The organism is Rhodococcus sp. KRD162, assembly GCF_017168335.1.
In the GTDB taxonomy this organism is placed as follows: domain Bacteria; phylum Actinomycetota; class Actinomycetes; order Mycobacteriales; family Mycobacteriaceae; genus Rhodococcoides.
In genome coordinates, this window is sequence record NZ_JABFAU010000002.1 from 110388 (window position 1) to 165504 (window position 55117).

Consider the following 55117-nt stretch of genomic DNA (forward strand, 5'->3'; position numbering starts at 1 on the left):
GCTGTGCGCAATCTCCTGTCGATCCCCACATCCGTGGCGAACGGTCAGTGGCCGTCCGTCGTCGTCGGCGGCATCGTGGTCGCTCTCATGATCGTCTGGCCGAGATTGGCTCAGTTCTCTGGAGTGCTGGCGAAGGTGACCAAGGTGCCTGCCGCACTCGTTGCGGTCGTTGCCGCCACCGCCGTCTCGATCTTCTTCTCCCTCGACGTCGAGCGAATCAACCTGCCGGGCAACCTGATCGAGTCGCTGAGCTTCCCGATCATGCCGGATGGGCAATGGAGCGCGTTCGTCACCGGCGTCATCACGATCGCGTTGATCGCCAGTGTCGAGAGTCTGCTGTCCGCGGTGGCCGTCGACAAGATGCACAGCGGTGAGCGCACCAACTTCGACCGCGAATTGATGGCCCAGGGCGCGGGCAACATGGCATCCGGCGCCATCGGCGGACTGCCGATCACCGGCGTGATCGTCCGCAGCGCCACCAACGTCAAGGTCGGTGCCAAGTCTCGTGCGTCGGCGATTCTGCACGGAGTGTGGATTCTGATCTTCTCGGTTCTGTTCATCTCGATCGTAGAACTGGTTCCCTTCGCGGCACTGGCCGGTCTGCTGGTGATGATCGGCGTGCAGTTGGTCAAGTTGGCGGACATCAAGATTGCGAACAAGACGGGAGACATCGCGGTCTACGCGGTCACGGTCGTCGGCGTGGTGGCCCTCAATCTGCTCGAGGGTGTCCTCATCGGCTTGGCATTGTCGATCATCCTGGTGCTTCGCCGGGTGGTGTGGGCCAAGGTTCGCGCAGAGGAGACGGTCGACGGTACCTGGCGGGTGACCACCGAGGGGTCATTGAGCTTCCTCGCGCTACCGCGATTGACGCATGTGCTCTCCACCGTCCCGGCCGGTACGGCCGTCGCGGTTCACCTGGAAGTGGATTTCCTCGATCACGCCGTGCACGATGCGCTCAACGAGTGGATCCGTCAGCACGAACTCGGCGGCGGCACTGTGAAAGTCGTGGAAGCAGGTACGGCATCGATGGCCGCTGCCGCCGAGGGTCCGCCCAAGCGTGGATCTGCGACCGTGCGCAGTTCGCTGGCGCCGTGGCGCGCATGGCAGCTCAAGAACCATGACGCGCAGGAGGATTCGCCCGTGGCTCTGCGTGCGGTGTTGAGCGGTGTGGCCGAATACCACCGCACCCACGCGTCCAGTATTCGCCCGCACCTCGAGGGTCTGACCGAGTTCCAGGACCCGGACACTCTCTTCCTCTGCTGTGTGGATTCGCGAGTCATGCCGAACACGATCACCAGCAGCGGCCCGGGAGATCTGTTCACCGTCCGCAACATGGGCAACCTCGTGCCGGTCCAAGGCCAGGACTGCTCGGTGGAGGCGGCGCTGGCGTTCGGTGTCGATCAGCTGGGCACCTCCTCGGTGGTGGTGTGTGGGCACTCGGGTTGTGGAGCCATGAAGGCAGTTCTCAGTGGCCCGGAGAACGCCGCAGACGAGTCCGTGGAGGAATGGCTCGGTCACGCGGTGGCGAGCCTGGAGGCGTACCGCAGCGGTCACGTCGTCGGCCGTCAGGCGGCAGAACTCGGCTTCTGTGAGGCCGATCAGCTCGCGATGGTGAATGTGGCGGTGCAATTGCAGACGCTCACTCGTCACCGGGTGGTCGGCCGCGCCAATGCCGAGGGCCGCTTGCGCATCACCGGGCTGTTCTTCGACATCCCGACCGCCAGAGTGCTGCAGATCGGCACCCGAGAGATCACTGTGCTCGACCCTGCGGATTGCCCGCAGACCGTCGACGCCTGAGCCTCGGACGCCGCGGACCAGGGGCCCGATTCCCAGCCGGGGATCGGGCCCTTGGCATCGAAACGGGAGGGTGGTCTGTTTATGTGACCGATCCCAGCCATTGTGACCCAATTCACCCTGGACTTCACCTCGTATTTACTCAACACGCCCGAGCTGTCAACTCGGCCGACACGCCGATTCAGAAACAATGCACAGGAAGAAATTTCTATGTACACCCTTTGAACTGGCGAAACGGCCAAAACTGTGGAACTTATACCCAGGTTGTCCACAGGTGGTCAACACTGTTGTTCAAGCCCATGCACATTCCTTCCACAGATCCATGCACAGGCCGTGTTGTGACTCCGTCCGATACCGCTTAACGTCCCTGCAGCGTCTCTCTCGATGCCGCTCTGCGGCGTCGCGACGGGACGGATCCGGTGCCGAACAGAACTTGTCGGTGCCCGGGGGTAGAACTTGCTACACCGCACGGTTGGGTGGTACTCGGCCGTGCGCACCGCGATGGGGAGAGGACGGCCGAGTCACGTGGCAGTTGTGGACGATCGAGGACAGTCCGACTACTCCGGCTCCCCGTCCGGGGAGGGCCCGGGTGAGGATTTCGGTCGCCAGCCACCGCAGGACATGGCCGCCGAGCAGTCCGTACTGGGTGGCATGTTGCTGAGCAAGGACGCCATCGCCGATGTGCTCGAGGTGCTCCGCCCGGGTGACTTCTATCGGCCCGCCCACCAGAACGTGTACGACGCGATCCTGGATCTCTACAGTCGCGGCGAGCCCGCCGACCCGGTGACCGTCTCGGCCGAGTTGGATCGACGCGGCGAACTCAAGCGGATCGGCGGGCCTCCGTACCTGATCACGCTCACCCAGACGACGCCCACGGCAGCCAACGCCGGGTATTACGCCGAGATCGTTGCCGAGAAGTCGATTCTGCGTCGGCTCGTGCAGGCAGGCACCCGCATCGTTCAGTTCGGTTACGCCGGATCCGACGGGCAGGACGTCGCCGAGGTCGTCGATCGAGCGCAGGCCGAGGTGTACGAGGTCACCGAGCGCCGCACCTCCGAGGACTTCCTTCCCCTCGAAGAGCTGCTGCAGCCGACGATGGACGAAATCGACTCCATCGCCAGCCGTGGTGGCATATCCCTCGGCGTACCAACAGGATTCGCCGAACTCGACGAAATCACCAACGGGTTGCACCCGGGCCAGATGATCATCGTGGCGGCAAGGCCCGGCGTGGGCAAGGCGCTCGCCCTCGACACGCGTCTTCCGACGCCCGACGGCTGGACCACGATGGGCGAGGTGGCGGTGGGTGACCACCTCATCGATGCCCACGGCATGCCGACCAGAGTCGTGGCGGCCACGGACATCATGCTCGATCGACCGTGCTACGAAGTCGAGTTCTCCGACGGCACAGTCATCGTCGCCGATGCGCAACATCAGTGGTTGACCGAGACCAGGGCGTCACGCAAGTCGGCGCAGGCTGCGGCGGTCAACTACAACCGGACTCGCAATCAGAAGACCTTCGCTGCTGTGCGCACCACCGAAGACATCGCGAACTCGGTGCGCTGTCCGACGAAAGATGCACGCATCAATCACTCGGTCACCAATACCGAGGCCGTTCAGCTGCCCGAGCGTGAGCTTCTGGTGCCGCCGTACACAATGGGTGCATGGCTGGGAGATGGAACGTCGGCCTCCGCGCAGATCACCAGCGCTGACCCTGAAATCATCGCCCGAATAGAGGGCGAAGGTTTGCACGTGGTGGCGTCGGAGAAAGCCGCACTCCGATACTCGATCAAACTTCCTACCGAGGTCGTCGAGGCAAAGGACTGTGTCGTCTGCGGCAAGCAGTTCGTGCCGTTTCCGCTCAATGTCCGTACCTGCGGTCAATCGTGCGGCGGCAAAGCGCGTTTCATGTCCGCACCGGTCGCTGCACCGAAGTGCATCGACTGCGGCAAGGTGACGACCGGTTTGCATCGCTGCCAGGCATGCCGCAGCTCGATCGGGACCGTGCAGGCGCGTCTACGGACGATCGGCGTACTGGGCGACAAGCATGTACCCATCGACTACCTTCGTGGTTCCGAGACACAGCGACGTGCGTTGTTGGCAGGTCTGCTCGACACCGACGGCACTGTCACCGGGGGTGGCTCGGTTCAATTCGCGGTCACCAACGAGCGGCTCGTTCGTGGGGTGCGTGAGCTGATCGTCAGTTTGGGTTATCGCGTCCAGATGTCCACCAAGAGGGTCCGGGGCCGGAGCGAAACATCCTCCACTGCATTCACTTTGACGTTCGCGACCGACGATGTCGTGTTCGGTCTGCACCGAAAGCAGGTACTGCACAAGGAGCGTCGTGCCGCTGGATCCACTGTGCGGTCGGGTTCGCGGTTCATCGTCGATGTTCGCCGAGTCGACTCCGTTCCGGTTCGCTGTGTGGAGGTCGACAACGCGGATCATCTGTATCTCGCAAGTGAGTCGATGATTCCTACCCACAATTCGACGTTGTCGATGGATTTCATGCGTTCGTGCTCCATCAAGCACGGCATGCCCAGCGTCATCTTCTCTCTGGAGATGAGTCGTACCGAGATCGTCATGCGTCTGCTGTCCGCCGAGGCCAAGATCAAGCTCGGCGACATGCGTTCGGGAAAGATGACCGACGACGACTGGACCAAGCTGGCCCGGCGCATGAGTGAGATCAGCGAGGCACCGCTGTTCGTCGACGATTCCCCGAACCTGACGATGATGGAGATCCGCGCCAAGGCGCGTCGACTGAAGCAGCGCAACGGACTCAAACTCATTGTGGTGGACTACCTTCAGCTGATGTCGTCCGGTAAGAAGGTCGAATCGCGTCAGCAGGAGGTCTCCGACTTCTCGCGTCAGCTCAAGCTTCTTGCCAAGGAACTCGAATGCCCGGTGGTCGCGGTCTGCCAGCTCAACCGTGGTCCTGAGCAGCGAACCGACAAGAAGCCGATGGTGTCCGACCTGCGTGAGTCCGGCTCACTCGAGCAGGACGCCGACATGGTGATCCTGCTGCACCGCCCCGACGCAATCGAGCGCGACGACCCCCGCGGCGGTGAGGCAGACTTGATTCTCGGTAAGCACCGTAACGGCCCGACCGCGACAATCACTGTGGCACACCAGCTTCACCTGTCCAGGTTCGTCGATATGGCGCGAGGGTAGGGCACGGGCGCTGGCCCACCAGTACGCGGTCACGTATATTCTTCACGAATCAACCAGAGCATTCGACGCAGCATCCGACGAAAGTAATCATGCCCGAGGATCAGAACCAAGACGTCCCACCGAATCACCTCTCGATCGATCCACGCAGCGCCTTCTACGACGAAGAGGTTCTTCAGCGGGACGTGGGCATTCGCTTCAATGGCGTCGAGAAGAACAGTGTCCGCGAATACAACGTGGACGAGGGTTGGGTACGAGTAGAGGTGCCCACCGCCAAGGACCGCTACGGCAATCCGATGCTCGTCAAGCTCAAGGGTACGGTCGAACCCTATTTCCGCGGCGCGAAGTAGCGGACGTCCCCCGGGGCCTAGTTCACCCTGACACCGGCCGCCACCATCGATTCGAGGGCGAGGCGGTGCTCGTCCTCGGTCGATCCCGCGCACGCAGCCGAGGGCACCGTGACGTGATAGCCCAGTGAGCAGGCACGCTCCGCGGCAATCCGAACCCCGAAGTCCGTGAGGTACCCGGTGATCACCAACCGGTCGACCCCGATGAGTCCGAGTTGGGCATGCAGATCGGGATTGGACCAGATGTCCCGGTCGAACTTCGTGGCAATGAGGTCCCCTGGCAGAGGTGCCATTGCCGGATGGAACCGAGCACCGAGGCCGGCCGGGTCGGAACGCAGCGGGTCGGCCGAATCCCGGCTCAGATAGCGAGTGCACACCACCAGAGCTCCGGCGGAGCGCTGAGCATCACGAACCGACCCGGCGCGAGCGAGGGTGCCGGGATCATGCCCGAGTTCGATTATCCAGGGCTGAAAGTCGATCTCCAGCAGGGCCGTACGCGGCATATCAGTAACGAGTTCCCACTGCGGCGGGTGCAGCTTCGAGCGAGGCGAGATCCTCCTCGGTGAGCGAGAGCCCGAGTGCGGCGAGGTTGGCGTCGAAGTGCCCGATGTCGGTGGTGCCGGGAATGGGAATCACGTGGGGACCTTGGGCGAGCACCCATGCCAGTGCCACTGCGGCAGGGGTGGAGTTGTGCCTCGATGCAACCGCAGAGACGACCTCGACGATCGACCGGTTCTGTTCGGCCGCAGCTCCGGAGAATCTGGGAAGTGCCAACCGCATGTCGGTCGCCGGAAGTGCGGTGGGGTCGAGTGAACCGGTGAGGAATCCTCGACCCAGCGGGGAGAACGGCACGAACACCGCGTCGTTCTCACCCGTCCACTCCACCATGTTTCCTACCGGTTCACCGTCGTGTGTGGTGCCCTGCCCCAACGCGTTTCGAGTCCACAGGGACAATTCGGACTGCACCGCAGCGACCGGATGAATACTGTGGGCAACCCGTGCCTGCTCGACGGTGACCTCGCTCAGACCCAGCGCGCGCACCTTGCCTGCCGCCACCAACTCGGACAGCGCTCCCCACGAATCCTCGATGGGTACCTGGTCGTCGACGCGGTGCAGGTAATAGAGGTCGATGGTGTCCACCCCGAGGTTCCGCAGGCTCGAATCGCAGGCCTGCGCCAGGTGTTCCGGGGTGCCGTTGCGAGTCAGGACAGGGCCGCCGCCGTCGTCGTTGCCGATCAACCCGGCTTTCGTGGCGATCACGGCATCGGTCCCGGCCAGAGCGCGACCGACGACCCTCTCGTTGTGTCCGGCTGCGTACGCGTCGCTGGTGTCGAAGAAGTCGATGCCCGACGCGAGTGCGTGCGCCAGGATGGGTGCCCCGGCTGTGTCCGAGGAGGTATCGGCACCGCTGTAGGCCCAGCTGATACCCATGCAGCCGAGACCGATGGCACCGACAGTGCGTCCCAGTGCCGGGACGTGACGCGTGGGAATCGACCTGGACGCTCCTGAGCTCGTTGGATGAGGCATGGACCAGAAGGTATGCCTTCGAGCGCACTCCAACGCAAGCCGAGATCGGCGCATTCGGCCTGGCGTTGCTCAGATCCGGTACCGGATCAGTCGCGAGCTGTTGCCGACCACCGCGACCGAGGACGCGTTGTGCAGAATCGCGGCGAGCACTGGAGAGAGTGCTCCGCCGGCACTGACCACGAGGCCGAGGGCATTGACCGCGATCGACATTCCGTAGTTCTGCCGGATGACGGCCACCGAGTGTCGGCCGAGATCGCGAACGTCGAGCAGACGTGTCAGGTCGTCGCTGGCGAGGGCAACGTCCGCCGTTTCGACGGCAACATCGGTGCCCGCCAGCCCCATCGCGATGCCGATATCGGCGACGGCGAGGGCGGGAGCGTCGTTGGTGCCGTCTCCGACCATCGCAACGACATACCCCTGCTGTTGGAGCTTGCGCACGGCTTCGAGTTTGTCATCGGGCATCACCTCGGCTCGCCACTCGGCGATGTCCAGTTCGGCGGCAACGGCCGCGGCGGTCTCGGGGTGATCTCCGGTGAGCATGACGATGCGCTCCACACCGTCGGCGCGAAGGGCATTCAATACGTCCCGAGCGTTCGAGCGGACCTCGTCGCGCAGACTGATCAACCCGACCAACACCCCGTCGACGGCGAGCAACAACGGGGTCTCGGCCTGACGCTGCAGTCGGGAAACCCATTCGGCCGCGTGATCGGAAACATCGACGTTCTCACTGCGCAGCAGCGAAGGACTGCCCAGCAGCAAGGTCCGGCCGTCCGCGACGGTACGCATGCCGAGACCGACGAGGACCTCGCACTCCTCGTGTGGAGGAATGACGATATGACGTTCCTCGGTACTACGAATGACGGCCTCGGCCAACGGATGTCGAGAGTGGATCTCGGAACTGGCCGCATACGCCAATACCTGCTCCGGCTCCCAGTCGTCGTGGAACGACACGACATTGGTGACGACGGGACGCCCGACGGTGAGTGTCCCGGTCTTGTCGAACACGAAGGCATCGACTCTGCCTGCCTGTTCCAGGTGCGAGCCACCCTTGATCAGAATCCCACGGCGAGCACCGTTTCCGATGGCGGCGCTGATGGCCGTCGGAGTCGACAGCCCCACCGCGCACGGGCATGCGACGAGCAGCATGGTCATCGCTCGTCGGACATCGCGGGTGACGAAGAGGGTGAGGGCCGAGAGGATGAACGACGCCGGTACGAAGCGTCGTGAGAAGTTCTCTCCCACAGTCTGAATCGGGGCGCGATCCTCCTGTGCCTCCTCGACGCGGGAAATGATGCGTCCGATCGTCGTATCGCGGCCCACCGCGGACGCGCGGATGACGATGCGTCCACGGACCACGACGGATCCGGCGTGGATCCGGTCACCTGCGACGATCGACACCGGCAATGTCTCACCGGTGATCGCCGACTGGTCGACCACCGCGTCACCGTCGACGACGATCCCGTCCACCGGCACCCCGACGTGATCGTGCACGACGACCTCGTCGCCGATCTCCAACCGATCGACGTCGACGGAGATCTCGGAACCGTCTGGAAGCCGAATCCACGCGGTGTCCTGCGTGCCGGACAGTAGGTCGGAGATTGCGCGACGAGTGCGCTTGAGCGTCAGCTCCTGCAGGTACTCGCCGATGTTGAGCAGCCACAGCACGGTCAGGGCCACGACATTCTCGCGAAGGACGAGGCTTGCCACAGTGGCGGCGCTGACGAGCGCGTCGGTGCCGGCGGATCGGTTTCCAGCGAGGGAGCGCAGCGCTCCCTTCAGGAACGGGTAGCCGGTGAAGATGGTGACCCCGGTGGCGACCACTCTGCTGGTGGGGCCGAGAAGGGGTGGCCGTCGGAAGGCATAGCGACGGAAGCCGAGCAGGACCAGTGCCGCCCCGCCGATCGTCATACGGAGGACGTCACCGTTGGTGACGTCCGCAGACCGTGGGCTACGAACGGGTATCGATGCCCAGTCGGTCGTGCGCCCGGCGTTCACAGCGTCGAACAGTTCGTCCCGGTCGATGCGGGTACGGGAGTACCAGACCACCACCGATGCGGTACGGGGATACGCGTGGACAGCCCGGACGCCGCGGATCTTGTCCACATGGTCTTCGACCGCGACCGCTCGGCCCGGACTCGAGCGCAGCCAGTCGACGCGAAGCCGCATGCGGCCGGCGGCATCGGACAGGATCTCGATGCCATCCGTGCGGCCGGGAATCGTGTCGAGGGAGTGTTCGACGAGGGTCGTCATGTGCGGTCGACTGCCGTGATCAGTGCGAGTGACCGTGGCCGACTTCGGTGGCCGACGGCGGCGGTACTTCTTCGCCGAGCCGATCGCGTGCCTCGGCGACGACATCCGACATGGCCAGACGCGCGGACTCGGCTTGGATCTCGGCCTTGCGTGCGGCGCGAAGACCGAGTTCGGTTGCCGATACCGCAGCCTTGCGCACGGGGGCCTTGTCGTACAGCTTCTTGGCACCGTTGTATGCGGCGACGCCGACTGCGCCCGTCACGACCGTCGATACTGCCTTCGCGACGATGACCGGAAATGCCATGTTGTAGCTCCTCGATTCGAACCTGTACCCACTTATTGGGAATCATATTCGTTTTGCTCGGCTGTGGCGACTTCCATGCGCGCGGGAAGTGTCACCGGATCGGCTTCGTGGTGCGAAACGCTCCGCCCGGATCAGTCCAGTTCGAGTTCGTAATAGATCGCTTTCGGTCCCTCTCCGTGCCCTTCGTGGCAATCGAAGCCACGCTTCTCGTACACGTGCCGGGCCGCCTCGTCGTCCTCGGATGTATTGAGATCCAGGTAGGTGGCACCCCTACTGCGTGCGTGCTCGATGATCTCGTCGAGAAAAATTGTGCCGTGCCCCTTCCCGCGTGATCCGGGCTCGATGTAGAACTCGGCGAGGTAGGCCTCGGTGTCTGCGGTCAGCGTACCGATCCGAAATCGAAGAACGGCAACGCCGGTGGCGGGCGTGCCGAATATCAGCACGCTGGTGTCGCCGGACTTCACCAGAGTGTCGAGATGTGTTGCAAGCCAATCCGGCTCAGGTGCGGGATAGTTGTACTCGCGATTGAAATCGACCAACAGAGTTGCGGCTTCGGTGAATTCGGCGGGATCCTGGACGGCGCGTGTACCGCTGACCGATGTCATCGACTCCTCCAGTCAGTGATTCGGTTGAACGAGATCCTTGGCGTCGCGCAGTCCGAGACCGGGATGCATCTCTCGTAGCGCCTTGATGGCGCGAACAGTTCTGCCGAGTTCTGCGACAACCGCGTCGACATCCGCGGCGGGTACGGCCTCGGGCTCGATCTTCTCGGGAGAGTTCTGGGTTCGGCTCTCTCCGTACAAGAAGAGCAGAGCGGCCAATGCCAGTACTACCAGCTTCGACCAGTTCCACGCAGAAGGATCGGACACCAGGTCGCTGATCGTCAGGAACGCGAGAATGGCCAGCAACGCGGCATACCCGTAACGCTTCCAGGGGCGTTCTTCGGCCTTCATACGTCCATGCTGACAGCAGGCTCTGATCGGGGCAAACGGTTCAGCGTCGTAATTCGGTATCGAGTCGAACCAGGACCGCGCCGAACTTCGCGCGCCCGCCGGCCGGTGGCGGAAAGCGGCGGAGGACCGCACGCACGGTCGTGTCGGCCTGGGTGACGATCCACTCAGCGAGCTCTCCAGCAGCGTCGGGGTCGGCGAGCACCAGATGCACGGCAGAACCGAGAACATGTTTGACCTGATGGGGGTTGTACAGCGGGTGGAGAAAGGCAGCGCCGGCGGCGTGCATCGCGGCCAGTGCGGCGTCCGTGGCCGCAGATGCCGGCACCTCACGGGCAGCTTTGTGCGCTGCCCAGGCGAGTTGGCGAAGTGCCGCCGTGCGGTGGCCGGTCTCGGCGAACGCCTCGGCACCGTCGATCGCCGCGCGTGGACGCGCATCGTCGGGTTGGGCCATCTCGTAGATCGGCAATGCCCGTCGTGCGCAGGTAGCTGCGAACCCGACCACGCATCGAATGTCATCGAGGCTCAGCTCGACTTCTGCCGTCCCGGCCACCTCACGCCTCTCGAGTTCGTCTGCAGGTGAGCGCACCGGTCACTGTGCACACGGGGTTACTGCCCTTCTCGACCGTCGTACACCTCCGTGGTGATGCAGAAGGGGTGGCCGGCGGGGTCGAGGAGAACTCGCCATCGGTGGTCCGGTTGCTCTGCTGCTTCCCTGGCACCGCATTCGACTGCGTACGCGACGGCTCCGGCAAGGTCCCCTCCCGTATCCACGTCGAAATGCACGATGGATGTCGACGGCCAGACGGGAGGGATGTAGTTCTCAACCGTCTGCGCAACGATGTTCAGGCCGGATTGTGTGCGCAGTCCAACGCTCTCGGAGTTCTCCCACAACAACTCACCGCCGAGAAGCGCGAGATAGAACTGCGCGAGCTCCCCCGGGTCCGCACAGTCGATGGACGTCCCCGCTACAGCGAGGTGTGTTCGCGGCATGTCATGACAATACGGTCAGGTGGTGCTCTCAGTGTCCACAATTGAGCTCGAGAATCGGGAAAGCGTGTCGGCGTGGAAATAGTGGACGCTGAGGGGACTGCCGCCCGGGCGCAGAATCTCACGAGTACAACCGCGCAGTCGCGCTGGCACGCGCGGCCAGCTCGTCTCGAATCATGTTCGGCTGCAGCACTGTTACTCCTGGACCGCATTGCCATATCACGCCCGTCGCGTGATTTCGGCCGGAGAACGTGATGGTTGCCAGGTGCCGCCCGTCGCGCTGCACGTCGTCACTGATCACCCGAATTGCGTTCTTCGTCAACGAGAGCCACGATGATTGGTCCACGAGGCAGGTGACGTCGAGCTGGTCCAAGGTCGCGCGGAAAGATTTCCAGTGCGCAGTGAATGCCGCTTCGAGGTCCACTACCGCGCTGCGCCGCGCGGACTCCTCCAATACCTCCAGGCTGTCGATTCGTGAGACTCGGTAGACACGTTCGTTGCCGTCGCGCGCGGCGAGCAGGTACCAGTGATCGCCGGCGTACACGAGCCCGATGGGGTCGAGGATTCGATCGGCCGCCGCGCCTGCGCGATTGCGATACGACACGTGTATTCGCAGACCGTCGATGACGGCCCGGTGCAACGTCACCAGGTGCAACTCGGGTTCGCGTGGAAAGGCGAAACCCTCGGGCCGCACCAGGATTCGCTGTGATGCAGTGCTTGCGACTGCTCGGTGTGCATCCGGTATCGCGGCGGCGACCTTGCGCATGGCACTGGCGTAGGCGGGGGTGGCCACGCGCCCGGATCCGGAGGCAAGCAGCGCCGTCGCCTCCTCCGATGTCAGACCGGTCAACTCGGTGCGGTAACCGGGCAGCAGGCTGATCCCACCGCCGCGACCCCGGTCGGTGTACACCGGCACCCCCGCTGCGGACAGCGCTTCGATATCGCGCAATACCGTTCGGGTCGACACTTCGAGCTGTGCGGCGATGTCGGCAGCGTTCAGTCTGCCCCGGTGTTGGAGCAGCATGACGATGGACAGCAACCGGTCTGCGCGCACCCGAAAAGTGTCTCACCAAAACATGACAGAAGATGTCATGTTCAAGCGGTTTACTTCAGTGCAGCAGGCCACGACGGGTGGTCGCAGAACGGAAGGCTCCTCCATGACCATCACAGACAGCGCACAGCAGACGGATCCTCGGACTGTGTATTTCACGGCCGCAACATGGGTGAGTGCACTTCTCGGCGCGGTCCGTCCCGAGCAGCTCGAACTACCCACCCCCTGCGACGAGTTGGACGTCCGACACCTCGCGGGACACCTCGTCTCGACGGTCCGTCGGCTGATCGCGATTGCCGAACTCGGAAGTCCGGATTCGGTCTCGCCCTGGTCCTCGGTTCACGATGCGGGCTCTTTCGACGCACTCGTAGAGCAGGCGCGTGCAGCGTGGGCCGACGACGCAGCGCTCGACGCCCCGGTCGTGGTTCCCTGGGGCGCGGTCCCTGGCCGATCCGCGGTGTGGGGGTACGCCCGGGAGCTGTTGCTGCACGGATGGGACCTTGCCGTGGCGACGGGACAGCCGGCCGACGTCGATCCCGCACTCGTCGAACCCGTGGCCGAGGAATTCCGGGCGATGCTCCCGCCGGATGCCCGGATTCCGGGAGTGCCGTTCGGTGCCGTCGTGGAACCGCGTCCAGAGGCGGGAGCGTTGGAACGACTTGCGAATTTCTCCGGGCGTTCCTCGGATGGTTGGGTCTAGCGTCTGCCACTTGACCTCGAGTGCACTCGAGGTTGCAGGCTGGCAGCATGCAGATGACATACGGTGAGCTGCCTCAGCTCATGACCCTGATGACGGGCGACGAAAAGCATGGTGCGAGTGCCACATCCACGCTCGATGTGTTGTGGGTGTTGTACTCCGACATACTTCGGCTCGATGTGGCCAATCCCGAAGACCCCGAACGTGATCGGTTCTACCTCTCCAAAGGGCACGGCCCCATGGCGTACTACGCGGTGCTCGCGGCACGGGGGTTCTTGACGCGCAGCGATCTCGAGTCCTTCGGCAGTTACGACTCGGCCCTGGGTAGTCATCCGGACCGAACATTGGTCCGCGGTGTCGATATCGGATCGGGATCGCTCGGACACGGTATGGCGCTGGCAGCCGGAACTGCCGCTGCGCTGCGTATTCAGCAGAGCACTGCCCGCGTCTTCGTGCTGATCGGCGACGCGGAACTCGACGAGGGCAGCAATATGGAAGCCATTCAATTCGCTGCGCGATCGCAGCTCGGCAACCTGACGGCTGTGGTGATCGACAACGATTCTGCTGGTCTGGGGTGGCCCGGCGGTATCGCGGCACGGTTCGCGGTCGAGGGGTGGTCGACATCCGATGTCGACGGCCGAGATCACAGCGCGCTCAGGGGTGCGTTTCGTCTCGATCATGCCGAGCGGCCGCACGTGGTGGTCGCGCACGTCGAAACCAAGGAGAGCTGATGAACGGGACCGTGGACCAACGCGAATGCTTCTATCGCCTGGTGCCCGAGTTGTTGGCGCAGGACGAACGAATTGCGCTGGTACTGGCCGAGATCGGCGTGGGCTATCTCGAACCCCATCTCACTCCGGATATCGAGCCGCGGGTGATCAACGTAGGAATTCGCGAGCAGGCGATGATAGGTGTCGCGGGCGGCCTGGCGCTCGCCGGTCTGCGTCCGATCGTGCACACCTTCCCACCGTTTCTGATCGAGCGGCCTTTCGAGCAGGTGAAGCTCGACCTGGGGCATCAGGATGTCGGGGCGGTCCTCGTCAGCTCCGGTGGCTCGTACGGTTGGCCACAAGGCGGCGAGACGCACTTCGGCCAGCGGGATGTGGCGCTGCTGGACACCCTCGACGGGTGGACGGTTCACGTGCCCGGGCACGTGGAGGAGGTCGAGTGGATGCTGCGCAGCGCGGCGTCGTCCGAGGACCGCGTGTACATCAGGCTCGACGGCGTCTCGAACGATCGATCCTACGGGAACCCCGACGGATCGATGGCTGTTCTGCAGGAGGGTGATTCGGGAACGGTGGTCAGCGTCGGACCGATGACGGATCGCGTCCTTGCCGCGGCGGAAGGTCGTGACGTGACGGTGTTGCACGCGTCGACAATCAGGCCCTTCGACATCCACACGCTGCGCGAGACCCTCACCGAGCCCGACGTGATGCTCGTCGAACCGTATCTCGCCGGAACCTCTGTGCCGCAGGTCGATCGGGCCTTGGCCGATGTGCGGCACCGGGTGCTGGGAGTCGGAGTCGAGGCCGGAGAACGGCGTAGGTACGGCACAGTGGCCGAACACGACCACGCCAACGGCCTGGATGTCGAAGGGCTGGCGCAATCCATGGCGGAGTTCTTCGGCTGATCAGGGCTGATGGCGTTCAAACCTGCCTTTGGCGACGGCATAGGCAGACGCGAGTAGTTCCCGGACCTGCGATCGGGTCTGCGAAGCCGGGTTGACCACGCAGATCCACCCCGCAGTGCCGTACTGGGGATGGGCGGCAAGGGTGTCGTCGGCGTCGGCCCGAGGTGCGCGAGCAGCCTCGCGCGCAGGAACGCCCAGAAGCTGCTCGAAATCCTGCTTGCTTGCAACGACATTGACACGGAAGGCGTCAGACCGTTCCAATCGGGACAGCTCGTCGCCCGGATAGTTCTTGGTCACGATGGTTGCGAACGGCTGAACAGTCGTCGGGATGGTCCCGTCGGGCGAGTAGTAGAAGAACACGTCGCCCCAGGCGAGCTCCGGAGTTCCGTCACCCTCTCGGGGGCGCTGCGCCACCGTGCCCTCGAAGCTGCCGACCAGATCTACGATGTCGTCGAGTGTCATGCATCGATGGTCACATGATCGGCAGCGTCTGCCCAGACTTCAGCCGATCTACACGCAACTGTTCACGTTCTCGCGGTAGAGACTGCGCGGTGGATGATCTGTTCGATACGGTCGGCGTCGTCGGTATCTCGTGGGGCGTACAGGAAGACGTAGGTCTCGGGTAGCGCGAGTAGGGGGCGTCCGGCCAGCGGGTGCAGCTCTCCCCACCCCGCGGAGATGACGGTCTGAGCGTCGTCCGGTTGCAGCACCACGTGCAGCGAACCTTCGCTCTCGTGCACGTGCAGAATCTCGCCCTTCGTCCGGGCAATCCACGGTGCCGCAGTACTGATATCCGTGACGTACAAGGCGTCGCCTCTGCGCTCGAAGTGGCTGCGCTCCATGTGAAACGGCCCGTCCGGTCGGGCTTCGGCGGCGACGGCGTCATTCAATCGCTCGATCAGCGTCGAGTGTCCGCGATCGGTGAGTTGACGGTGGGGTATCGGGTACGGCGCGATCGTCGGGCGAGGTCCACGTCGATGCTCGAGGTGCCAGTGCAGACCGGGGTGGTCCGCGCCGCCGACAGTCAACGGGTCGGCTCGAGCAAAGGGACGCAAGGCGGTTGTGATCAGCCATCCTCCGATGTTTGCTGGAAGTCCTCCCGGCCCCAGGGCCATCCACGCGGCGTAGTCGTTCTTGACCTTTCGCACCCGATCAACGTAGCTGTCGGTGGGCCTCGGCGGTAGGCCTGTCGTACATCTCGCGATGTACGCCGAACTACCCGTGTAGGCCGATGTGGTCCGGGCCGACGCTTCGTAGCGTGGTGAGGGTCAACGAAACGGCACACGCGAAAGGACCGTCATGGACGTCGCAACAATTCTGTCTCAGCAGCAGTCGACCGCCGAGCAGGTGCTCGGGATCGGATTGGGAACCCTGGGCCTGGTGATCGCGCTCGTGGTGACGTTCGGTGCGGTACTTCTGTTCGTCGCCGCCGTGGTCAGTATCGTTCGCTCGCCCAACTACAGCGTTGCCGGCCGCGCAGTGTGGATCTTCGTCGTCCTGGCGTTCCCGTTCCTCGGTCCCTTGGTGTGGTTCATCGTGGGACGTAAGTCCTCGTTCGCCGCAGATGTCTCCAACGGCCTCAGATGATCGAACCGATCGTGCGCGCTGCATCGGGAAACTCACCTGGGTTGGGACCCGCATAGTTCAAGCGAAGGTACTTTCCGGTGGGTTCGGCCGGGAAGTAGTCGTCCCCTGCCCCGACGATCACACCAGCCGATCTGCACTGCCGAACAATGTCTTCCAGATCGGCATCGTCACGCAGACGCATCCACAAATTGAGTCCACCGCGTGGTACTGCATCGAGGTGCCCCCGGGGCGCGAACTCGATCAGGCTGTTCGCCAACAAGTCTCGACGCGAGGACAGTTGTGTACGTAGACGGCGAAGATGAGTTCGCCAGGCAGGTTGCGTCACCACATCGAGGGCTACTGCCTGGAGGATGCCGCTGACGTACATGGATTCGGCACCGGTATCGGCGAGGATTCGCTCGTGAGCGGGACCGCGAGCGATCAAGCCCGCCAACCGAACCGAAGGTGACACCGTCTTGGTGAGCGATCGGAGATATACGACGTGCCCGGCATCGTCGTGTGCCGCCAGCGGGTTCGGCTCGGCGGTGATGCCGAAATCGTGGGCAGAGTCGTCCTCGATCAGAAACGCGCCGTGGCGTCGAACGGTGGCGAGGACTTGCTCGGACAGAGCGGGCGACCACTGTGCCCCGGTGGGGCTCGCGAAGGTCGGTTGCGCGTAGAACGCCCGAGCGCCGGTGTGCGCGAATGCGCGGGCGAGTCCGTCGGGGTCCGGGCCGTCGACGCCGCTGGGTATCGGTACGACGTCCACCCCTGCCTGCGTGGCAGCCAGAATCGCGCCCCAGTACGTCGGGGACTCCATGAGCAACGGCCGACCGGCACCGACGAGCGCCCGAAATGCTGTGCTGAGTCCGGTCTGGCTGCCGGGGATGATGACGACGTCACTGGCTGACGGTGGTGTGATGCCCAACGGCGTCGACGCCCCCAACTCGGCCGCGAACCATGCGCGTAATTCCGGTAGGCCTGCGGTCGGTGGTCGGGCGATCACCGAGTCGGTGCGGGCGGCGCGGGTGAAGGCGGCGTGAACAAGCTTTTCTGGCAACAACTCTCGGGCTGGGTAGCCGGAATGCAAGGCAATCACGTCGCTGGAGGTCGACTGAAGAGCCGCCGGGAGTTGCAGTCGATTGTTCGGCGCTCCCAATGCCGCAGTCTGCCAGCCGTAGTCGTTGGGGCGGGCCGTGCGCACAGTACGGACGAAAGTGCCGACGCCGGGTCTGCTTTCGATGACACCCTGCGCGATCAGGGTGCGCAGTGCTTTTTGCACGGTGACCGGACTGGCGGAATGCTCGGCGACGAGGGCCCGGGTGGACGGCAGCCTGGCCTCGGGTGGCGCGGTGTCGATCCATAATCTCAGTGCAGCCACAATGCGGGAACTGCTATCGTCGGACATGACACAGCATAGTAGCGCTACTCGGACTGGCGTGGGTCTGCTATCCCGGGCAGGACTGCTCTGGGGAGTTGCGGGCGTCACGGCCTTCTCGTTCACAGTGCCACTGACCCGCGTCGCAGTCACCGCAGGTCTGTCCCCGCTCTTCGTCGGCTGCGGACGAGCTGTGGTCGCCGCCGCGCTGGCTGCGGTAGCGCTCGCCGCTACCGGGCAACGGCTCCCGCGGGGGCGGCAGTGGATTCGGCTCGCGGTGATCGCGGCCGGTGTCGTCGTCGGCTTTCCGGTTCTCACCTCGTACGCCCTCACCACCGCATCGGCGGGGCACAGCGCCGTCGTCATCGCCTTGCTTCCGGCTGCCACCGCCGCCACCGCGGTTGTCCGCGAACGGCAACCGGTTCGGCCGATGTTCTGGCTGGTCGCGGCAGTGGGGGCTGTCGTCGCTGTCGGGTTCGCTGCCCTGCAAGGCGGACAACTGATCGGGTTGCAGTGGTCGGATCTGTTGCTGCTCGGAGCAGTGCTCGCCGCAGCCGTCGGATATGCCGAGGGCGGCCTGATGGCGCGCGAACTCGGTGCTTGGCAGACGGTCTCCTGGGCGCTGGTGGTGTCCGTTCCGGTGACCGGTGCGCTGGCAGGGTTCGCATGGTGGCAGCAGCCGTCCTCCGCGGGTGTATCCGAGTGGGCCGCATTTGCCTACCTGTCGGTGGTGAGCATGTATCTGGGCTTCTTCGCCTGGTATCGGGGCCTTGCCATCGGCCCGATGTCGAGCGTCAGTCAGATTCAGCTGATCCAACCGCTCTTGACCATGTGCTGGGCCGCGATGATCCTCCGCGAAGGGTTGACGTTGCCGGTGGTGGTGGGTGGAGCGGCGGTGATCGTGTGTGCAACAGTGGCGGTCCGAACCCGGATGTCGCCGTCCGTCCGACAGGAGGAACTCTCATCATGACGAGATCGATCGATCAGGCGCGCAAGCTCGAGAATGTTCGCTACGACATTCGTGGTCGAATTCTGGACAAGACCGAGGAGCTCGAGGAGCAGGGCCACGCGATTCTGCGCCTCAACGTCGGCAATCCGGCACCCTTCGGCTTCGAGGCACCGGACGAGATCATGATGGCGATGATTCGCAATCTGCCGACGGCGCAGGGATATTCCGATTCGCGGGGGCTGTTCTCGGCCCGGACGGCGGTGGTGCAGTACTACCAGACCAAAGGACTGACCGATCTCGACGTCGGCGACGTCTACCTCGGCAACGGGGTATCGGAACTGATCACGATGACGATGCAGGCTCTGTGCAATCCGGAAGACGAGATTCTGATTCCCTCGCCCGATTACCCGTTGTGGACGGGCTCGGTGGCGCTCGCCGGTGGTACGCCTGTTCACTACCTTGCAGACGAGAATCAGGGCTGGGCACCGGACTTCGATGATCTCGAATCGAAGATCACGCCCAGGACCCGCGCGATCGTGGTGATCAATCCGAACAATCCGACCGGGGCGGTGTACCCACGTGAGGCGCTGCAGCGGTTCGTCGATCTGGCGCGTCAGCACGATCTGGTGCTGCTCGCCGACGAAATTTACGAGAAGATCGTCTACGAGGGTGCGGTCATGACGAATCTTGCGACGCTGGCCGGCAAAGATGTTCTGTGCTTGACCTATTCGGGTCTGTCCAAGGCATACCGAGTGTGTGGATTTCGCGCCGGCTGGCTGGCGATCACCGGGCCGCGTCGTCGTGCGGCGAGTTTCATCGAGGGCATCACCTTGCTGTCCAACATGCGTATGTGCGCAAATGTGCCGGCGCAACATGCTATTCAGACGGCGCTCGGTGGCAGGCAGTCGATCGAGGATCTGCTGCTGCCCTCGGGAAGGCTGACGGCGCAGCGTGATCTGGCGCATCGCATGCTCAACTCCATCGACGGAGTCAGTTGCGTGCAGGCAGCGGGCGCGCTCTACATGTTCCCGAAACTCGACACCGAACGTTTCGGGATCGTCGACGACGAAAAGTTCGTGCTCGATCTCCTCGAATCGGAGAAGATCCTCGTCAGTCACGGTCGCGCGTTCAATTGGGATGTACCTGATCACTTTCGTCTCGTCACGCTGCCCAATGTCGACGATCTGGCGACAGCGCTCGAACGACTCGGCAATTTTCTGAGTTCGTACACGCAGTAGCGATCAGGTTCGGTCCGGCACGAACAGCTCCTCGATGGAGCAGTCGAAGGCCGCCGCGAGGCGGAAGGCGACCGGCAGGCTCGGGTCGAATCGCTCCTTCTCGATGGAGATGATGGTCAGACGGGTGACCTCGATGCGCTCGGCCAGTTCCTGTTGAGACCAACCCATTTCGGTGCGACGCCGTCGAACATTGTTCTTCACTCGGACAATGCCCGGCGGCGCGCGAGGGCGTACCGCGTGGTGAACGACGCGAACGCGGCCAGCAAGAGGCCGGTCAGCAGCACTGCGGCCGGAGGATCGACGCGGGCGATGGACACCACGGCCAGAGTCAGGCCCAGGACAGTCACCAGATCGGTGGCCGTGCCACTCGATGCAGCTGTTGCCCAGTGGCTCTCGACGCTCTCACCCGAGGCGTAGGCCTGGTCCGCCGTGGCAGGGGCGACGAAGAGAATCCAGCCCAGCGTTGCCCCGAACGGAAGGGCGACGAAACCGAACACCGCCGCCGAAACACCTGGTGCGACGGGCGAGACGAGCCAGGCCAGCACTGCCGTCGTCGCTGCGGCGGCGAGCCCGACGGCGGCCGCCAACAGCCATTTGATCGTCATGAGCAACTCCGTTCTGAGGTATAGGTGACTATACGTATAGGAAACCATACATCGTCCTGTGGTCGTGTGTGGTGGTAGTCGCCGCTGTGGCGGTATGGTTTCGATGCGTAGATCGTCGGGATTCGGCGTCGTACCGAGACCAAGGAGCCTGCCCGTGCACTCGTCTTCACTCGGAGGTCTGTGATGGCAGGCGGACTCGTAGCTCTGCTCGACGACGTGGCAGCGCTGTCGCGTCTGGCTGCCGCATCGATCGACGACATCGGTGCCGCGACCGGGCGGGCGACTGCCAAAGCGGCTGGTGTCGTCATCGACGACGCTGCGGTGACGCCCCAATACGTCCGCGGTCTCGCGGCCGAACGTGAACTCCCGATCATCAAGCGCATCGCGGTGGGCTCGCTGCGGAACAAGCTGCTGATCATTCTTCCCATCGCGTTGCTGCTCAGTCAGTTCGTACCGTGGCTGTTGACGCCTATTTTGATGCTCGGCGGCTGCTACCTGAGCTACGAGGCCGCACACAAGATCTGGGGTGCACTGTTCGGCCACGGCGAGCATCACGCCGCCGCCGAAGACGAGCCGCGCGACGAGGACACCGTTGTATCCGGCGCAGTGCGCACCGATCTGATTCTGTCCGCCGAAATCATGGTCATCGCACTGGACACCATTGCTGCAGAGGGTTTCTGGAGCCGGCTGATCATCCTCGCGGTCGTTGCCGTTGTCATCACTGTCGTCGTCTACGGAGTCGTCGCACTGATCGTCAAGATGGACGACATCGGTCTGAAATTGGCCGACGGCTCCACCGGCTTCATCGAGAAATTCGGCCGGGGGCTGGTCAGGGCCATGCCCAAGGTCATGTCGGTGCTGTCGGTCGTCGGGACTGCAGCGATGTTGTGGGTCGGCGGACATATCCTGCTCGTCGGCATCGACGAGCTCGGATTTCATCCCATCTACGAACTGGTTCACCATGGCGAAGACGCAGTGCGCGGGGTCGCAGGCGTCGGCGGAGTCCTGGCCTGGATCGTCAACACCCTCGCGTCGGCGGTCATCGGTGCGATCGTGGGTGGCATCATCGTCGCTGCACAGCTGGGAATCTCGAAGGTTTTCGCGAGGCGGGCTGCCGCGAAATAATGGCTGTTCCGGCCAAGCTCGGCTACCGAGTGGTGCCCGCGTTCAATGACGAACCTTACGCGCAGGTCTGGCTCGAGAAGTCTCTGATCTGAGTCATCGCGTGGCCAGTTCGAGTACACGACGTTCCGAGGCCGAGACGTCGGCGAGCGACGTCGTCAACTCGTCCCAAGCTCGCTGTACTCGGAGTTCGTCGCGGCGCAGACGGCGTTGAGCAGCAGCGAGTCTGCGGCGGTCGGCCTGCAGTGAGCGCAGTTCGCGCTCGTGCCGGGTGAGGAACAGGTACGTGTGCGGGTCGAACGGATACATGCCAACTCCTAAGGTGTGGTGGGGAATCCGTGCATCAGTACCATCACGTGTTCACGCTCCCCTGAGGTCGCGTTCTCGCCGTGCCGACGCCATTTGTCGACAACGGCGAGCATTTCCTTGCCCATGGCCTCCGTTTCCTCGGCAGTGAGCCGCAGGACATCGTCCGAGCTGAACGCCGCGGCTATCCACTCCGGTCCCCAGGATTCGGATGTTCGATCGAAGTCGCTCAGTCGAGACCACTGGTGCGCCAGCCAGGAATTCTTGGAGGCTTTCGCCACCTGCAGCGATTCGGGTGAGTTGGAGAAGTCGTTCTCGGACCAGCTGAACCCGTTCTCGTTGGCCTCCGACCACCAGCGCTGACGCTTGTCCGTGCCGTTCTCGACCTCCTTGACGAACCCGTGTTCGGCGAGTTTGCGCAGGTGATAGCTCACCGACGCGGGTGATTCGTCCACGAGATCGCCGAGCTGGGTGGCTGTCATCGACTTGTTGGCGCGCAGCGCGTACAGCAATCGCAGTCGAATGGGATGCGTCAGCGCCTTGAGCTCTGACATGTCCGTCAGCTTCCGGGGCGTCCGATCCGGCGGTGGTGGGCTCATGCAGTAACCATAACCCGAAACAAATATTTCGCAATAGTTCTTTCGGATTTGGGTTGGGGTGGGTGTCAGTCCTTCCTATCGAACCTCGACGTCGGTGACACCCGAAGTCGTGACCTCACCAGACGGATTCGAGGAACTCCAGCATCGCCGTGTTGAACTCGTTCGGACGGTCCATGTTCGCGGCGTGACCGCACTGTTCCAACACCACCGATCGACCGCGAGGATTGTTTTCGACGGACTCGAAAGCGTGTGCAGCAGGCCAGAACTGGCTGTCGCGCCCGGCGACCATCAGGTACGGCTTGTCGGTACCGGCAATGGTTGCGCGCCAATCCTGCGCCGCATGATCGGCCAGCAGAGTCTTCATCGGTGGGGTGTCGGGCGACGCCATTCTCGGCAACGCGCGTAGTGCGAGTGCGAGCCTGAGTAGAGAGGGCACCGACTTCCACTTGGGGATGCCGTGTCCGGTATCGGGTATTCCGTTGTCGAAGAATGTCCCTCGGTTGTCCTCGGTGAGACCGTAGAAACCGTTGGACCAGTCGTCGCTGTTGACCATCTTCGGAGTCTGATCGACCGATACGATGGCTCGCACGTGCTCGGTGCCGAATTGAGAAACGTACGACCAGATGGTGCTCGCTCCCATCGAACCACCGATCAGGATGGCGTCCGTGACGCCCACGGCCGCGAGGAAGTCGGCAACATCGCGTCCGTGCCGCTCCATGGACGCCCCATACGTGGGGGCCTCCGAGGCCCCGTGTCCTCGTCGATCGAGCGCCAGCACCCGATATCCGGCCTGCACCAACACTTTCTGCTGCAGTACCCAAGTTGTCGCGGGCGCACAGAAACCGGCGATGAGGACTACAGCCGGACCGGTGCCCTCGTCGAGATAATTCAGGGTGACGGCATCGTCGGTGATGACAGTCGGCATGGCTGTAACTCCCTCAGGCGAAGGTGGCGTGCATTTCCCAGATCATGATCTCGCTGGCAGTCGATGCTGTCACACGGTGTCCGCCGGTGGAGGTCAGTCGCACCGCGTCACCCTGGGCGAGATCGCCGACATCCTCGAACGCAACGGAACCGTCGGCCACGAAGACATGACCGAAAGGCGCGTCGGGAACGGCTATGGATTGTCCCGGTGCAAGCCGTGCAACGTGCAGTGCTGCATACCGATTGCCGATGCGCACTCCACCTCCACCCGGCATACCTGATGCAACGCAGACGAGTTCACCGGACGCCAACTCGTCGCGCACGTCCAGTTCGGCGTACGAGGGCACCCGTCCGTCGGCATCGGGCGTAATCCACATCTGCACGACGCGTAGCGTGTCGCGGCTGGTACGGCTCGATGCATTTCGTTCGGTGTGGCGAATGCCCGTGCCCGCACTCATGCGCTGGATCAGTCCCGGTCGGATCAGCCCACTGTGGCCCTGGGAATCGGTGTGTTCGAGCGTGCCCTCGAGTACCCAGGTGAGGATCTCCATGTTCCGGTGCTCGTGCGAATCGAATCCTTCGCCGGGAGAGACGGTGTCCTCGTTGTGCACCATCAGCAGCCCGTGTGCGTTCGCTGCGAGATCGTAGTTGCCGGTGGCGGGAAACGATTGCTTGGAATCGAGCCATTCGTTCCACCAGTGATGCCGTCGATCGCCGGGAATGTGGGTGACAGTCACGACGCGTGGTTTCGCATTGCCGAGAACGTGCGGGTGAGGGCCGCGAGATCGTTCGGGTCCACTAGATCGAACATGTTCCGTCGCACCGCGTCCACATGCTGAGGACTGGCCTCGGCGAGGGTGCGTAGTCCGGAGTCGGTGAGTTCGGCGGACATGCCCCGTTTGTCGTCGTCGCATTTGACGCGCCGAACCCAACCGCACTCGACCAGCCGGCTGATGGCCCTCGTCACTCCGCTGCGAGTGGTGGTGACGGCGTCGGCGAGTTCGCTCATGCGGCGTCGGCGATCGGAAGATTCGGACAGCACCACGAGCAGCTCGAAGTCGGTGAACGAGATTCCGGAATCGCGCGTGAGTTGGTTGTCGAGATCGCGAAGCAGCAGCCGCGTGGCGTCGAGGTATGCGCGCCAGGCCAGCTGTTCTTCCTGGTTGAGCCACCGTGGATTTTCCATGCACCCATGGTAGTTGACAGCGCAACTACTAGGTGTACTGTGAGCTTGTAGTTGACGAAGCAACTACTTGACCGGAGGGTAAAGCGATGACCGAGGTAGATCAGCACACCGTCGCGCGTGACCGGATCCGCGCCGAGCACCTGAAGCCGGCCGAGGAGCGCCCGGCGTCATCGGCTCGCGGTCTCCATCACACCGCGTTGGTCAGCAGCGACGTAGAGGCGACGGTTCGCTTCTATCAGGATCTGCTCGAGTTCCCGCTCACCGAGCTCATCGAGAACCGTGACTACCCTGGGTCTTCGCACTTCTTCTTCGACATAGGCAACAGCAACCTGTTGGCATTCTTCGACTTTCCCGGACTCGACGTCGGGCCGTATGCAGAGGTGCTCGGCGGCCTCCACCATGTGGCGATCAGTGTCGAGCCCGACCGATGGGAACACCTGCGTACCAAGCTGATCGACGCCGGAGTCGAACTGATCGAGCACAGCGAGGTCTCGCTGTACTTCCGCGACCCCGACGGTGCGCGCCTCGAACTGATCGCCGATCCACTCGGTGAGATGTACGGCTCGCACGTCCTATGACCACATACTTCGCGATTCGAGGCAATGACATGGCTGCTGCAGCAACCACTCTCGACGTCCGACGGGCCGCAGACCGCTTCACGACGCGCATCGGCTGGCTGGACTCCAAGCACTCTTTCTCGTTCGGCAACCACTTCGATCGTGGCAACACCCATCACGGCGTCCTGATGGTCAACAACGACGACATCGTCACTCCTGGGCAGGGATTCGACACTCACCCGCACCGCGACATGGAGATCGTCACCTGGGTGCTGCAGGGTTCGCTGGTACACCAGGATTCGATGGGCCACTCCGGCGTCATCTATCCCGGTCTCGCGCAGCGCATGAGTGCAGGCACCGGCATCCTGCACTCGGAGAAGAACGACTCGTGGCGGCTCGGCGAGACCGCCGGCTCGTACTCGGGCAGGCACGGTGATCCCGTTCGGTTCGTCCAGATGTGGGTCGTCCCCGACGAGCAGGGCATCACCCCGGGCTACGAACAGCTCGAGATCGACGACGAGTTGCTCGGTGGTGGTCTGGTTCCCGTGGCATCAGGGATGGCTCACCACTGCGACCATGCGGCGATCCGTATCAAGAACAAGTACGCCGCCATGCATGCTGCACGTCTGCGTCCCGGACAAGCCCCAGTCGATCTTCCCGACGCCCCGTTCCTGCACGTGTTCGTCGCCGAGGGCGAAGCGATGCTCGAGGGTGTCGGCGTACTCGCCGAGGGTGACGCCGTGCGCATCTCCGGAGGCGGCGGGCAGAAGCTGAGCACCGTCGCCGGTGCCGAAGTGATCGTCTGGGAGATGCACGCCGCGATCGCCGGCTGAGGTCGACTACCTCTTCAGCCCGAACATCTTCGCGATTGTCTTCTCCATGAAGGTCGCAGGCAACAACCGGCGAGCGAGGAACACCACCGGTGCATTGCTTCCTCTGGCGTACAAGGGTTTCGGCTTGTCCGCCTCGATGGCCTTCAGTACCACCTCAGCGACTTCCTCGGCGGAGATGCCGCTTCCTTCCTTACGATCCAAGGAAGAGATCGTGGTGTGGAAGTCTTCTCGGTGTATCGAATCCGGCGCGATGTACTTGCTTCGGCGCTCGCTGATTCCGGTGTTGATCGACCCTGGCTCGACGGTGGTCATCCACACACCGAAGGGCGAGAGTTCCAGTCGGGCAGCGTCGGAGAAGCCTTTGATCGCTGCTTTCGTCGACGCGTACGACGATCGGTAGGCGAGGGGGAAGCTCGCCAGCATCGAGCCGACCATGACGATGCGGCCGTACCCACGCTCGCGCATACCTGGAATGACGCTCTGCGACAGCGTTACTGCGCCGAAGACGTTGAGTTGGAAGAGGCGTTCGATGGCTTCGGTCGGCAGCTCCTCGAACGGCCCTGACTGACTCTCGCCTGCGTTGTTGACCAGGACATCGACGTCGCCGAGTTCGGCCACGAAGCTGCTGATCGACGCGGTCTCGGTAAGGTCGAGTGCTCGATATTCGACCCCTGTCAGCCGCTGAGCGTCGGTCATCGAATCCGGATTGCGCGAGGTGCCGATGACTCGGTAGCCGCGGGCGACCAATACCGCCGCAACGGCGCGTCCAATTCCCGATGATGCTCCGGTAACCACTGCGGTGCGATTCATGCCCAGATGGTACCGGGGTGCCCGATCCGGACGGATGACGAAACGGCCCATACCGGATAGTCTGTTACCTGTGCATACGAATCCTGCTGCCCTGCTGCTCGAGCACCTGTGCATGGCCTTCGGCCCCAAGATCGCCGTCGACGACCTGTCCTTGACCGTCCCCCCAGGCTCGATGTTCGGGTTGGTCGGACCCAACGGCGCGGGCAAGACGACCTCGTTGTCCATGGCAGTGGGACTACTTCGGCCACAATATGGGCGAAGCATGGTGTTCGGGAGAGACGTCTGGGCCGATCCGATCGCGGCGAAGGAGTTACTCGGGGTGCTCCCCGACGGGCTGACGTTGCCCTCGCAATTCACCGGCCACGAGCTCCTCACCTACTTCGGGCGACTGCGCGCGATGCCGGAGGACGTCATCGCGCAGCGTCGAGACGAGCTGCTCGATGCGTTGGATCTGACCGACGCCGGAGGAACCGTCATCGCCGATTACTCCGCCGGAATGACCAAGAAGATCGGACTTGCTTCGGCACTGCTGCACGGGCCACGGCTACTGGTGTTGGACGAGCCTTTCGAGGCCGTCGATCCCATCTCGTCCACCACCATTCGCACCATCCTCGTTCAGTTCGTCCGGTCGGGCGGATCGGTGATTCTGTCGAGCCACGTCATGGCGCTCGTCGAGCAACTGTGCACCCACGTCGGCGTCATCACCGGCGGCCGCGTCGTGGCGGCCGGAACGGTCGACGAGGTGCGTGGCGGCGGAACCCTCGACGACGCCTTCGTTCGACTCGTCGGAACCCGGGCGCAGAACCCGGACGGTCTGTCGTGGATGCGCTCGTGACCTCCGTTGGCCGTACGGTTCTGCAGATGCGAATCACTCTCTACCGCAGGCAATTCAGTGGCGGACGTGCGGCAGTGAAGATCGTGTTCGGATTGCTGGGACTAATTCTCGCAGTGCTCGCCTGCGTGATGGCGGCGCAGGGCGACGCATCGCCGGTGCTGGTCGGCGGCACGGCAAGTCTCGGGCTGACCCTGCTGGGTCTGAGTTGGGTACTGTTTCCGGTGCTCTCGGGTATCTCGGACGACAATATTCAGCCCCGGCACTTTCAGTTGCTGTCGGTCGAACCCCGTGGGCTGGCCCGGGCTCTGCTGAGCACCTCGGCTTTCGGCATCGTGGTACCGCTGACCACGATCGCGGCCGCGTCCATCCCGATATACGCGCTCTCTCGTTCCATCGCCGCATTCCCCTTGGCATTGGTGGCGTGGCCCGCCACGGTGGTGCTGTTCGTGTCGTTGTCCAGAGTCATGACGCTGGCGATGTCGCAGCTGCTCAAGAGTCGGCGTAGCCGCGAGTTGGCGCTGCTGGCCTTCAGTGCGATCTTCGGCGGCCTGTACTTTCTGCAATTTCCTATCACCCAGAACTTCGGGAGAGTGCTGTCCGGTGAGGTGACATGGCCGCTCACGTTGGCGCATTCCATTCCGTTCAGCTGGGGCATCACGAGCGTAGACGCTGCGCTGGAGGGCAATTGGCTACTAGCTGTCGGCGCAGTGGCCGGATTGCTGCTGATCGACGGCGTGTTGGTGTGGGCGTGGCAGCGACTGGTGCTGCGGCTGTTCGAGGGACGGGTGTCCGCCTCATCGGGGGCATCACGCAAGCAGACGACAGCCAATGGCCGCGACGGAGCGACGGGGTGGCGGACAACGCGGGTCGGCGCTGTGGTGACCCGAGAGCTGTCCTTGTGGCGCGGTGACATGCGTCGTCGAAGTCAGCTGTTGTCGGCCCTGATCTTCGCCGTACTCGGCGGAATCGGGCCGTTGGTGTCGGATTCGATTCCGTTCGATGCGGCCTGGGGCGCATGGATCGTCATCCTCATGGCGATGGTTGCCGGATCGAACTTCTACGGTCTCGACGGTAGTTCGATGTGGCACCTGGTGATGATTCCGCAGGCCCTCTCGGACGACATCCGTGGTCGTCAGATCGCCTGGCTGCTCGTCGCGGCACCCTTCGCGATCGTGCCGGTCCTGGTGGTTCGAGTGTTCGGCGACCTCGGGCTCGACCGACTGCAGATCCCTATCGCAGTGACGATCTCGATGCTCGGAGTGAGCGCCGGGCTCACAGCGGTGAACTCCGTATGCGCGGCCTACCCGGTGCCCGAAGCTACCAAGGCATTCTCGATGAACACACGGGGATCGTTCACCGGCGGTGCATTCGCGTACTTTCTGATCGGGATCGTTCTTCTGGCAGTGTCGGTCCTGCCTGGTCTGCTACTCGCGCTGCTCCTTCCCGGTGCGTTCGCATACCTGTCGATTCTCGTGGCCATCGCAATCGGCTGGCTGGGAATGTGGTGGGGAGCCAGAAAGGCAGTCACCACGCTGGTCCGCGACTCCGACAAGATCTTGAACGCGGTGATTTCACGGTAGGGCGCGAATCGTCCGACACGGGTTGCCGGCGGCGAAGGTGTGCGGCGGCACGTCGCGAGTGATGACGCTCCCGGCACCGATCACCGAGTTCTCGCCGATGGTGACTCCCGGGCAGACGATCACACCCCCGCCCAACCAGACGTTGTTGCCGATGGTGATGGGCTGAGCGCTCTCCCAGCGTGTTCGGCGTGCCTGATGGTCCTCCATCGGATGCAGAGCTGTCAGCAGTTGCGCCCGTGGTCCTATCGATACGTCGTCGCCGATGGTGATGGGTGCGCAGTCCAGGAGAATCGCGTCGTAGTTGAGAAAGCTGTTGGATCCGATGGAGATGTATGTGCCGTAGTCACATTGGAATCGGGGCATGATCCACGAATCCGCTCCGATGGAGCCGAGCAACTCGCCGAGCAGTTCGCGTCGTTCCTCGGCCCGGTCGGCCTCGATCGCGTTGAATCTGTCGAGTAGCTTTCCGCACGAGATTCGAGACGCCACCAGGTCGGGGTCACTGTCTCGGTAGAGTTCGCCGCGCAGCATTCGGTCTCGATTCTCGCCCATGGGCGAACACGCTACAAGCCGGTCGACCTCTCGAACAGTGCGACGCTGAACCACGTACTACCGTCGGCGAATTCGTGGCGTCCGACGTAGCGAAACCCCTGCCGCAGGTAGTAGCTACACAGGGCGGAGTTGGATTCTGCGCAATCGAGTCGTAGCAGCGCTCGCCCTTCCCCACGGGTCTGCTCCGCTGCCCACGCGAGCATCGAGGCTCCGACTCCGGTGCCTGCAGCGGCCCGGTCGATCACCAGTCCGTGCACGTAACCGGCTGGTTCGCTCCGTTCGGGCCAGATGGTCGGATCGGACCAGATCAGCCGCAGCGCAGCGATAATGGGGCCATCGGGTTCGCGTCGAGCGATGTAGAACTCGCCTGCTTCGACTTGGGCGGTGATGGTGGACAAGGGAACCTCGCGCGGAGTCCACTGGTCTATTTCCCGCGCTGCCAGCCAGTCCTCGGCGGCGTGACGGAGCCCGAGTATCGTTGCTGCGTCGGCGGCGGATGCGAGTTCAACGGTGAGCACGAGTCCATATTACGGAGGTGGTGATCGTAGTGGTGAACGTGCTTGTGGTCGAGAGTGATTCGGATCGTATGTCCTTTCCCGCTGTGCAAGGGGTGCACTTTCGGAGTTGCGTCATCGCCGAACTCGCCGACGCGGTCTCGTGGGCGGAGGTGCTGTTGTTTCGAACGTTCGAGACCGTGGACCTGCGGTCCGTGTGGCCGAATGCCACGAACCTCCGATGGATCCACGCCTCGAGCGCGGGAGTGGACCGAATCCTTGATCCGGCTCTGCGCGAGAGTGACTGGCTACTCACCAACTCCGGCGGCATCCTCGACCGTGCGATAGCCGAATACGTCGCCGCCGGAATTCTGGCGTCGATCAAGAAGCTGCCCCAGGCGATCCGTCGACAGCGCGAGCGAGTCTGGGAACATCGAGGCACCAGCGGAGTACACGGTCGACGCGCTCTCGTCGTCGGACCGGGCTCTATCGGACGTGCGATCGGTGGGGTGCTCGGCGCACTCGGTATGAGCGTCGATGCGTCGGCAACGTCCGAGCGTCCGGGCGATGCCGAGTTCGCGCGTATCCGCGACGTGGGTCGATTGCCCTCGTACGCAGGGGAATACGACGTGATCGTTCTCGCCGCCCCGTTGACCGAACGAACTCGCGGTCTCGTCGACGCCGAGGTGCTCGAGGCTATGCATTCGGACGCGGGCCTGGTCAACATTTCCCGCGGACCCGTCGTCGACGAAGCTGCGCTGTGCGCTGCCTTGGCCGCTGGTGCGATCGGGTGGGCGGTGCTCGACGTGTTCGAGGTGGAGCCGCTGCCGGAATCGAGCCCGCTGTGGGGCATGGACAACGTGATAGTGACCGCGCATCTGGCCGGTGACGCCGACGATTTCGCCGAACGCTTGTGGCAGTTGTTCGAGGACAATCTGCAGCGGTACTTGCAAGGATTGGCGCTGGTCAATGTGGTCGACAAGCAGCTGGGTTACGTTCGCCGGTGAGCCGATGAGAGAAAGTGTGTGTAACACGACGTAGCGTGTACTAGGGTGTGGTGGTGCGTGAAATCAATCGTTCGGCGATCGCGTCCACCAGCCGCGAGGCCGCTTTCGCCTATCTCGACGACTACCGGAACGTGCCCAAATGGATGTTCGGCATCACCCGGTTCGAGCCGAGGACGGAGGCCACATCCGGTCTCGGTGCCACGTACGACGCGACCATGCAGATCGGCCCGAAGGCACTCACATCGGTTGTGCACGTAACCGAGTGGGTTCCCGACGAGAGACTGACGCTGGAGTCGGTGGAGGGCCTGTCGAACTCGTCCACGTGGTCTCTTGCCGACACCCCCGATGGGCAGACCCGCCTCGACGTCGTATTCCGCTACAGCCTGCCCGGTGGCATGGCAGGCAAACTGCTCGGAGCCGTCGTGGAACCCGTCGTCGGACAAGCGATTCGTCATACCGAGTCGGCCCTCCGGTCCCAGCTGGAAGCGGCTCAGGGGCGGTAGCGTGGCCAGGTCGGTAGTCTGGCCGACGTGGCCGACGACGCGAAACCACCCCGAGCATTGAGTTTCGGGCGGGTCGCCGAGAACTACGACCGAGCCCGACCGGGTTACCCGGCCGAGTTGTACGCCGATATCGCGACCGGCCGCAGACTGCGAGTGCTCGAGGCCGGAGCAGGCACCGGCAAAGCCACGGTGGCATTGGCAGAACGCGGCGCGTCGGTTATTGCGGTGGAACCGGATCCAGGGATGGCTCGGATCGTTCGGCGTCGAACCGAGGAATTCGACGTCGAGGTGCAGGTGTCTCGGTTCGAGGACTGCGTCGTCCCGCCGTCGTCCTTCGACGTCGTCGTCGCCGCACAAGCGTGGCACTGGGTGGACCATGAGCTGGGGGTCGCGGTGGCGTCGCGCGCGTTGGTCCCCGGCGGTGTTCTTCGGCTGTGGTGGAACATGCCGGGCGACCTCGACGGTGCGGCATGGGAGGCAGTGCGAGCCGCTTACTCGGCAACGGAACCGGGAGCGGCACCCCTGCTGGCGCAATCGCTGGGCGCGCAACCGGACACAGTCATGCCTGCGGCCGACGGCTTCGGCCCATGGGCGACAACGACCTACGACTGGGTGCAGCGCTACACAGCCGATGAATTCTGCGCAATGGCCGCAACGTATTCGAGCCACCTCATCCTCGGCGACGTGCGCCGCGCAGAGGTCCTCGCCGCCGTGCATGCGGCGATCACCGACCATGGGTACCTCGAATACCGCTACGTCACACAGATGATGACAGCGCAGCTCGAGTAGAGACTGTGCTCGATCTGATCTGCGCGGGCGGCTCAGGAACGGAACACGATGCGCTCGACCCACTTCGTGTTGTGGACGCCTGGCAGTGCAGGCACGATCACCCGCGCCGGATACCCGTGATCGGGTGAGAGCTCTGCGCCGTTGACGCTCAACGCCAACAACGAGTCCGGATGCGCCGCTTGATTGCCCTGCAGGACCGCGCGGCCGAAGGCACCGTTCCGTTCGAGCGAGATCACCTCGGCCGAGCGTGGTGTAGGCACACCGGCAAGGGCAGCCAGTTCGGCCAGCGGAACGCCCGTCCAGGTCTGCGTCGTCGACCATCCTTCGACGCAGGCGATCGGAAGATCGGCAGTGCGTTGCGTCATCGACAGCAGCCGGCCGCGCGACAACACCACCGCGGTGGCATCGTCGGCTGCGCTGCTGATCGTCAGCTGCCAGTCTGCACCGGTCTGCGCCTCGGTGATCCCTGCCGCTTCGGCAGTTCGGTTGACCTGAAAGTCGTTGGGGCCGTTGCCGTAGGAGCGTCCACGAGGAAGAAGAATGGCGGCCTTGCGCAGGACTCCACCGATGGTCTGGCCGGCGGTCAAGACGGCAACGAAACCCATTCCTGCAGCGACCAGTCCGATCGCACCGCGTCGAGTCATGGTCGCCGACGGCGTCTGTTCCGCAGCTTCGTTGCGGGCGTGCAGTACATCCATCAACGACTCCGATCGCAAGGTTCGCCACATCAGCGGAACCTTGAGACCGAGGTGCACCAGAAATCCCGCGATGAACACCCAGGCACCGAAATAGTGTGCTGCGTAGAAATCGAAACCGAAGACGTAGTCGTACTGGATGTTGAGAACACCGGTGACGATCTCGAAGAGAAGACCGCCCACGAGAGCGAGGAGTGAAAGACGTTCGAGGGCATGCGCAGGAGATCGCACGGGCGGTAGTTCGACGAGCTTGGGCATCACCGACCACAGTTTGGCGATGACGAGCGGCACGATGATCAAGCCCAACCCGACGTGCAGGCCCTGAGTGAGCTGATACAGCCACGCAGGATTCGTCGGCCAATCGAAGAACGGCAACCGCAGCCACCCGACGGACCCCGGCCTGGCCTGACCGAACTGTGGTCCGTACGCGATGTACGAGAGCAGGCCGGTCACGATGATGATCGGAAGCGCGACGAGAAGGACTGCGCCGAACAGCGACGTCAACCACGTGCTGCGCACCGGACTGCGAAAGCGCGCGAGGGGGTTGGGTGCATCGGCCATGTAGAACATTCGCAGCCCACTCGGTGCCGGATGTGTCATGGCCACTCCCCCAGCCAGCGAGAATGTACGTCCCAGCGGGGACGCGTGGCCGGTCCCAAACGATCTTGTCGGTGCCGTGGCCTACGTTTGTCGAACAGACATTCGACGAGCCGGAGGGCGTTCATGATCGATATGGCAGAGCTGGGATCCGAGGCGGGGCGGATCGAGACAGGAGAGATCGAGTCCGAGATCTGCGCGCTGGCCGGTCAGATCGCGGCGGCGTCGGCGCAGTATCTGATTCTGGTGGGTGAGTTCGACGTGCGACGCGGTTGGGCGGGCTGGGAGGTGCGTTCCTGTGCGCACTGGTTGTCCTGGCGAGCGGGAGTCGATCTGCACACCGCTCGTGAGCAGGTGCGAGTGGCCAAGGCGATGCGAGAACTACCGTTGATCACTTCGGCGTATCTGAGCGGAACGGTCTCGTATTCCAAGGTGCGGGCGATGACTCGGGTGGCCACGGCCGCGAACGAGGCGTCACTGCTGCAGAAAGCGCTCGATGCGCCCGCGGCGCACGTCGAGCGCCTGTGCCGTGGACTGAAGAAGGCTATGCGTCCGAGTCGGCGAAATGGTGTGGACGTCGATCCATGCGTCGGGCGTTGGCGCTGGGACGAACAAGACGGTTCCCTCGTCATCAGTGCCCGGCTGCGTCCGGAGGACGGTAAGCGATTGCTGGCCGCGCTGACCAGGGCGGAGTACGAGCGCACCCGAACCGATGGTGACGCGGTTGCCGATAGGGCCGCGCCTGCTCCCGCCGATCCCGTGCCGGCGATGATTGCGATGGCGGAGATGGTGTGCGACGCCGTGAAATCTCCGGTGGTCTCACCCGCGGCTGAGGTGCTGGTGCATGTCGGAGACAGCGAAGAAGCTGGCCATGATCACGCCCATTTCGACGACGGACCCGGGCTCGACGACGAGACGCTGGCTCAGGTGCTGTGTTCGGCAGTGATGCGAACCGTCGGGCACGGTCGTCTGGGCAAGACTGTGCGATGGAGTACCACATCCAGTAGTCCGTGCCGAACTCAGATGCGGCAGTTGATCATTCGAGATCGCTGCTGCACGGTGCCCGGATGCGGGCGCACTCGATTCTTGCATGCGCATCACGTCACATATCGCTCTCGTGGCGGTGAGACCTCGCTCGACAACCTGGTACTGCTCTGTGGCGAACATCATCGGGCACTGCACGACGGCTACTTTGTGATCGAAGCCCTTGGGGATCAACGATTCTCGTTCTTTCATCCGTCGGGTGCCAAGATTCTGCATGCGCCTGCGACAGCCGGAGATGCCGAAGATCTTCGACGACGGCACAGCGAGGTCGAGCGCGACGCCATCGTCCCCGACTGGGGTGGGGAAGGCCTCGACCTGAGCTACGCGACCGATGTCCTGATCACCAACTGGCAGCAGGCTGCATGACATGCCGTCATCGAGGGCAAGTTAGTGTGACGAGGAGACTCGGACAAGAAGCGGTGAATATGAGCGTCGACAGATCAACGGGGGACCAACAGCCCTGGCCTGTAGAGCAGGCACCTGGGCGGGTCGACGCGATCAGACCCGAAGACGATCCTTTCTACGCTGCACCATCGGGTTACGAAGCGGTTCCGCCGGGAACGATTCTCAGGGTCCGGCCGGTTGAAATCGCAATGTTCGGTCGCCTCCGACAGCAAGTCGATGCCTGGCAACTGCTCTATCGCACCACCGATCTCGGCGGGTTCGCACAGGCCGGCGTCACCACTGTGTTGCGGCCACACAATGCGGAACCGGTACTGCTGTCCTACCAATGTGCGATCGACGGTGTCGCGTCCTCATGTTTCCCGTCGTACGCGCTTCGCCGCGGCGCGCGGGCGTTCGGTGCCGTTCCGCAATTCGAGTTCTTGCTGGTTCTGCATGCCCTGCGGCGCGGATGGACCATCTCGATTCCCGATCACGAGGGCCCCGACGGGCACTGGGGTTCTCCGCAGGAACCCGGATTCTGCACGCTCGACGGCATCCGTGCGGCGCTGTCGTTCGAGCCGTTGGCGCTGCATGCACACACGCCGGTCGCACTCTGGGGGTACTCGGGTGGCGGTCTCGCGACGTCCTGGGCAGCGGAGATGGCTCAGGATTACGCACCGGAGCTCGAACTGGTCGGTGCTGCGCTCGGTTCGCCCGTTGGAGATCCGGGCTCGGCGTTCACTCGGCTCAATGCGACGCTGCACGCGGCATTGCCCACCTTGGTGGTGGCCGGTCTGCGGCGTACATATCCGGAGCTCGATCGCATCGTTCGCCAGTACGTCAACGAGGACGGAATGCGCATCCTCGATTCCGTCGAGTCGATGACGACCGTCCGTGCGGTCGCCCGGCTGGCGCGCCATGATCTGGACGACTACATCGACGTTCCGTTGGCCGATCTACTGGCATTGCCCGAGATCGTGGAGATCTTTCGCGACATTCAGCCGGGACGCACGGCACCGTCGATGCCGCTGCTGGTGATCCAGTCGGTGCACGATCAGATCATCGCCATCGACGACGTGGACGGCCAGGTAGATCGGTATGTCGAGGCAGGCGCTCACGTGACCTATCTGCGGGATCGACTGAGCGAACACTTGTCTTTGCACCCGCTCAGCGCACCCACGACGTTGGACTGGTTGGCAGACCGCTTCGACGGCATTCCGGTACCCGAACCCTCGATTCGGACGGTGTGGTCCACCGCCTTCTCGCTCGCTGCTGTACGCGGTGTGGCGTCCTTGACCTGGACGACCATCCGGGCGCTCACCATCGGCGTGCGGGTGTAGCTATCCTCGGGCGGGTGCAGCGAACCTGGATACGGATCTTGACCAGCGCCATCGCCACGATGGGGATTGTCACCGGGTTGGTGGGTCTGGGTGCCTTCTACACCGACACCCGGGTCAACGTGCTGATCGGGTTGGCGTCGTTCGTCCCACTGATGTTCCTCGCGGTCGCAGTCGGCGCTCTCGTGGCGCTGATCGGGCGACGGTGGATTCTGGCCGGCGTCTCGGCCGTCGTATTGGCGGTCGGCGCGTTCTCCTACGCACCGCTCTACGTCGCGGACGCCGCTCCGAACTCCGACGGTGTTCGGCTACGGGTGATGCAGGCAAATCTGATGGTCGGACAAGCCGATCCGACGGCGGTGGCCGGTCAGGCACGCGAGAATTCCGTCGACGTCGTCACCGTGCAGGAACTCACCGACGAGGCGGTGATCGGTCTGCGGAACGCCGGCATGGAACAGCTCTTCCCGTACCGCTATCTTCGGCCGTACGCGGGTGGCGGTGGCGGTGCCGGTATCTACAGCCGGTTACCGATATCCGACAGCCGCGAACTCGACGGGTATGGTCCGGTGAATTTGGCAACCAAGGTCGAGGTGCCCGATTTCGAGCCGATCTCGCTGCTGGCTGTCCATCCGGTTGCGGCGTACATCACGCCGGCAGATACCTGGACCGCTGAATTGGACACGCTACGTGACGATCTCGCCGCCGTAGCCGGAACGGGCCCTGTGATAGTCAGTGGCGACTTCAACACGACCTATTCACACAAGAAGTTCCGCAACCTGCTCGATGCCGGATACTCCGATGCCGCAGCACAATTGGGGAAAGGTCTGATACCGACGTATCCCACGGACAAGGGCACACCCGCAGTGGTCGGAATCGACCATATCCTCACCAACAGTGGTCACGCGCGATCGTTGGAGAGGATCGATCTCCCCGGATCGGATCATCACGGCCTGATCGGGGAGATCGAGTTCTCCTGAGCATCGGGGACGACCGGTCAGTTCACCCGAGCCGAGTCCTTCCGAGACTTACCGCATTGCAGCAAGATTCGGACTGCGGTCGGCGATCCCTCCAGCGAGGTCACGACGTCGCTGCGCGTGTGCGCTGCCGCGTCGGCAACCTTGTCGAGGGACGTCACGGAGGGGTCGACAGTCGCGGTGATCTCGACAACGCGCTGTCCGCGGTCGGACACCGAGCGCCCGGATGCGGACACGACACCGTCGTGGGCGGCGAGAGACTTCGCGGCACTTCGAGCCGCGGTGCTCAGATCGACACTGAGCCTGCCGTCGACGTCGGCATCCGGGGTGGACGCGAAGGCGACGGTGCCGATCGAACGGCGGGGTAGGTGCGCGAGAAGCCACCAGAGTCCGAGCAGGACGAGCAGGATCGCGGCTGCGGCCAGAGCCCATGGCCACCAACCGGCGTCGACGGCGGTGTCGACGAAGGCGGCATCGATGCGTTCGCGGCCCGGGAATTTGCCGCGCTCCCACGCGATGGCTCCGCCACCGAGGGCGATCAGGGCGAGCCCGACAACGGCTGTGCTGGTGCGATCGACGGAAGCGGTAGCGCGTTTCATGAGGCCTGTCCTGTCGTGCGCACTCGGGTGCGGACTTTCGGGGCCGACGCGAGTGGGCGGAGGGCGTCGTCCACGGAGCCGACGAGTGAGGATTTCAGGGCGGTGGTATCGGTACCGTAGACGGCCGACACGGACACCGTGACTTTCTTGTTGCCGGCTTTTGCCGACGCGGAATCGACGCCGACATTGTCGAGGGCCGCGGCGCGCGCGACGGCGACGACATCATCCTTGCGCAGCCACACATCCTGTTCGGTGAGGGCGCGATGGGTACGGCGGCGTGGGCGAACCGCGACGAACACCAGGATGAACCCGACGACGACTGCCGCGATGCCCGCAGGCAGCATCCACTGCTGCGCGGTGAGTCCATCCAGATGCCGAGCTGCAGGTCCGACCCAATCCGGTCCGTCGATCGCACCGAGATCGAGCAGTGCCTCCCGGCCGAGGACTACGCCAGCCCCGATCAGAACGAGTGCGAACAGCACGGCCGGCACGGCCGCCGTCGGGTTTGCTACCGGCTTCTTGCTGGGCTTTTCGGTCACTGCGGGTGCGGTCACTGCACTCTCCCTTCTTCTTCGGCGGCTTCGGCAGAGACGCATTCGACGGTGACATCGACGCGGTCGACTGTGTACAGGCCCAGTTCGGACAGGTCTCGGGCCACCGCGGCGCGGACCTCGGCGGCGACCTTCGCCAGCGGGGACGGCCAGGTGACAGCCACAACGACCTGCGCGCGGACGCGTGAGCCGTTGACCGTCACATCTGCCTTGGGCAGATCACGCCCGCCGAGGACCCGCAGGCCCGGATGGCGGTCGGTGACCGAGTCGGTGCTGCGCGCCGCGAGTACGGCCAGATGCTCGACGGCCTTGTGCTTGATCTCCAGCGAGCCACGTCGGCCCGGGTCGTTCAGTGCGTCGGCCTCGGCTGCTGCGTCAGTCACGACCGCGACCACGCATGATCGAGTTCAGGTCCAGCTCGCCGTCGAGGTAACGCCCGACGAAGAACCCGAGTCCGCCGAGAACGATGGCGATGAGGAAGCCGGTGAAACCGCCGGCGGCCGCCGCGATGGCGAGCAGGAGTCCCACGAACAATCCGATGGTTGCAGTGGTCATGGTCTTGATCTCCAGTCAGAGTCAGATTCAGAGGTGTCAGATTCAGAGGCGTCAGATTCAGAGGCGTCAGATGTCGAAGTAGTTGCGCTGCGTGACGCGTCTGCGCATGCGTGCGATTTTTCTGGGCAGCGCGCGCAGGGTGGCCGGCACAGACGAGGCTCGGAAGGCGGTCGGCGCACTGGCCGCATTGTTCGGAGCAGAAGGCAGAACGGAGAACCGTCGTTCGACCGCGGCGAGCTCGGCCATGTACCGGGCCGGATCGCCGCCGATGTCGGGATGATGTTCTCGCGCCACCGCGCGCCGAGCCGCCTTGTAGGCGGCGGCTCGGTCGTGCGCTGAGTGATGGTCCACCTGGTCAGACTCGCACAATGTCCTCGACGGTGACGTGCACAGGTCCGTCGATCATGGCGGCAACGGTGTTACGCACGGCGTCGGCTGTCTCCCGGACGGAGACCCCGAACTGCAGTGTGACGTGTACCTCGGTTCCACCGTCACCGACGCGGATGCCGGCGACTCGGCGCCCGGGCAGATACGTAGCGGCTTCACCGAACATGCCGCCGTGCAGCCCGACGACACCGTCGATCGCCAGAACGGCGTCCGCGATGTCCTCGGACTGGTCACGGTCCGTCGTGTTCGGGTCGGTCACTGCACTCGGGTGGAGGGGGCCTCGGTGGTCTCCTCGTCGTCCGAACCGTCATCGAGGTAGATGTCGTGGACGACGATGTTGACCTCGGTGACCTCGAGGCCCGTCATACGTTCGACGGCATTGATGACGTTGCGTCGGATGCCTGCGGCGAGGTCTCCGATCGAGACGCCGTAGTCGGCGACGATGTCGATGTCGACCGCTGCCTGACGCTCGCCGACCTCGACCGAGACGCCCTGCGACTGGTTGACGCGGGCACCGGGGATGCGCTCGCGCAGTGCACCGATCGCGCGGCTGGCTCCGCCGCCGACGGCATGAACGCCCTGGACCTCACGGGTGGCGATGCCGGCGATCTTGGAGACGACGGTATCGGCGATGGTGGTGCGGCCCTGCGAGCTGAGCAGTACGGAATCCGACTTGCTTGCGATGTCGGTCTTTCCTTCGCCCGAGGTGGTTACGGTCGACTTGTTGTCCGTCGTGGTGCTCATGGATACCTCTCCTCGTTGAGTTGTGGTGCAGAGTGTGTGTCAGGAGTTGGTCGTAGCTCGATCGGTGAAACGTACGCCCGAACAAAGTGATCTATGTCATACAATATGTCTGGGGGCTCGATGCAGTGGGTTGACGCGTCGGACCGCGTTCTCGTTGGCGCTGCTGCGCTCGGCGAGACCGATGCGTTCGAGGAGATCGTCCGGCGGTACGGTCCGGAGATGTTTCGGTACGCGCGGAACATGTTGTCCGATCAGGGTGCCGCAGAGGAAGTGGTGCAGGACGCGTTCGTGGCAGCCTGGAAGGGGCTCGACCACTTCCGCGGCGATTCGGCGCTGCGGACCTGGTTGTTCTCGATGGTCTCGCACAAGGTGATCGACCATCGACGTCGGCGTAGCGTTCCACCTGCAGAAGATTGGGTCTTCGAGCGCAAGAGCACCGGCGCGGGTAGCGACCCGGAGGCCGATGTCGAGGCCGACAGTTTCATGACCGAGCTGGGGGCTGCACTCGCCGAGCTGCCTTACCGGCAGCGGGCCTGCTGGCTGCTCCGTGAGGTCGAGGGTATGACGCACCCCGAGATCGGCCAGATCATGACCTTGTCGGCAGGAGCGGTACGTGGTCAGTTGACAAGAGCACGAGCAACATTGAGCGAAAGGTTGGCAACATGGCGAACCCAGTAGAGCCGAATTCGGTTCTCGCGCGTGCTGCCACCGAACTTCGGGGCGCACCGCAGGAAACGAACTGGGTGGACATCAGCTCGTCCATCCTGTCCAAGGTGCGGAACACCACCAGGCGTACCTGGCCCTTGGACAGTGCATTTCCCAGTGGCTCCGGAACCGGCCGTGCGGACACGCTGCGCATCAGCGACCACATCGTCAAGACGACGGTGCGGCGTGCGCTGGCGGGGGTCCGCGGCGCGCAGCCCACCGCGATCGACCTCGACCTCGACGACCACGCCTGCATCGGAATGTCGATCGCGGTGATCGGCGTCTACGGCGACGATCTGCAAGCTGCGGGAGACGAACTGGCGACCATTGCGATCGGTGTCCTGTCTGACCTGCTGGCAGTCACCCTCGATCGGGAGGCCGTCGACGTACGCGTCGACGACATCGAGGAGCGTTAGCGTAAAAAATCCGTCATAACCGCTGGTCACTGGCGTAAGAAAGCGTAAGGAACGCGGTTCGGCTCGGTAGCCGGTCGCAGGATCGAGCAATGACCGAATTGCTCTGTCTCGTGGTGGCCGCATGCGTCGCGGTGTACCTGTTCGTCGCTCTCCTCGATCCGGAGAGGTTCTGACGCCGCTATGAATCCTGCTCTGCTGGCCGGTCTTCAGATCGCCACCGTGATCGTGGTGCTGGCGGCGGTGTACGTGCCGCTCGGTGACTACATGGCTCGGGTGTACACCCGCACCCGGGACTCGAGTGTGGAACGAATTCTGTATCGGATCGCGAGGGTCGATCCCGAATCCGAGCAGACCTGGGTCGGCTACACGATGAGCCTGCTCGGGTTCTCGTTCGCAGGAGTGGTGCTGCTGTTCGTGCTGCAGCGCATTCAAGGTGTCCTGCCGCTGAACGATGGCCTGTCGGGTGTCAGTCCCGCAATGGCATTCAACACTGCGGCCTCGTTCGTGACGAACACCAATTGGCAGTCGTACGTACCGGAGACGACGATGTCCAATCTGACGCAGCCGCTGGGACTGGCCGTGCAGAACTTCCTCTCTGCCGCAGTGGGTATCGCAGTGGCGATAGCGGTCATCCGCGGCTTCGTTCGCGTGTCCACCGGCGGCGAACTGGGCAACTTCTGGGTCGACCTGATCCGTGGAACGCTGCGCATCCTGCTTCCACTGTCCTTGCTCGTTGCGATCATCCTGCTGACGCAGGGCGTGGTGATGTCGTTGTCCTCCGGTTTCGTCTCGACCGGTCTCGACGGCCAGACCGTCACCAATGCTCTTGCGCCCGTTGCCTCCCAGGAGGCGATCAAGGAGATCGGCACCAATGGTGGGGGCATCCTCGCGGCCAACTCGGCGCACCCGTTCGAGAATCCGACACCGTTGTCCAATGTCGTCGAGATCATCTCACTGCTCCTCATCCCGGTGGCGCTCACGCGCACGTTCGGAACGATGATCGGCAACCGCAAGCAGGGGCTGACGCTGCTCGCGGTCATGGCAACGCTGTGGGCAACGATGTTGGCGGTGACGTTGTTCGCCGAGTCCAGGACTCGCGGAGTCGCGGCTACGGCTGCGGGTGCGATGATGGAGGGCAAGGAGGTTCGCTTCGGCATCCCAGGGTCGGTGCTGTTCGCCGTGTCCACGACCGGAACATCAACCGGTGCAGTCAATTCCGCGCACGACAGTATGTCGGCCCTCGGCGGCGGAACGGTGTTGCTGAACATGTTGTTCGGCGAGATCGCACCCGGCGGCGTCGGTACCGGCCTGTACGGACTGCTGGTACTGGCCGTGGTCGCGGTGTTCGTCGGAGGGCTGCTCGTGGGCCGAACACCTGAGTTTCTCGGCAAGAAGCTGGGCCGACGGGCCATCACGATGGCAGCGCTGTCGGTACTGGTGATGCCCATCCTCGTGCTCGTCGGCACCTCGGTGACCGTGCTGCTGAAGTCGACGACCGGCTATCAGGGCAATCCGGGAATCCACGGTTTCACCGAGGTGCTGTATGCCTACGCATCGGCGTCGAACAACAACGGCAGCGCATTCGGTGGATTGACGGTGACCAGTGACTGGTTCCAGATCTCCCTCGGCGTGGCGATGCTCCTCGGCCGCTTCCTGCCGATCGTCTTCGTGCTGGCGCTGGCCGGGTCGCTGGCGTCGACCAAGCGCAGCGCACCGAACGCAGGCACCCTCCCCACCGACGGACCCTTGTTCGCCGCATTGCTGATCGGTACCTCGATCCTGGTTGCGGCCCTGACCTTCTTCCCCGCACTCGCTCTCGGACCCATAGCAGAGGCCATGCAATGAACCTGTCACTGTCCACGGCCGTCCCCGGCGCGTTCCGCAAACTCGATCCACGGCACCTCGCCCGCAACCCGGTGATGTTCGTCGTCTTTCTCGGTTCCGTCGTCACGACTGTTCTGTCGATCGCTCAGCCGTCGGTGTTCGCATGGTTCGTCACCGGATGGCTCTGGTTCACGGTGTTGTTCGCCAATCTCGCCGAGTCCGTTGCCGAGGGCCGAGGCAAGGCTCAGGCCGCCAGCCTGCGAAAGGTGAAGCAGGACACTGTTGCCCGACGCCGGACGAGCGGCGGAATCGAGGCCGTGGCCGGTGCCGAATTGCAGGTCGGCGACGAGGTGGTCGTCTCGGCGGGCGAGGTCATACCCGGTGACGGCGACGTCATCGAGGGAATTGCGACGGTCGACGAGTCGGCGATCACCGGTGAGTCGGCCCCTGTGGTGCGCGAATCGGGCGGTGACCGTTCCGCGGTCACCGGCGGCACGATCGTGCTCTCCGACGAGGTGGTCGTCAAAATTACTGCGGCCCAAGGTGAGACGTTCGTCGACCGAATGATCGCCCTGGTGGAGGGTGCCGCGCGGCAGAAGACACCCAACGAGATCGCTCTCAATATCCTGCTGGCGTCCCTGACGATCGTATTCCTCTTCGCGGTGGTGGCTATCGGTCCGATGTCGAACTACGCAGGTCGGCAACAGGATCCGATCCAGTTGATCGCGCTGCTCGTCTGCCTGATACCCACCACGATCGGCGCGCTGCTCTCCGCGATCGGTATTGCGGGCATGGACCGGCTTGTACAACGAAACGTACTGGCGATGTCCGGACGTGCCGTCGAGGCCGCGGGCGATATCGACACGCTGCTGATGGACAAGACCGGAACCATCACGTTCGGTAACCGTCGTGCCACCGGACTGCACCCGGCGACCGGCGTCGACGCCGTGGAGTTGGCTCGTGCTGCCAGGGCGTCCTCGCTCGCCGACGGCACTCCCGAGGGCCGCAGTATCGTCGAGCTGGTCGAGCGCGAGTTCGCAGATGCCGCGGCGGAGCCGGATGCTCGCGGCGAGTTCGTGGCCTTCACCGCGCAGACCCGGATGAGCGGCCTCGATCTACCGGGCGTCGAGATCCGCAAGGGTGCAGCGGATTCGGTGTACGAATGGATCCGGGCAGGTGGCGGCACCGCAGATCTGGGCGGCACCGTCGATGACATCGCACAGAACGGCGGTACTCCGCTGGTGGTGGCCGTACGCGAAACAGATTCCGCTGCCAGGGCTCTCGGCGTCGTGGAGCTGTCCGATGTGGTGAAGCCGGGGATCGCGGAGCGATTTGCTCAGCTGCGCGCCATGGGAATTCGGACGGTGATGGTGACCGGTGACAATCCCCTCACTGCCAAGGCCATCGCCGCCGAAGCCGGGGTGGACGACTATCTGGCCGAGGCGACGCCGGAAGACAAGCTGACGCTCATCCGGCAGGAGCAGGAGGGCGGCAGGCTGGTGGCGATGACCGGTGACGGCACCAACGATGCTCCGGCGCTGGCGCAGGCCGATGTCGGTGTCGCCATGAACACCGGAACCTCGGCGGCCAAGGAAGCCGGAAACATGGTCGATCTCGACTCGGATCCCACCAAACTGATCGAGATCGTCGAGATCGGCAAGCAGTTGCTCATCACCCGCGGAGCACTGACGACCTTCTCGCTGGCAAACGATCTGGCGAAGTACTTCGCGATTCTGCCGGCGATGTTCTCCACCGTCTATCCCCAGCTCGGTGTGCTCAACATCATGCACCTGGCGACTCCGCAATCTGCGATCCTGTCCGCGGTGATCTTCAATGCACTCGTGATAGTTGCCTTGATTCCGTTGGCGCTCAAAGGTGTTCGATACACCCCGGCATCGGCGGCAGCATTGCTGCGGCGAAACCTGCTGGTTTACGGCGTCGGCGGCGTCATCAGTCCGTTCGTCGGAATCTGGCTCATCGATCTACTCGTTCGGCACATTCCAGGGATAGGCTGACCATGCGCTACGTACAAGGGTTTCTTCGACAGGTCGTGGCCGGCTTCGCAGTGCTGCTGGCGCTGACGGTCGTTCTCGGGATCGGCTACCCGGCCGTGGTCTGGGGGATCAGCCGGATCGATGCCCACTCCGCAGAGGGCAGCCCGCTGCGCGACGCACAGGGATGCGTCGTGGGAAGCGCGCTGATCGGCGTCGACCCGCAGGTCGATCCGGGAGATCCGGATCCGTTCTTCCACAACCGCGCCGGTGCGGACCCCGCCGCCGCGGTACCCAGCAATCTCGGGCCGTCGAGCGAGGTGTTGGCCGCCACCGTCGAGCAGCGCCGTGCCGTCATCGCCGCCCGCGAGAACGTCGACCCCTCGGCGGTACCGCCCGATGCAGTCACCGGGTCCGGCTCGGGGGTCGATCCCGATATCAGCCCGGCCTACGCAGCCATCCAGGTGGCGCGGGTAGCGCGGGTCAACGGCGTGCCGGTAAGCGACGTTCAGGCGCTGGTCGCCCGGTACACCTACGGGCCGCAGTACGGTGTACTCGGTGCCGAAGCGGTGAACGTCCCGGAGTTGAACCTGGCACTGCGGGACACATACCGGCCGGGTGAGGAGACGGGCTGTGGCGGACAGGGGTGAGCTGCGGATCTATCTCGGCGCGGCACCCGGCGTCGGCAAGACCTTTGCGATGCTCGGCGAGGCGCACAGACTGCGCGGCCGAGGCTGCGATGTCGTGGCCGCGGTGGTCGAGACGCACGGTCGCGCGCGGACGATCGAAGCACTCGACGGTATCGAAATGTTGCCGATGGCGACGGTCGACTACCGAGGATCCTCGGCCCAGGAAATCGACCTCGATGCCGTCCTGGCGCGAAGGCCGGAGGTGGTGCTCGTCGACGAACTGGCGCACACCAACACTCCCGGCAGTGTGCACGGTAAGCGGTGGCAGGATGTCGAGGTGCTGCTCGACGCCGGCATCGATGTCATCTCCACCCTCAACGTTCAGCATCTCGAGTCCCTCAACGACGTGGTGCAGCAGATCACCGGTGTACCTCAACGAGAGACCGTGCCCGACAGTGTGGTTCGAGCTGCCGACGAGGTCGAATTGGTCGACATCACTCCGGAGGCGCTGCGCAGCAGACTTCGGCACGGCTATGTCTATTCCGCCGAGAAGGTCGACGCGGCGCTGAGCAACTACTTTCGCGGCGGCAACCTGACGGCTCTGCGTGAGCTGGCGCTGCTGTGGATCGCCGATCAGGTCGATGCGGCACTGGTGAAGTACCGCAAGGACAATCGCATCACCGAGACCTGGGAAGCGCGCGAGCGTGTGGTGGTGGCGGTGACCGGCGGCCCGGAGTCGGAGACTCTGCTGCGCCGCGCCAGTCGGATCGCCTCGAAGTCCAGTGCGGAGCTGATGGTGTTGCACATCGTCCGCGGTGACGGTCTGATGGGTGTCTCGGCACCGCAGATGGGTGCGGTACGAAAGCTCGCGGCCGGCCTCGGCGCCAGCGTGCACAGCGTCGTCGGCGACGATGTGCCGTCGACTCTGCTCGACTTCGCGCGCGGGGTGAATGCGACGCAGCTGGTGATCGGAACCTCGCGGCGCTCGCGTGCCGCCCGAATCCTGGACGAGGGAATCGGCGCGGCGGTGGTGCAGAACTCGGGAAAGATCGACGTGCACATGGTCACCCACGCCGAGCAGGCCCGTCGATGGGGAGTGCAGGTCGGCTCGGGACGGCGTCGGATCCTCGCCTGGGTCGCCGCCGTGCTGGTGCCGTGCCTGGCCGCCGCCGTATTGAGCACGGTGGGGCCGAAGTTCGACTCCAGCGGCGAAAGCGCACTGTTCTTCATGGTGGTGCTCTGCGTCGCACTGCTGGGAGGTGTTGCGCCGGCGGCACTCTCGGCGCTGATCGCGGGATTTCTGCTCAACTACTTCTTCACGACACCGCGCTACAGCCTGACCATCGCCGAGCCCGAGAACTTCGTCGTCACCGTCGTGCTGCTCCTGGTGGCCGTAGCGGTCGCCGCGCTCGTCGACGCCGCTGCCCGGCGGACGCGTCAGGCACGCCGAGCAACCCAGGAAGCGGAGCTGCTGACGTTGTTCGCCGGATCGGTGCTCCGCGGAGCGGATCTGACCGCGTTGCTCGAACGCGCTCGCGAGACCTACCGGCAGAGTTCGGTGGCGCTGTGGGACAACGAGGCGGCGGCCACGGTCGGTAGCGCGGGGGTCCACGTACCGACCGACCGCTCCGAGGCGGATACCGAGATCGACGCCGGTGACTTCACGCTGCTGCTCGTCGGTGAACGCACCCGCGCACACGATCGTCGGGTACTGGCGGCGGTAGCCAATCAGGCCGCAGGCATGGTTCGTCAGACCCGGCTCGCCGAGGAAGCCAGTCGAGCGAATGCACTCGCCGAGGCCGACGCGTTGCGTCGAGCATTGCTCTCGGCCGTCAGCCACGATCTGCGGACTCCGTTGTCTGCGGTCAAGGCGGCGTCCTCGTCGCTGCGCAGCACCGACGTCCAGTTCTCACCCGAGGACACCGAGGAGTTACTGGCCACCATCGACGAATCGGCCGATCAGCTGACTGCCCTGGTGAGCAATCTGCTCGACTCCTCGCGGCTGCAGGCCGGCGTGGTCCAACCGAGCCTGCGTCCGGTGTTCGTCGACGATGTGCTCGGCGGCGCGTTGGTCGGGACCGATGACCGGGTGCGCGTCGAGGTCGGTGATGTCGAGGTACTCGCCGACCCAGGGCTGCTCGAGCGTGTGCTGGCGAACCTGGTGAACAACAGTGCCCGATACGCCCCCACCGGGGATATCACCGTCAGTGCCGCGCTACACGGCGAGCGGGCGACGATCTCTGTCTCCGACCACGGTCCTGGCATCGGCGAGGGAGCAGAGGAGACCGTCTTCGATGCGTTCCAACGTCTCGGCGATCGTGACAACTCGGTGGGCGTCGGATTGGGTCTGTCGGTGGTGCGGGGGTTCGTGCGGGCGATGGGCGGCACCGTCACGGCGTCGAATACCGTCGGCGGAGGGTTGACGATGACGGTCGAGTTGAAGGCGGCGGGCAGGTGAAGGTGCGGGTGCTCGTCGTCGACGACGAGCCACAGATCGTGCGGGCGCTGCGGATCAATCTCAACGTGCGCGGTTTCGAGGTGGTCAGCGCGTCGAGTGGCGGTGAGGCGCTGCGGGTGGCCGCGAATTTCCATCCGGACATCGTCGTTCTCGACCTCGGTCTCCCCGATATCGACGGTATCGACGTCATTGCGGGACTGCGAGGCTGGACCGAGGTACCGATTCTGGTGCTCTCGGCACGAACCGACTCGGCCGATACGGTCGAGGCGCTCGACGCCGGTGCCGACGACTTCGTCACCAAGCCCTTCGGCATGGACGAACTGCTGGCTCGACTACGCGCAGCCCTACGACGAGGCCCGCAGGCGGTGGCCGACCCCATCGTCGAGACCGCGGACTTCACCGTCGATCTTGCTTCCAAAACCGTTGTGCGAGCCGGTGAGAGCGTGCATCTGACGCGTACCGAATGGGGAGTTCTGGAACTGCTCGTGCGCAACGAGGGCAAGCTCGTGTCGCAGAAGGAGATCCTGCGCACCGTCTGGGGGCCCGGCCACGAGCGCGAAACACACTATCTACGAATATATCTCGGCCAATTGCGGCAGAAGCTCGAGCCGGACCCGGCCACCCCGGTGCACCTGATCACCGAAACCGGGATGGGTTACCGATTCGTGAGCTGACCCGCCGATTCGGGAACTAGACCGGTGGCGACGCCGATGCGGTTCCAGGCATTGATGGTGAAGATGAGCCCGATCAGCTGCCCGGTGCGGTACTCGTCGAAGTGGTCTGCGACGCGGTCGTAGATCTCGTCCGGGATGCCGCCGGGCGGCAGTGTCGTGACGGCCTCGGTGAGGGCGAGTACGGCCCGCTCGGCCTCGGTGAAGTAGTTCGGAGCGTCGTGCCACACCGAGAGCAGGGTCAGTCGTTCCTCGCTTTCGCCTGCGGCGCGGGCGTCCGCTGTGTGGCGCTGCAAGCAATAGGCGCATCCGTTCAGCTGGGATGCCCGGATTCGAATCAGTTCCGCAAGAGCGGGATCGATACCGTCGCGAACGGCAGTGTCCAGTGCTATCAGCGCCTTGTAGGTGGCTGGAGCTGCTTTCTGCATGAGGATTCGTGTCATGCCGTCCACTGTATGAGTCCAGGCGAACCGGTCTAGGGTTCACTTTCATGGCACTTCACAGGGTCACTTCGGTAGATCTGCATCTCGATCTGGATCCATCGGGTTCCCGCCGAGCTGCGCTGTCGACGGCGCTGCGGGACGCCGTGCGCAGCGGGAGACTGGAGCCGGGTGTGGCGCTCCCGTCCTACCGCGCGCTCTCGGCCGACCTGGGACTGGCCAGAAACACCGTCGCCGAGACCTACGCGGAGCTGGTCGCCGAAGGCTGGCTGACCGCGCGGCGTGGATCGGCCACGCGCGTCGCACATCGGGCACAGCCCGCCCCGGTCGCCGGCGCGTCGAGGGAGGCGGACCCTCGACCGGCGTTCGATCTGCGGCCCGGCCGACCCGATCCGACCTCGTTCCCACGGTCGGTCTGGTTGGCCTCGGCTCGGCGCGCGATCAACGCTGCCCCATCGGATGCCTTCGGCCCCGGGGATCCGCGCGGCCGGATCGAACTGAGGACGGCATTGTCGGACTATCTCGCGCGGGCCCGCGGCGTGCGAGCAGATCCGCAGCGAATCGTGGTGTGTTCGGGCTTTTCCCAGGCGCTGACGATGCTGTCCGATACTGCACCGGAAGGGCCGGTTGCGCTCGAATCCTTCGGGCTACCGTTCCATCGCAGCATCGTCGAGCGATCTCGGACGACGGTGGCACTCGGCGTCGACGACGAGGGTTGCGTCGCAGACGAACTCGATTCCACTGCGGCATCGGCGGCGATCCTGACGCCGAGCCATCAGTTTCCCACCGGGGTGGTGTTGAATCCGGCGCGTCGGACTGCGGCAGTCCAGTGGGCCCGTGACACCGGTGGCACGGTGATCGAGGACGACTACGACGGAGAGTTTCGCTACGACCGAAAGCCGATCGGGGCGATGCAGGGGTTGGACCCGGAACGGGTGATGTATGTGGGGTCGGTGTCCAAAAGCCTCTCTCCTGCAGTGCGTATCGGGTGGATGGTGGTCCCGGAGCGTCTGCTCGACGCGGTGATCGCGGTAAAGGGGATCCGTGAGGCGACGGTGTCGACCGCCGACCAGTTGACGCTGGCAGAGATGATCGTGTCGGGTCGGTACGACCGGCACGTCCGCACGATGCGAATGCGCTATCGGGCGCGGCGAGACCTTCTGCAGCGCAGCCTTACCCAGTACCGACCAGAGGTGGTCATCACCGGAATCGATGCCGGGCTGCAGGCCGTGCTCGCGCTGCCACCCGGTCGTGAAGCCGAGGTGTCGGCCAGGGCGGCACGGATCGGACTGGCCATGGAAGGGCTCTCGACCTTTCGGCACCCGGCCGCCGAGGATGCGGTCTACGACGGTCTCGTCGTCGGGTTCTCGGCACCAACCGAGCACGCGTACCCCGAGACGATCCGTGCGCTCGTCTCGGTGCTGAGCTGAGCGCTAACCGCCCAATACTTCACCCTCGCGGCGGGGGTCCGCTCCCCCGATCCAACCCCCGTCAGTGCGCTGCAGCGCACTCAGGCCACTGGACTGGTCTTTGACCGAAACCTGATGCCCCATCTCGCGGAGCCGCACCACGACAGGATCGTTCTCGCCCGACACGTTCGGATGCTCGCCCCCGTAATTGGTCGACGGTGTGTTGGCTGCACCGAAATCGACCATCGAGACGGCCTGCTGTGGATCCATGCCCCAATCGAGAAGTCCTACAAGTGTTTTGATCACGAACTGAATGATCACCGAACCGCCGGGCGAGCCCGTGACGAGCACCAGATCTCCACGCGCACCGTCGTCGTCGCGGTCGAAGACCAGGGTCGGTGCCATCGAGCTGCGCGGACGCTTGCCCGGTTCGACGCGATTGGCCACCGGCGTCCCGTCCTCGTCCACCGGAGAAGCCGAGAAGTCGGTGAGCTGATTGTTGAGCAGGAAGCCGTCGACCATGTGGAACGAGCCGAAGGCCGACTCGACGGTGGTGGTCATCGAGGCCGCATTGCCCTCGCTGTCGACGATGGAGATGTGGCTGGTGCCGTGCTCGGGATCGGTGGACGATGCGAACTGCACCGGACCGAAGTCGCCGGGCTCGGCGGTGCCCATCGACGTGGACTCGTCGATCAGTCCGGCTCGCTCACTGAGATATTCGGGGTCGAGCAGGGCGTCGGGGGAACCGCCGGGCAGTGGCACGAAATCCGGATCGGCCACGTACTTGTCGCGATCGGCGTAGGCGAGGCGCTCGGCCTCCGAGATCAGGTGCACCCCCTCGGCCGTCGGGGTTCCGCCGTTGGCGTCCATACCCGTGGGCGCGTATTGCGCGAGGTCGAAGTTCGACAGAATGCCCATCGCCGATGCCACCGCGATACCGCCCGAGGACGGCCCCGGCATACCGCAGATGTCGTGATCGCGGTACTGCGTGCACACTGCCGTTCGGATCTTCGGTCGGTACGCGGCGAGGTCGTCGAGGGTGATCTGTCCGGCGGTGCGCCCGGCGGTGGTGTCGGCTGTTGCGTCGACGATCGCCTGCGCTATGTCACCGGTGTAGAACGCGTCGGCACCGTCGGTTGCGATGGTCGACAACGTCTTCGACATCGCCGGGTTGGTCAACACCGTTCCGGCAGGCTTGCCGGAACCGTCCGGCTGGAGGAAGTAATCCTTGGACGCCGGGTCGAGGGCGAGCTTCGGGGCCGAGTCGGAGATGGACGAGGCCATGCGGGGGCTGATCTCGATTCCGTTGTCGGCGAGATCGATTGCGGGTCGGAAGAGCTCGCCCCACTGCTCGGTGCCGTGATCGGCGTGGGCCTGCTCGAGCATGCGCAGCACACCGGGGACGCCGATCGATCTACCGCTCGAACGCGCATCGGGTTGCGGCACAGTCCGGTTGACGTCATCGATGTATCGAAGGTAGTCGCCGGTGGCGCTCATGGGGGCTTTCTCACGCCCGTCGTAGGCCTGCACTTCGCCGGTGGCGGCGTCGTAGTACATCAGGAAGGCCCCGCCGCCGATGCCCGAGGATTGTGGTTCGACGAGGCCGAGCACCGTCTGCGCAACGATGAGCGCATCGGCAGCTGTGCCGCCCTCGCGCAGCACCTCGCAGGCTGCCTCGGTGGAGACCGGATTGGCCGTCGAGACCGAGTACGAGGGCGTCTCCACCGGGGTCATGTCCGATCGATATCCGGTCGCCACTTCCGGATTGGTGGAGATATCCCCTGAGCCGGTGCCGGCCGTCGTACCTACCGGGGTGCCGCCACTGGCACCGAGCACGCAGCTGTTCGCGGCGGCGGAGTCGGTGCCGGTGCTGTCAGTGCTGCTGCACGCAGTCAGCGGTACCAGCAGCAGGGCGCAGGCAAGAGCGGTGGAGCGGACTGGGCGCAGCGCGAGTGCAGACACCGACCGACGCTAACACCGCGATCACCGTCGGCGCGCCGATTCGAGGAGCCAGTGTGCGATGGGGGCGGGTCGGCCGAACAGAAAGCCCTGCGCGAAGCGGCATTCGAGTGCCTCGACGACGGCGGCTTGTTCTTCGGTCTCGACGCCCTCGGCGACCGTGGTGACCGGAAGCGCTGACGCCATGGCGACGATTGCGGCGATGAACTGGGTGTCGGACTCGGAACGGCCGATCTCGTGCACGAAGGACTTGTCGATCTTCAGTAGCGCGATCGGCATCGCACGCAGCCTGCTCAACGAGGAGTAGCCGATGCCGAAGTCGTCGAGAACGATGAGCACGCCCATTGCAGCGAGTCGGTCGAGAACGGTCTTCGCGGTGCCGATGTCGTCGATCAGGTCGCTCTCGGTGATCTCGAGAGCCAGATCCGAGCCGGCGATGCCGTACCTCGCGAGCAGTCCTTCCACGACCACGGGCAGTGACTCGTCGCGCAACTGCATCGGGGACACGTTCACCGACATCGTGACGTTCTGCCCGTTCGCGCGCAGCGTCACCAGGTCCGCGATTGCAGTGCGCAACACCCATTCGCCGATCTCCTTGATGAGATTGGTCGATTCTGCGATCGGGATGAACTCGTTGGGGGCGCGCACCCGGCCCTGCCAGTTCCAGCGAACGAGTGCCTCGTAGACGACGGTGGTGCGCGATGCGGTGTCGACGATCGGTTGGTAGTAGACCTCGAGCTCACCGCGTCGAATCGCGCCGCGCAGGGCGGTGGCGGTCTCGATGGCAGACGTTGCACGCGCGCGCAAGGATTCGTCGAAGAACGCGTAGCGCGCCGCTCCGAGAGACTTGGCGTGATACATCGCGGTGTCCGACTCGCGAATGGCATCGTGCAACCGGTCCGCATCGGCGATGCCGACCGAGGCAGTGACGTATGCCGTTGCGGCACTGAGCGGGAACGGCTCGTTCATTCGATCGATGATGCGGCAGGCCAACGCCTCGGCGCCTGCCCGATCGCGCCGGGTCAACACGATGAATTCGTCGCCCGCGTATCGAATGACGGAGTCGGCGGCGCCGACGGCCGCCCGGATGCGGCGCGCGGCAGCGGTGATCAGCTCGTCTCCGACGCGGTGGCCGTACGAGTCGTTGACCATCTTGAAATTGTCGAGATCGACGAACAGGACGCAGGTGCGCCCCGGAGCCTGCGAGTGCTCGTGCCGCGCGAATTCCTCGTCGAGCATCGTTCGATTCGGTAGCCCGGTCAACAGATCGTGTGCAGCTCGGTACTTGGCCTGATCTTTGCCGGTCTGCACCCTGGCGAGAGCACTTTCGCCGCGCAGGAATGCGCCCACCAGGATCGACGCGAGTAACAGCGAACGCACGACCAGGTCGCCGGTGGAGCCCGCGGAGCCCAGCAGCGGCACGGTTCCGCACACCACCAGCAGCAGCACCACGAACACGACCCGGCGGTTGCTGTGGGCCGGTGCCGGCGGCTGCCGGTGCGAAACGGTACGCATCGATGGATCGAGTGCTGCCATTGCCAGGGAGAGGTAGGCGAAGAGGTAGATGCCGTCGAGCAGGCCCGAGGACGGCGCGTCGTCGGTCGTGGCAGCGAAGGCATACGAGACGTCGCCGACGAGCGTTGCGATGAGCGCGGCGAGGGCCCATTGCAGCGCAGGCGTGCGCGGTTTGGACGAGAAGACCAGATAGGTGGTGAGGGTGATCAGAGCGGCGTCGATGGCGGGATACACGCCGTTCATCACCGTCGATGCCGACGAGCGTGGCGATTCGAGGGCCGGGGAGATGAACAGCAACCAGGACAGAAACAGCGAGCCGAGGAAGATCAGCCCCGCGTCGACCAGTGGAGTGATGTCGTCGATCGACTTGCGATCTCGGATCCACCGAGACAGGGCGTAGGTGACGAGTCCGTAGCCGGTGAGGGTGAAAACGTCCGGCAGTAGCGGAAAGGAATGGGCCAGTGCGCTGGGATCGCTGCGTAGCGAAACTCCGAAAATGAACACGACGGAGGCTCCGAACAGTGCCCACCAGCAGCGTGAGTCATCGGGCCGGTATCTGCGAATCGCGAAGCTGATGACCAGAACGGAGCCGACGGCGACGGTGGCCATGACGCCCGTCCTTACTGCGGCGTCACCGAGAAGGAAGACAGTGGACACGATCACGACCACGGCGGCCAGCAGTGTGGTCCGTGTCG

At 64.2% G+C, this 55117-nt stretch carries 62 protein-coding genes (2 of these 62 only partly in view); 29 read left to right on the forward strand and 33 right to left on the reverse strand.

The window, feature by feature from the left end; all coding sequences use genetic code 11:
- From J1M87_RS01595 to J1M87_RS01605, 3 genes are all read left to right on the forward strand, one after another.
- Positions 1-1797 carry the 3' portion of a SulP family inorganic anion transporter gene (locus J1M87_RS01595; RefSeq protein ID WP_206487425.1) on the forward strand. It extends 444 nt beyond the left edge of the window, so only the last 1797 of its 2241 coding nucleotides appear in the window; the start codon falls outside the window, past its left edge; its stop codon occupies positions 1795-1797.
- A gap of 522 nt (positions 1798-2319) precedes the next feature.
- Positions 2320-4962, forward strand: coding sequence for a replicative DNA helicase (gene dnaB, locus J1M87_RS01600; RefSeq protein ID WP_206486989.1), 2643 nt, complete (start codon positions 2320-2322; stop codon positions 4960-4962).
- Between the two features lie 89 nt (positions 4963-5051).
- Complete coding sequence (locus J1M87_RS01605; protein WP_206486991.1) at positions 5052-5309, forward strand: DUF3297 family protein; 258 nt, start codon at positions 5052-5054, stop codon at positions 5307-5309.
- Between the two features lie 17 nt (positions 5310-5326).
- Here the strand turns inward: J1M87_RS01605 and J1M87_RS01610 are convergent, their stop codons facing one another.
- The 9 genes from J1M87_RS01610 to J1M87_RS01650 all read right to left on the reverse strand — a co-directional run bounded on the left by J1M87_RS01610 (position 5327) and on the right by J1M87_RS01650 (position 12381).
- Complete coding sequence (locus tag J1M87_RS01610; protein ID WP_206486993.1) at positions 5327-5809, reverse strand: cysteine hydrolase family protein; 483 nt, start codon at positions 5807-5809, stop codon at positions 5327-5329.
- A gap of 1 nt (position 5810) precedes the next feature.
- Entirely contained in the window at positions 5811-6833 is a 1023-nt protein-coding gene (locus tag J1M87_RS01615; protein WP_206487001.1) for an aldo/keto reductase, read from the reverse strand.
- Positions 6834-6902: 69 nt separating this feature from the next.
- Positions 6903-9083, reverse strand: coding sequence for a cation-translocating P-type ATPase (locus J1M87_RS01620; protein WP_206487009.1), 2181 nt, complete (start codon positions 9081-9083; stop codon positions 6903-6905).
- A gap of 19 nt (positions 9084-9102) precedes the next feature.
- Positions 9103-9387 (reverse strand): DUF1490 family protein, encoded by a 285-nt coding sequence (locus J1M87_RS01625; protein WP_206487011.1) that lies wholly within the window; start codon positions 9385-9387, stop codon positions 9103-9105.
- A 131-nt stretch (positions 9388-9518) separates the two neighbouring features.
- Positions 9519-9992: a GNAT family N-acetyltransferase gene (locus tag J1M87_RS01630; RefSeq protein WP_206487013.1), complete on the reverse strand. Its 474-nt coding sequence runs from the start codon at positions 9990-9992 to the stop codon at positions 9519-9521.
- A 12-nt stretch (positions 9993-10004) separates the two neighbouring features.
- Complete coding sequence (locus J1M87_RS01635; protein ID WP_206487015.1) at positions 10005-10340, reverse strand: hypothetical protein; 336 nt, start codon at positions 10338-10340, stop codon at positions 10005-10007.
- Positions 10341-10380: 40 nt separating this feature from the next.
- On the reverse strand, positions 10381-10926 hold the full coding sequence (locus tag J1M87_RS01640) for a putative immunity protein (RefSeq protein WP_206487017.1): 546 nt from the start codon (positions 10924-10926) through the stop codon (positions 10381-10383).
- A gap of 20 nt (positions 10927-10946) precedes the next feature.
- Positions 10947-11330 (reverse strand): VOC family protein, encoded by a 384-nt coding sequence (locus tag J1M87_RS01645; protein ID WP_206487019.1) that lies wholly within the window; start codon positions 11328-11330, stop codon positions 10947-10949.
- Positions 11331-11448: 118 nt separating this feature from the next.
- A complete protein-coding gene (locus J1M87_RS01650; protein WP_206487021.1) occupies positions 11449-12381 on the reverse strand; it encodes a YafY family protein in 933 nt (310 codons plus the stop codon).
- 103 nt (positions 12382-12484) lie between these two features.
- Here J1M87_RS01650 and J1M87_RS01655 point away from each other — a divergent pair, with 103 nt between their 5' ends.
- The 3 genes from J1M87_RS01655 to J1M87_RS01665 are packed head-to-tail and all read left to right on the forward strand — an operon-like array spanning position 12485 to position 14705.
- Entirely contained in the window at positions 12485-13078 is a 594-nt protein-coding gene (locus tag J1M87_RS01655; RefSeq protein ID WP_206487024.1) for a TIGR03086 family metal-binding protein, read from the forward strand.
- Positions 13079-13125: 47 nt separating this feature from the next.
- Positions 13126-13806, forward strand: coding sequence for a thiamine pyrophosphate-dependent enzyme (locus J1M87_RS01660; protein ID WP_206487026.1), 681 nt, complete (start codon positions 13126-13128; stop codon positions 13804-13806).
- Positions 13806-14705 carry a transketolase family protein gene (locus J1M87_RS01665; protein ID WP_206487028.1) on the forward strand — a complete coding sequence of 300 codons (900 nt, stop codon included), beginning with the start codon at positions 13806-13808 and terminating at the stop codon, positions 14703-14705. The genes J1M87_RS01660 and J1M87_RS01665 overlap by 1 nt, the downstream gene beginning before the upstream one ends.
- Here the strand turns inward: J1M87_RS01665 and J1M87_RS01670 are convergent, their stop codons facing one another.
- On the reverse strand, positions 14706-15167 hold the full coding sequence (locus J1M87_RS01670; RefSeq protein ID WP_206487030.1) for a DUF6194 family protein: 462 nt from the start codon (positions 15165-15167) through the stop codon (positions 14706-14708).
- Between the two features lie 62 nt (positions 15168-15229).
- Positions 15230-15853, reverse strand: a complete 624-nt coding sequence (locus J1M87_RS01675; RefSeq protein ID WP_206487037.1) for a hypothetical protein — start codon at positions 15851-15853, stop codon at positions 15230-15232.
- Positions 15854-16004: 151 nt separating this feature from the next.
- Between J1M87_RS01675 and J1M87_RS01680 the strand changes: the two genes are divergently transcribed.
- Positions 16005-16292 carry a PLD nuclease N-terminal domain-containing protein gene (locus J1M87_RS01680; protein ID WP_241256229.1) on the forward strand — a complete coding sequence of 96 codons (288 nt, stop codon included), beginning with the start codon at positions 16005-16007 and terminating at the stop codon, positions 16290-16292.
- Here J1M87_RS01680 and J1M87_RS01685 read toward each other — a convergent pair.
- A complete protein-coding gene (locus J1M87_RS01685) occupies positions 16285-17679 on the reverse strand; it encodes a PLP-dependent aminotransferase family protein (protein ID WP_206487039.1) in 1395 nt (464 codons plus the stop codon). The genes J1M87_RS01680 and J1M87_RS01685 overlap by 8 nt on opposite strands.
- Between J1M87_RS01685 and J1M87_RS01690 the strand changes: the two genes are divergently transcribed.
- Entirely contained in the window at positions 17678-18619 is a 942-nt protein-coding gene (locus J1M87_RS01690; RefSeq protein WP_206487041.1) for a DMT family transporter, read from the forward strand. The genes J1M87_RS01685 and J1M87_RS01690 overlap by 2 nt on opposite strands.
- On the forward strand, positions 18616-19836 hold the full coding sequence (locus J1M87_RS01695) for a pyridoxal phosphate-dependent aminotransferase (RefSeq protein WP_206487042.1): 1221 nt from the start codon (positions 18616-18618) through the stop codon (positions 19834-19836). Before J1M87_RS01690 ends, J1M87_RS01695 begins: the two co-directional genes overlap by 4 nt.
- 3 nt (positions 19837-19839) lie before the next feature.
- Here J1M87_RS01695 and J1M87_RS01700 read toward each other — a convergent pair whose 3' ends face one another.
- Together J1M87_RS01700 and J1M87_RS01705 are read right to left on the reverse strand one after the other, a co-directional pair.
- Positions 19840-20037, reverse strand: a complete 198-nt coding sequence (locus J1M87_RS01700; RefSeq protein WP_206487044.1) for a helix-turn-helix transcriptional regulator — start codon at positions 20035-20037, stop codon at positions 19840-19842.
- The gene (locus J1M87_RS01705) at positions 20034-20441 is read right to left on the reverse strand and encodes a hypothetical protein (RefSeq protein WP_241256231.1); all 408 of its coding nucleotides are present in this window, start codon (positions 20439-20441) and stop codon (positions 20034-20036) included. The genes J1M87_RS01700 and J1M87_RS01705 overlap by 4 nt, the downstream gene beginning before the upstream one ends.
- A 183-nt stretch (positions 20442-20624) precedes the next feature.
- Here J1M87_RS01705 and J1M87_RS01710 point away from each other — a divergent pair, with 183 nt between their 5' ends.
- Positions 20625-21566 (forward strand): DUF808 domain-containing protein, encoded by a 942-nt coding sequence (locus J1M87_RS01710; RefSeq protein ID WP_206487046.1) that lies wholly within the window; start codon positions 20625-20627, stop codon positions 21564-21566.
- A gap of 93 nt (positions 21567-21659) precedes the next feature.
- On the opposite strand, the gene J1M87_RS01715 is transcribed toward J1M87_RS01710, so the two are convergent.
- The 5 genes from J1M87_RS01715 to J1M87_RS01735 all read right to left on the reverse strand — a co-directional run bounded on the left by J1M87_RS01715 (position 21660) and on the right by J1M87_RS01735 (position 24578).
- On the reverse strand, positions 21660-21872 hold the full coding sequence (locus J1M87_RS01715; protein WP_206487048.1) for a hypothetical protein: 213 nt from the start codon (positions 21870-21872) through the stop codon (positions 21660-21662).
- Positions 21873-21880: 8 nt separating this feature from the next.
- Entirely contained in the window at positions 21881-22468 is a 588-nt protein-coding gene (locus J1M87_RS01720; RefSeq protein WP_241256232.1) for a helix-turn-helix domain-containing protein, read from the reverse strand.
- A 115-nt stretch (positions 22469-22583) separates the two neighbouring features.
- The gene (locus J1M87_RS01725; protein ID WP_206487050.1) at positions 22584-23393 is read right to left on the reverse strand and encodes an alpha/beta fold hydrolase; all 810 of its coding nucleotides are present in this window, start codon (positions 23391-23393) and stop codon (positions 22584-22586) included.
- 13 nt (positions 23394-23406) lie between these two features.
- Positions 23407-24129, reverse strand: coding sequence for a pirin family protein (locus J1M87_RS01730; RefSeq protein ID WP_206487054.1), 723 nt, complete (start codon positions 24127-24129; stop codon positions 23407-23409).
- Complete coding sequence (locus J1M87_RS01735) at positions 24126-24578, reverse strand: MarR family winged helix-turn-helix transcriptional regulator (RefSeq protein WP_206487058.1); 453 nt, start codon at positions 24576-24578, stop codon at positions 24126-24128. The genes J1M87_RS01730 and J1M87_RS01735 overlap by 4 nt, the downstream gene beginning before the upstream one ends.
- A gap of 86 nt (positions 24579-24664) precedes the next feature.
- Here J1M87_RS01735 and J1M87_RS01740 point away from each other — a divergent pair, with 86 nt between their 5' ends.
- Positions 24665-25156 carry a VOC family protein gene (locus J1M87_RS01740; protein WP_206487065.1) on the forward strand — a complete coding sequence of 164 codons (492 nt, stop codon included), beginning with the start codon at positions 24665-24667 and terminating at the stop codon, positions 25154-25156.
- A 29-nt stretch (positions 25157-25185) separates the two neighbouring features.
- Complete coding sequence (locus J1M87_RS01745) at positions 25186-25968, forward strand: pirin-like bicupin family protein (protein ID WP_206487073.1); 783 nt, start codon at positions 25186-25188, stop codon at positions 25966-25968.
- Between the two features lie 6 nt (positions 25969-25974).
- Here J1M87_RS01745 and J1M87_RS01750 read toward each other — a convergent pair whose 3' ends face one another.
- On the reverse strand, positions 25975-26778 hold the full coding sequence (locus J1M87_RS01750) for an SDR family oxidoreductase (RefSeq protein WP_206487075.1): 804 nt from the start codon (positions 26776-26778) through the stop codon (positions 25975-25977).
- A gap of 34 nt (positions 26779-26812) precedes the next feature.
- Here J1M87_RS01750 and J1M87_RS01755 point away from each other — a divergent pair, with 34 nt between their 5' ends.
- Both J1M87_RS01755 and J1M87_RS01760 read left to right on the forward strand, forming a co-directional pair.
- Positions 26813-27613 (forward strand): ABC transporter ATP-binding protein, encoded by an 801-nt coding sequence (locus tag J1M87_RS01755; RefSeq protein WP_241256233.1) that lies wholly within the window; start codon positions 26813-26815, stop codon positions 27611-27613.
- 26 nt (positions 27614-27639) lie between these two features.
- Positions 27640-29193, forward strand: coding sequence for an ABC transporter permease (locus J1M87_RS01760; protein WP_241256234.1), 1554 nt, complete (start codon positions 27640-27642; stop codon positions 29191-29193).
- On the opposite strand, the gene J1M87_RS01765 is transcribed toward J1M87_RS01760, so the two are convergent.
- Entirely contained in the window at positions 29185-29745 is a 561-nt protein-coding gene (locus J1M87_RS01765; RefSeq protein ID WP_206487079.1) for a sugar O-acetyltransferase, read from the reverse strand. The genes J1M87_RS01760 and J1M87_RS01765 overlap by 9 nt on opposite strands.
- An 11-nt stretch (positions 29746-29756) precedes the next feature.
- Positions 29757-30263, reverse strand: coding sequence for a GNAT family N-acetyltransferase (locus J1M87_RS01770; RefSeq protein ID WP_206487081.1), 507 nt, complete (start codon positions 30261-30263; stop codon positions 29757-29759).
- A gap of 68 nt (positions 30264-30331) precedes the next feature.
- On the opposite strand from J1M87_RS01770, the gene J1M87_RS01775 reads away from it, so the two are divergent.
- From J1M87_RS01775 to J1M87_RS01785, 3 genes are read left to right on the forward strand one after another with little or no spacing between them, the layout of a single operon-like run.
- Complete coding sequence (locus tag J1M87_RS01775; protein ID WP_206487083.1) at positions 30332-31246, forward strand: D-2-hydroxyacid dehydrogenase; 915 nt, start codon at positions 30332-30334, stop codon at positions 31244-31246.
- Between the two features lie 53 nt (positions 31247-31299).
- Positions 31300-31749: an SRPBCC family protein gene (locus tag J1M87_RS01780; RefSeq protein WP_206487085.1), complete on the forward strand. Its 450-nt coding sequence runs from the start codon at positions 31300-31302 to the stop codon at positions 31747-31749.
- Between the two features lie 27 nt (positions 31750-31776).
- Positions 31777-32538 carry a class I SAM-dependent methyltransferase gene (locus J1M87_RS01785; protein WP_206487087.1) on the forward strand — a complete coding sequence of 254 codons (762 nt, stop codon included), beginning with the start codon at positions 31777-31779 and terminating at the stop codon, positions 32536-32538.
- Positions 32539-32570: 32 nt separating this feature from the next.
- Here J1M87_RS01785 and J1M87_RS01790 read toward each other — a convergent pair whose 3' ends face one another.
- On the reverse strand, positions 32571-33803 hold the full coding sequence (locus J1M87_RS01790; RefSeq protein ID WP_206487434.1) for a molybdopterin-dependent oxidoreductase: 1233 nt from the start codon (positions 33801-33803) through the stop codon (positions 32571-32573).
- Between the two features lie 153 nt (positions 33804-33956).
- Here J1M87_RS01790 and J1M87_RS01795 point away from each other — a divergent pair, with 153 nt between their 5' ends.
- From J1M87_RS01795 to J1M87_RS01805, 3 genes are read left to right on the forward strand one after another with little or no spacing between them, the layout of a single operon-like run.
- The gene (locus tag J1M87_RS01795; protein ID WP_206487089.1) at positions 33957-35240 is read left to right on the forward strand and encodes an HNH endonuclease; all 1284 of its coding nucleotides are present in this window, start codon (positions 33957-33959) and stop codon (positions 35238-35240) included.
- A gap of 59 nt (positions 35241-35299) precedes the next feature.
- Entirely contained in the window at positions 35300-36598 is a 1299-nt protein-coding gene (locus tag J1M87_RS01800) for a lipase family protein (RefSeq protein WP_206487091.1), read from the forward strand.
- A gap of 14 nt (positions 36599-36612) precedes the next feature.
- A complete protein-coding gene (locus tag J1M87_RS01805; RefSeq protein ID WP_307830707.1) occupies positions 36613-37572 on the forward strand; it encodes an endonuclease/exonuclease/phosphatase family protein in 960 nt (319 codons plus the stop codon).
- 17 nt (positions 37573-37589) lie between these two features.
- Here the strand turns inward: J1M87_RS01805 and J1M87_RS01810 are convergent, their stop codons facing one another.
- From J1M87_RS01810 to J1M87_RS01840, 7 genes are all read right to left on the reverse strand, one after another.
- A complete protein-coding gene (locus J1M87_RS01810) occupies positions 37590-38168 on the reverse strand; it encodes a hypothetical protein (RefSeq protein WP_206487093.1) in 579 nt (192 codons plus the stop codon).
- Positions 38165-38722: a DUF6286 domain-containing protein gene (locus J1M87_RS29220; RefSeq protein ID WP_206487095.1), complete on the reverse strand. Its 558-nt coding sequence runs from the start codon at positions 38720-38722 to the stop codon at positions 38165-38167. Before J1M87_RS29220 ends, J1M87_RS01810 begins: the two co-directional genes overlap by 4 nt.
- Positions 38719-39102 (reverse strand): Asp23/Gls24 family envelope stress response protein, encoded by a 384-nt coding sequence (locus J1M87_RS01820; RefSeq protein WP_206487099.1) that lies wholly within the window; start codon positions 39100-39102, stop codon positions 38719-38721. Before J1M87_RS01820 ends, J1M87_RS29220 begins: the two co-directional genes overlap by 4 nt.
- Positions 39095-39274: a hypothetical protein gene (locus J1M87_RS01825; protein WP_008711278.1), complete on the reverse strand. Its 180-nt coding sequence runs from the start codon at positions 39272-39274 to the stop codon at positions 39095-39097. Before J1M87_RS01825 ends, J1M87_RS01820 begins: the two co-directional genes overlap by 8 nt.
- Positions 39275-39340: 66 nt before the next feature.
- A complete protein-coding gene (locus J1M87_RS01830) occupies positions 39341-39625 on the reverse strand; it encodes a hypothetical protein (RefSeq protein ID WP_206487477.1) in 285 nt (94 codons plus the stop codon).
- A gap of 4 nt (positions 39626-39629) precedes the next feature.
- Positions 39630-39920: an Asp23/Gls24 family envelope stress response protein gene (locus tag J1M87_RS01835; protein ID WP_206487101.1), complete on the reverse strand. Its 291-nt coding sequence runs from the start codon at positions 39918-39920 to the stop codon at positions 39630-39632.
- Complete coding sequence (locus tag J1M87_RS01840) at positions 39917-40405, reverse strand: Asp23/Gls24 family envelope stress response protein (RefSeq protein ID WP_206487103.1); 489 nt, start codon at positions 40403-40405, stop codon at positions 39917-39919. Before J1M87_RS01840 ends, J1M87_RS01835 begins: the two co-directional genes overlap by 4 nt.
- A gap of 120 nt (positions 40406-40525) precedes the next feature.
- Between J1M87_RS01840 and J1M87_RS01845 the strand changes: the two genes are divergently transcribed.
- The 8 genes from J1M87_RS01845 (at position 40526) to J1M87_RS01880 (ending at position 49102) form a co-directional block, all read left to right on the forward strand.
- Positions 40526-41083: an RNA polymerase sigma factor gene (locus J1M87_RS01845; protein ID WP_206487105.1), complete on the forward strand. Its 558-nt coding sequence runs from the start codon at positions 40526-40528 to the stop codon at positions 41081-41083.
- Positions 41068-41526, forward strand: coding sequence for a hypothetical protein (locus J1M87_RS01850; RefSeq protein WP_206487107.1), 459 nt, complete (start codon positions 41068-41070; stop codon positions 41524-41526). Before J1M87_RS01845 ends, J1M87_RS01850 begins: the two co-directional genes overlap by 16 nt.
- An 89-nt stretch (positions 41527-41615) precedes the next feature.
- The gene (locus J1M87_RS01855) at positions 41616-41699 is read left to right on the forward strand and encodes a potassium-transporting ATPase subunit F (protein ID WP_082898670.1); all 84 of its coding nucleotides are present in this window, start codon (positions 41616-41618) and stop codon (positions 41697-41699) included.
- 7 nt (positions 41700-41706) lie between these two features.
- The gene (gene kdpA, locus J1M87_RS01860; protein WP_206487109.1) at positions 41707-43371 is read left to right on the forward strand and encodes a potassium-transporting ATPase subunit KdpA; all 1665 of its coding nucleotides are present in this window, start codon (positions 41707-41709) and stop codon (positions 43369-43371) included.
- Complete coding sequence (gene kdpB, locus J1M87_RS01865; protein ID WP_206487113.1) at positions 43368-45365, forward strand: potassium-transporting ATPase subunit KdpB; 1998 nt, start codon at positions 43368-43370, stop codon at positions 45363-45365. Before kdpA ends, kdpB begins: the two co-directional genes overlap by 4 nt.
- Positions 45366-45367: 2 nt before the next feature.
- Positions 45368-45991, forward strand: a complete 624-nt coding sequence (locus tag J1M87_RS01870) for a potassium-transporting ATPase subunit C (RefSeq protein ID WP_206487116.1) — start codon at positions 45368-45370, stop codon at positions 45989-45991.
- A complete protein-coding gene (locus tag J1M87_RS01875) occupies positions 45975-48428 on the forward strand; it encodes a sensor histidine kinase KdpD (RefSeq protein ID WP_206487118.1) in 2454 nt (817 codons plus the stop codon). The genes J1M87_RS01870 and J1M87_RS01875 overlap by 17 nt, the downstream gene beginning before the upstream one ends.
- Complete coding sequence (locus J1M87_RS01880; protein ID WP_206487120.1) at positions 48425-49102, forward strand: response regulator; 678 nt, start codon at positions 48425-48427, stop codon at positions 49100-49102. Before J1M87_RS01875 ends, J1M87_RS01880 begins: the two co-directional genes overlap by 4 nt.
- On the opposite strand, the gene J1M87_RS01885 is transcribed toward J1M87_RS01880, so the two are convergent.
- On the reverse strand, positions 49084-49542 hold the full coding sequence (locus J1M87_RS01885) for a carboxymuconolactone decarboxylase family protein (RefSeq protein ID WP_206487122.1): 459 nt from the start codon (positions 49540-49542) through the stop codon (positions 49084-49086). The two genes, J1M87_RS01880 and J1M87_RS01885, sit on opposite strands and share 19 nt — an antisense overlap.
- A gap of 47 nt (positions 49543-49589) precedes the next feature.
- Here J1M87_RS01885 and J1M87_RS01890 point away from each other — a divergent pair, with 47 nt between their 5' ends.
- Positions 49590-50969: a PLP-dependent aminotransferase family protein gene (locus J1M87_RS01890; protein WP_206487125.1), complete on the forward strand. Its 1380-nt coding sequence runs from the start codon at positions 49590-49592 to the stop codon at positions 50967-50969.
- 3 nt (positions 50970-50972) lie between these two features.
- Here the strand turns inward: J1M87_RS01890 and ggt are convergent, their stop codons facing one another.
- Both ggt and J1M87_RS01900 read right to left on the reverse strand, forming a co-directional pair.
- A complete protein-coding gene (gene ggt, locus J1M87_RS01895; RefSeq protein WP_374222343.1) occupies positions 50973-52895 on the reverse strand; it encodes a gamma-glutamyltransferase in 1923 nt (640 codons plus the stop codon).
- Positions 52896-52931: 36 nt separating this feature from the next.
- On the reverse strand, positions 52932-55117 hold the 3' portion of the coding sequence (locus J1M87_RS01900; protein ID WP_206487131.1) for a bifunctional diguanylate cyclase/phosphodiesterase. Its footprint extends 37 nt past the window's final position; only the last 2186 of its 2223 coding nucleotides appear in the window; the start codon falls outside the window, past its right edge; the stop codon is at positions 52932-52934.

Bases quoted from the DNA above. Each gene is read 5' to 3' on its own strand.
- J1M87_RS01765 (WP_206487079.1), bottom strand. From the start codon at position 29,745: ATGGGCGAGAATCGAGACCGAATGCTGCGCGGCGAACTCTACCGAGAC.
- J1M87_RS01740 (WP_206487065.1), top strand. From the start codon at position 24,665: ATGACCGAGGTAGATCAGCACACCGTCGCGCGTGACCGGATCCGCGCC.
- J1M87_RS01800 (WP_206487091.1), top strand. From the start codon at position 35,300: ATGAGCGTCGACAGATCAACGGGGGACCAACAGCCCTGGCCTGTAGAG.
- J1M87_RS01625 (WP_206487011.1), bottom strand. From the start codon at position 9,387: ATGGCATTTCCGGTCATCGTCGCGAAGGCAGTATCGACGGTCGTGACG.
- J1M87_RS01695 (WP_206487042.1), top strand. From the start codon at position 18,616: ATGACGAGATCGATCGATCAGGCGCGCAAGCTCGAGAATGTTCGCTAC.
- J1M87_RS01745 (WP_206487073.1), top strand. From the start codon at position 25,186: ATGGCTGCTGCAGCAACCACTCTCGACGTCCGACGGGCCGCAGACCGC.
- J1M87_RS01660 (WP_206487026.1), top strand. From the start codon at position 13,126: ATGCAGATGACATACGGTGAGCTGCCTCAGCTCATGACCCTGATGACG.
- J1M87_RS01870 (WP_206487116.1), top strand. From the start codon at position 45,368: ATGCGCTACGTACAAGGGTTTCTTCGACAGGTCGTGGCCGGCTTCGCA.
- J1M87_RS01890 (WP_206487125.1), top strand. From the start codon at position 49,590: ATGGCACTTCACAGGGTCACTTCGGTAGATCTGCATCTCGATCTGGAT.
- J1M87_RS01840 (WP_206487103.1), bottom strand. From the start codon at position 40,405: ATGAGCACCACGACGGACAACAAGTCGACCGTAACCACCTCGGGCGAA.
- J1M87_RS01850 (WP_206487107.1), top strand. From the start codon at position 41,068: ATGGCGAACCCAGTAGAGCCGAATTCGGTTCTCGCGCGTGCTGCCACC.
- J1M87_RS01680 (WP_241256229.1), top strand. From the start codon at position 16,005: ATGGACGTCGCAACAATTCTGTCTCAGCAGCAGTCGACCGCCGAGCAG.
- J1M87_RS01685 (WP_206487039.1), bottom strand. From the start codon at position 17,679: ATGTCCGACGATAGCAGTTCCCGCATTGTGGCTGCACTGAGATTATGG.
- J1M87_RS01790 (WP_206487434.1), bottom strand. From the start codon at position 33,803: ATGTTCTACATGGCCGATGCACCCAACCCCCTCGCGCGCTTTCGCAGT.
- kdpB (WP_206487113.1), top strand. From the start codon at position 43,368: ATGAACCTGTCACTGTCCACGGCCGTCCCCGGCGCGTTCCGCAAACTC.
- J1M87_RS01645 (WP_206487019.1), bottom strand. From the start codon at position 11,330: ATGCCGCGAACACACCTCGCTGTAGCGGGGACGTCCATCGACTGTGCG.
- J1M87_RS01720 (WP_241256232.1), bottom strand. From the start codon at position 22,468: ATGAGCCCACCACCGCCGGATCGGACGCCCCGGAAGCTGACGGACATG.
- J1M87_RS01610 (WP_206486993.1), bottom strand. From the start codon at position 5,809: ATGCCGCGTACGGCCCTGCTGGAGATCGACTTTCAGCCCTGGATAATC.
- J1M87_RS01605 (WP_206486991.1), top strand. From the start codon at position 5,052: ATGCCCGAGGATCAGAACCAAGACGTCCCACCGAATCACCTCTCGATC.
- J1M87_RS01885 (WP_206487122.1), bottom strand. From the start codon at position 49,542: ATGACACGAATCCTCATGCAGAAAGCAGCTCCAGCCACCTACAAGGCG.
- J1M87_RS01630 (WP_206487013.1), bottom strand. From the start codon at position 9,992: ATGACATCGGTCAGCGGTACACGCGCCGTCCAGGATCCCGCCGAATTC.
- J1M87_RS01710 (WP_206487046.1), top strand. From the start codon at position 20,625: ATGGCAGGCGGACTCGTAGCTCTGCTCGACGACGTGGCAGCGCTGTCG.
- J1M87_RS01670 (WP_206487030.1), bottom strand. From the start codon at position 15,167: ATGACACTCGACGACATCGTAGATCTGGTCGGCAGCTTCGAGGGCACG.
- J1M87_RS01665 (WP_206487028.1), top strand. From the start codon at position 13,806: ATGAACGGGACCGTGGACCAACGCGAATGCTTCTATCGCCTGGTGCCC.
- J1M87_RS01635 (WP_206487015.1), bottom strand. From the start codon at position 10,340: ATGAAGGCCGAAGAACGCCCCTGGAAGCGTTACGGGTATGCCGCGTTG.
- J1M87_RS01690 (WP_206487041.1), top strand. From the start codon at position 17,678: ATGACACAGCATAGTAGCGCTACTCGGACTGGCGTGGGTCTGCTATCC.
- J1M87_RS01795 (WP_206487089.1), top strand. From the start codon at position 33,957: ATGATCGATATGGCAGAGCTGGGATCCGAGGCGGGGCGGATCGAGACA.
- J1M87_RS01620 (WP_206487009.1), bottom strand. From the start codon at position 9,083: ATGACGACCCTCGTCGAACACTCCCTCGACACGATTCCCGGCCGCACG.
- J1M87_RS01810 (WP_206487093.1), bottom strand. From the start codon at position 38,168: ATGAAACGCGCTACCGCTTCCGTCGATCGCACCAGCACAGCCGTTGTC.
- J1M87_RS01855 (WP_082898670.1), top strand. From the start codon at position 41,616: ATGACCGAATTGCTCTGTCTCGTGGTGGCCGCATGCGTCGCGGTGTAC.
- J1M87_RS01715 (WP_206487048.1), bottom strand. From the start codon at position 21,872: ATGTATCCGTTCGACCCGCACACGTACCTGTTCCTCACCCGGCACGAG.
- J1M87_RS01655 (WP_206487024.1), top strand. From the start codon at position 12,485: ATGACCATCACAGACAGCGCACAGCAGACGGATCCTCGGACTGTGTAT.
- J1M87_RS01775 (WP_206487083.1), top strand. From the start codon at position 30,332: ATGTCCTTTCCCGCTGTGCAAGGGGTGCACTTTCGGAGTTGCGTCATC.
- J1M87_RS01750 (WP_206487075.1), bottom strand. From the start codon at position 26,778: ATGAATCGCACCGCAGTGGTTACCGGAGCATCATCGGGAATTGGACGC.
- J1M87_RS01735 (WP_206487058.1), bottom strand. From the start codon at position 24,578: ATGGAAAATCCACGGTGGCTCAACCAGGAAGAACAGCTGGCCTGGCGC.
- J1M87_RS01615 (WP_206487001.1), bottom strand. From the start codon at position 6,833: ATGCCTCATCCAACGAGCTCAGGAGCGTCCAGGTCGATTCCCACGCGT.
- J1M87_RS01845 (WP_206487105.1), top strand. From the start codon at position 40,526: ATGCAGTGGGTTGACGCGTCGGACCGCGTTCTCGTTGGCGCTGCTGCG.
- J1M87_RS01725 (WP_206487050.1), bottom strand. From the start codon at position 23,393: ATGCCGACTGTCATCACCGACGATGCCGTCACCCTGAATTATCTCGAC.
- J1M87_RS01825 (WP_008711278.1), bottom strand. From the start codon at position 39,274: ATGACCACTGCAACCATCGGATTGTTCGTGGGACTCCTGCTCGCCATC.
- J1M87_RS01760 (WP_241256234.1), top strand. From the start codon at position 27,640: ATGCGAATCACTCTCTACCGCAGGCAATTCAGTGGCGGACGTGCGGCA.
- J1M87_RS01705 (WP_241256231.1), bottom strand. From the start codon at position 20,441: ATGACGATCAAATGGCTGTTGGCGGCCGCCGTCGGGCTCGCCGCCGCA.
- kdpA (WP_206487109.1), top strand. From the start codon at position 41,707: ATGAATCCTGCTCTGCTGGCCGGTCTTCAGATCGCCACCGTGATCGTG.
- J1M87_RS01755 (WP_241256233.1), top strand. From the start codon at position 26,813: ATGACGAAACGGCCCATACCGGATAGTCTGTTACCTGTGCATACGAAT.